The sequence below is a fragment of the Streptomyces sp. RKAG293 genome (assembly GCF_023701745.1).
Lineage (GTDB): Bacteria > Actinomycetota > Actinomycetes > Streptomycetales > Streptomycetaceae > Actinacidiphila.
In genome coordinates this window covers 2715026-2771120 of the sequence record NZ_JAJOZB010000001.1, presented here as the reverse complement: position 1 = coordinate 2771120, position 56095 = coordinate 2715026, and the positions used below count along the sequence as shown (strand labels likewise).

Annotated in this window: 57 protein-coding genes (2 of these 57 cut by a window edge); 41 read left to right on the top strand and 16 right to left on the bottom strand. The window is 71.5% G+C overall.

Annotated features, from left to right (window positions below; translation table 11 throughout):
• The 4 genes from LNW72_RS12230 to LNW72_RS12215 form a co-directional block, all read left to right on the top strand.
• Positions 1-249, top strand: partial view of a YggS family pyridoxal phosphate-dependent enzyme gene (locus LNW72_RS12230; RefSeq protein ID WP_250975425.1) — the 3' end only. The gene continues 471 nt to the left of window position 1, outside the view; only the last 249 of its 720 coding nucleotides appear in the window; its start codon lies beyond the left edge, outside the window; the stop codon is at positions 247-249.
• Positions 250-313: 64 nt separating this feature from the next.
• Positions 314-910 carry a cell division protein SepF gene (locus tag LNW72_RS12225; protein ID WP_138356951.1) on the top strand — a complete coding sequence of 199 codons (597 nt, stop codon included), beginning with the start codon at positions 314-316 and terminating at the stop codon, positions 908-910.
• A gap of 62 nt (positions 911-972) precedes the next feature.
• Positions 973-1257 (top strand): YggT family protein, encoded by a 285-nt coding sequence (locus LNW72_RS12220; RefSeq protein ID WP_138356950.1) that lies wholly within the window; start codon positions 973-975, stop codon positions 1255-1257.
• A 49-nt stretch (positions 1258-1306) separates the two neighbouring features.
• Positions 1307-2497, top strand: a complete 1191-nt coding sequence (locus LNW72_RS12215; RefSeq protein WP_250975424.1) for a DivIVA domain-containing protein — start codon at positions 1307-1309, stop codon at positions 2495-2497.
• 195 nt (positions 2498-2692) lie between these two features.
• Here the strand turns inward: LNW72_RS12215 and ileS are convergent, their stop codons facing one another.
• Complete coding sequence (gene ileS / locus LNW72_RS12210) at positions 2693-5830, bottom strand: isoleucine--tRNA ligase (protein WP_250975423.1); 3138 nt, start codon at positions 5828-5830, stop codon at positions 2693-2695.
• A gap of 569 nt (positions 5831-6399) precedes the next feature.
• On the opposite strand from ileS, the gene LNW72_RS12205 reads away from it, so the two are divergent.
• From LNW72_RS12205 to LNW72_RS12185, 5 genes are all read left to right on the top strand, one after another.
• Entirely contained in the window at positions 6400-6993 is a 594-nt protein-coding gene (locus LNW72_RS12205) for a TraR/DksA family transcriptional regulator (protein ID WP_250975422.1), read from the top strand.
• 109 nt (positions 6994-7102) lie between these two features.
• A complete protein-coding gene (gene lspA / locus LNW72_RS12200) occupies positions 7103-7684 on the top strand; it encodes a signal peptidase II (protein WP_250975421.1) in 582 nt (193 codons plus the stop codon).
• Between the two features lie 81 nt (positions 7685-7765).
• Entirely contained in the window at positions 7766-8707 is a 942-nt protein-coding gene (locus tag LNW72_RS12195; protein WP_250975420.1) for an RluA family pseudouridine synthase, read from the top strand.
• Positions 8707-9156, top strand: coding sequence for a GNAT family N-acetyltransferase (locus tag LNW72_RS12190; protein WP_250975419.1), 450 nt, complete (start codon positions 8707-8709; stop codon positions 9154-9156). Before LNW72_RS12195 ends, LNW72_RS12190 begins: the two co-directional genes overlap by 1 nt.
• 58 nt (positions 9157-9214) lie before the next feature.
• Complete coding sequence (locus tag LNW72_RS12185) at positions 9215-10795, top strand: Na+/H+ antiporter (RefSeq protein WP_250975418.1); 1581 nt, start codon at positions 9215-9217, stop codon at positions 10793-10795.
• Positions 10796-10825: 30 nt separating this feature from the next.
• Here the strand turns inward: LNW72_RS12185 and LNW72_RS12180 are convergent, their stop codons facing one another.
• Entirely contained in the window at positions 10826-11932 is a 1107-nt protein-coding gene (locus LNW72_RS12180) for a mechanosensitive ion channel family protein (protein ID WP_250980122.1), read from the bottom strand.
• A 51-nt stretch (positions 11933-11983) separates the two neighbouring features.
• Here LNW72_RS12180 and LNW72_RS12175 point away from each other — a divergent pair, with 51 nt between their 5' ends.
• On the top strand, positions 11984-12601 hold the full coding sequence (locus LNW72_RS12175) for a dienelactone hydrolase family protein (protein ID WP_285369526.1): 618 nt from the start codon (positions 11984-11986) through the stop codon (positions 12599-12601).
• 4 nt (positions 12602-12605) lie between these two features.
• On the opposite strand, the gene LNW72_RS12170 is transcribed toward LNW72_RS12175, so the two are convergent.
• The 5 genes from LNW72_RS12170 to LNW72_RS12150 form a co-directional block, all read right to left on the bottom strand.
• Positions 12606-13610 (bottom strand): zinc metalloprotease, encoded by a 1005-nt coding sequence (locus tag LNW72_RS12170; protein WP_250975416.1) that lies wholly within the window; start codon positions 13608-13610, stop codon positions 12606-12608.
• A gap of 207 nt (positions 13611-13817) precedes the next feature.
• On the bottom strand, positions 13818-14618 hold the full coding sequence (locus LNW72_RS12165) for a thioredoxin domain-containing protein (RefSeq protein ID WP_250975415.1): 801 nt from the start codon (positions 14616-14618) through the stop codon (positions 13818-13820).
• A gap of 49 nt (positions 14619-14667) precedes the next feature.
• Positions 14668-15330 (bottom strand): hypothetical protein, encoded by a 663-nt coding sequence (locus tag LNW72_RS12160; RefSeq protein WP_250975414.1) that lies wholly within the window; start codon positions 15328-15330, stop codon positions 14668-14670.
• A 59-nt stretch (positions 15331-15389) separates the two neighbouring features.
• A complete protein-coding gene (locus LNW72_RS12155; RefSeq protein WP_250975413.1) occupies positions 15390-16706 on the bottom strand; it encodes a DUF2252 domain-containing protein in 1317 nt (438 codons plus the stop codon).
• Between the two features lie 337 nt (positions 16707-17043).
• On the bottom strand, positions 17044-17205 hold the full coding sequence (locus tag LNW72_RS12150) for a hypothetical protein (RefSeq protein WP_250975412.1): 162 nt from the start codon (positions 17203-17205) through the stop codon (positions 17044-17046).
• A gap of 210 nt (positions 17206-17415) precedes the next feature.
• Between LNW72_RS12150 and LNW72_RS12145 the strand changes: the two genes are divergently transcribed.
• The 4 genes from LNW72_RS12145 to LNW72_RS12130 all read left to right on the top strand — a co-directional run bounded on the left by LNW72_RS12145 (position 17416) and on the right by LNW72_RS12130 (position 21531).
• Positions 17416-18726 (top strand): NYN domain-containing protein, encoded by a 1311-nt coding sequence (locus LNW72_RS12145; protein WP_250975411.1) that lies wholly within the window; start codon positions 17416-17418, stop codon positions 18724-18726.
• Positions 18727-18829: 103 nt separating this feature from the next.
• Entirely contained in the window at positions 18830-19855 is a 1026-nt protein-coding gene (locus LNW72_RS12140; protein ID WP_374117222.1) for an ABC transporter ATP-binding protein, read from the top strand.
• A gap of 67 nt (positions 19856-19922) precedes the next feature.
• The gene (locus tag LNW72_RS12135; protein WP_250980120.1) at positions 19923-20747 is read left to right on the top strand and encodes an ABC transporter permease; all 825 of its coding nucleotides are present in this window, start codon (positions 19923-19925) and stop codon (positions 20745-20747) included.
• A 34-nt stretch (positions 20748-20781) separates the two neighbouring features.
• Positions 20782-21531, top strand: coding sequence for a hypothetical protein (locus LNW72_RS12130; protein WP_250975410.1), 750 nt, complete (start codon positions 20782-20784; stop codon positions 21529-21531).
• Between the two features lie 195 nt (positions 21532-21726).
• On the opposite strand, the gene ybaK is transcribed toward LNW72_RS12130, so the two are convergent.
• From ybaK to LNW72_RS12115, 3 genes are all read right to left on the bottom strand, one after another.
• Entirely contained in the window at positions 21727-22233 is a 507-nt protein-coding gene (gene ybaK, locus LNW72_RS12125; protein WP_250975409.1) for a Cys-tRNA(Pro) deacylase, read from the bottom strand.
• A gap of 65 nt (positions 22234-22298) precedes the next feature.
• Positions 22299-23021 (bottom strand): LON peptidase substrate-binding domain-containing protein, encoded by a 723-nt coding sequence (locus LNW72_RS12120; protein WP_250980119.1) that lies wholly within the window; start codon positions 23019-23021, stop codon positions 22299-22301.
• A 106-nt stretch (positions 23022-23127) separates the two neighbouring features.
• A complete protein-coding gene (locus tag LNW72_RS12115; protein ID WP_250975408.1) occupies positions 23128-24696 on the bottom strand; it encodes an oxidoreductase in 1569 nt (522 codons plus the stop codon).
• Positions 24697-24828: 132 nt separating this feature from the next.
• Here LNW72_RS12115 and hisD point away from each other — a divergent pair, with 132 nt between their 5' ends.
• The 8 genes from hisD to hisF are packed head-to-tail and all read left to right on the top strand — an operon-like array spanning position 24829 to position 30539.
• Positions 24829-26145, top strand: coding sequence for a histidinol dehydrogenase (gene hisD / locus LNW72_RS12110; protein ID WP_250975407.1), 1317 nt, complete (start codon positions 24829-24831; stop codon positions 26143-26145).
• On the top strand, positions 26142-27245 hold the full coding sequence (locus tag LNW72_RS12105; protein ID WP_250975406.1) for a histidinol-phosphate transaminase: 1104 nt from the start codon (positions 26142-26144) through the stop codon (positions 27243-27245). The genes hisD and LNW72_RS12105 overlap by 4 nt, the downstream gene beginning before the upstream one ends.
• The gene (gene hisB, locus LNW72_RS12100) at positions 27242-27835 is read left to right on the top strand and encodes an imidazoleglycerol-phosphate dehydratase HisB (RefSeq protein ID WP_250975405.1); all 594 of its coding nucleotides are present in this window, start codon (positions 27242-27244) and stop codon (positions 27833-27835) included. Before LNW72_RS12105 ends, hisB begins: the two co-directional genes overlap by 4 nt.
• Positions 27832-27984 (top strand): hypothetical protein, encoded by a 153-nt coding sequence (locus tag LNW72_RS12095; protein ID WP_250975404.1) that lies wholly within the window; start codon positions 27832-27834, stop codon positions 27982-27984. Before hisB ends, LNW72_RS12095 begins: the two co-directional genes overlap by 4 nt.
• A gap of 9 nt (positions 27985-27993) precedes the next feature.
• A complete protein-coding gene (hisH, locus tag LNW72_RS12090) occupies positions 27994-28629 on the top strand; it encodes an imidazole glycerol phosphate synthase subunit HisH (protein ID WP_250975403.1) in 636 nt (211 codons plus the stop codon).
• Between the two features lie 22 nt (positions 28630-28651).
• Complete coding sequence (gene priA, locus LNW72_RS12085; RefSeq protein ID WP_138356932.1) at positions 28652-29383, top strand: bifunctional 1-(5-phosphoribosyl)-5-((5-phosphoribosylamino)methylideneamino)imidazole-4-carboxamide isomerase/phosphoribosylanthranilate isomerase PriA; 732 nt, start codon at positions 28652-28654, stop codon at positions 29381-29383.
• The gene (locus LNW72_RS12080) at positions 29380-29787 is read left to right on the top strand and encodes a RidA family protein (RefSeq protein ID WP_250975402.1); all 408 of its coding nucleotides are present in this window, start codon (positions 29380-29382) and stop codon (positions 29785-29787) included. Before priA ends, LNW72_RS12080 begins: the two co-directional genes overlap by 4 nt.
• A complete protein-coding gene (gene hisF, locus LNW72_RS12075; protein ID WP_250975401.1) occupies positions 29784-30539 on the top strand; it encodes an imidazole glycerol phosphate synthase subunit HisF in 756 nt (251 codons plus the stop codon). The genes LNW72_RS12080 and hisF overlap by 4 nt, the downstream gene beginning before the upstream one ends.
• 13 nt (positions 30540-30552) lie before the next feature.
• On the opposite strand, the gene LNW72_RS12070 is transcribed toward hisF, so the two are convergent.
• The 3 genes from LNW72_RS12070 to LNW72_RS12060 are packed head-to-tail and all read right to left on the bottom strand — an operon-like array spanning position 30553 to position 33945.
• Entirely contained in the window at positions 30553-31296 is a 744-nt protein-coding gene (locus LNW72_RS12070; protein WP_250975400.1) for a succinate dehydrogenase/fumarate reductase iron-sulfur subunit, read from the bottom strand.
• Complete coding sequence (locus LNW72_RS12065) at positions 31293-33239, bottom strand: fumarate reductase/succinate dehydrogenase flavoprotein subunit (RefSeq protein ID WP_250975399.1); 1947 nt, start codon at positions 33237-33239, stop codon at positions 31293-31295. Before LNW72_RS12065 ends, LNW72_RS12070 begins: the two co-directional genes overlap by 4 nt.
• Position 33240: 1 nt before the next feature.
• On the bottom strand, positions 33241-33945 hold the full coding sequence (locus LNW72_RS12060; protein WP_250975398.1) for a succinate dehydrogenase cytochrome b subunit: 705 nt from the start codon (positions 33943-33945) through the stop codon (positions 33241-33243).
• A gap of 93 nt (positions 33946-34038) precedes the next feature.
• Here LNW72_RS12060 and LNW72_RS12055 point away from each other — a divergent pair, with 93 nt between their 5' ends.
• Positions 34039-34926 carry a LysR family transcriptional regulator gene (locus tag LNW72_RS12055; protein WP_250975397.1) on the top strand — a complete coding sequence of 296 codons (888 nt, stop codon included), beginning with the start codon at positions 34039-34041 and terminating at the stop codon, positions 34924-34926.
• Between the two features lie 184 nt (positions 34927-35110).
• Here the strand turns inward: LNW72_RS12055 and LNW72_RS12050 are convergent, their stop codons facing one another.
• Together LNW72_RS12050 and LNW72_RS12045 are read right to left on the bottom strand one after the other, a co-directional pair.
• Complete coding sequence (locus LNW72_RS12050; protein ID WP_250975396.1) at positions 35111-35743, bottom strand: TIGR03085 family metal-binding protein; 633 nt, start codon at positions 35741-35743, stop codon at positions 35111-35113.
• Positions 35744-35776: 33 nt separating this feature from the next.
• On the bottom strand, positions 35777-36457 hold the full coding sequence (locus LNW72_RS12045; RefSeq protein ID WP_250975395.1) for a hypothetical protein: 681 nt from the start codon (positions 36455-36457) through the stop codon (positions 35777-35779).
• A 356-nt stretch (positions 36458-36813) separates the two neighbouring features.
• Here LNW72_RS12045 and hisI point away from each other — a divergent pair, with 356 nt between their 5' ends.
• The 7 genes from hisI to LNW72_RS12010 all read left to right on the top strand — a co-directional run bounded on the left by hisI (position 36814) and on the right by LNW72_RS12010 (position 42699).
• Complete coding sequence (gene hisI / locus LNW72_RS12040; protein WP_164296057.1) at positions 36814-37197, top strand: phosphoribosyl-AMP cyclohydrolase; 384 nt, start codon at positions 36814-36816, stop codon at positions 37195-37197.
• A gap of 130 nt (positions 37198-37327) precedes the next feature.
• A complete protein-coding gene (locus LNW72_RS12035; RefSeq protein ID WP_250975394.1) occupies positions 37328-37627 on the top strand; it encodes a hypothetical protein in 300 nt (99 codons plus the stop codon).
• Complete coding sequence (locus LNW72_RS12030) at positions 37624-38274, top strand: hypothetical protein (RefSeq protein ID WP_250975393.1); 651 nt, start codon at positions 37624-37626, stop codon at positions 38272-38274. Before LNW72_RS12035 ends, LNW72_RS12030 begins: the two co-directional genes overlap by 4 nt.
• Entirely contained in the window at positions 38271-40094 is a 1824-nt protein-coding gene (locus LNW72_RS12025; RefSeq protein ID WP_250975392.1) for a putative T7SS-secreted protein, read from the top strand. The genes LNW72_RS12030 and LNW72_RS12025 overlap by 4 nt, the downstream gene beginning before the upstream one ends.
• Positions 40091-40459: a hypothetical protein gene (locus LNW72_RS12020; RefSeq protein ID WP_250975391.1), complete on the top strand. Its 369-nt coding sequence runs from the start codon at positions 40091-40093 to the stop codon at positions 40457-40459. The genes LNW72_RS12025 and LNW72_RS12020 overlap by 4 nt, the downstream gene beginning before the upstream one ends.
• Positions 40456-41139, top strand: coding sequence for an enhanced serine sensitivity protein SseB C-terminal domain-containing protein (locus LNW72_RS12015; RefSeq protein WP_250975390.1), 684 nt, complete (start codon positions 40456-40458; stop codon positions 41137-41139). Before LNW72_RS12020 ends, LNW72_RS12015 begins: the two co-directional genes overlap by 4 nt.
• Before the next feature lie 36 nt (positions 41140-41175).
• A complete protein-coding gene (locus LNW72_RS12010; RefSeq protein ID WP_250975389.1) occupies positions 41176-42699 on the top strand; it encodes an anthranilate synthase component I in 1524 nt (507 codons plus the stop codon).
• Between the two features lie 81 nt (positions 42700-42780).
• On the opposite strand, the gene LNW72_RS12005 is transcribed toward LNW72_RS12010, so the two are convergent.
• Positions 42781-44088, bottom strand: coding sequence for a peptidase S8 (locus LNW72_RS12005; RefSeq protein ID WP_250975388.1), 1308 nt, complete (start codon positions 44086-44088; stop codon positions 42781-42783).
• Positions 44089-44371: 283 nt separating this feature from the next.
• Here LNW72_RS12005 and LNW72_RS12000 point away from each other — a divergent pair, with 283 nt between their 5' ends.
• From LNW72_RS12000 to gltB, 11 genes are all read left to right on the top strand, one after another.
• Positions 44372-45115 carry a TIGR02234 family membrane protein gene (locus tag LNW72_RS12000; RefSeq protein WP_374117219.1) on the top strand — a complete coding sequence of 248 codons (744 nt, stop codon included), beginning with the start codon at positions 44372-44374 and terminating at the stop codon, positions 45113-45115.
• Positions 45116-45249: 134 nt separating this feature from the next.
• Entirely contained in the window at positions 45250-45459 is a 210-nt protein-coding gene (locus tag LNW72_RS11995; protein ID WP_138358680.1) for an HGxxPAAW family protein, read from the top strand.
• Positions 45460-45553: 94 nt separating this feature from the next.
• Positions 45554-46042, top strand: a complete 489-nt coding sequence (locus LNW72_RS11990; RefSeq protein WP_374117218.1) for a DUF2752 domain-containing protein — start codon at positions 45554-45556, stop codon at positions 46040-46042.
• Between the two features lie 327 nt (positions 46043-46369).
• Positions 46370-47179: an indole-3-glycerol phosphate synthase TrpC gene (gene trpC, locus LNW72_RS11985; RefSeq protein WP_250975387.1), complete on the top strand. Its 810-nt coding sequence runs from the start codon at positions 46370-46372 to the stop codon at positions 47177-47179.
• Positions 47180-47183: 4 nt separating this feature from the next.
• On the top strand, positions 47184-47327 hold the full coding sequence (trpM, locus tag LNW72_RS42060; RefSeq protein WP_374117216.1) for a tryptophan biosynthesis modulator TrpM: 144 nt from the start codon (positions 47184-47186) through the stop codon (positions 47325-47327).
• A 57-nt stretch (positions 47328-47384) separates the two neighbouring features.
• Positions 47385-48632 carry a tryptophan synthase subunit beta gene (trpB, locus tag LNW72_RS11980; RefSeq protein WP_250975386.1) on the top strand — a complete coding sequence of 416 codons (1248 nt, stop codon included), beginning with the start codon at positions 47385-47387 and terminating at the stop codon, positions 48630-48632.
• Positions 48629-49465 carry a tryptophan synthase subunit alpha gene (trpA, locus tag LNW72_RS11975; protein ID WP_250975385.1) on the top strand — a complete coding sequence of 279 codons (837 nt, stop codon included), beginning with the start codon at positions 48629-48631 and terminating at the stop codon, positions 49463-49465. The genes trpB and trpA overlap by 4 nt, the downstream gene beginning before the upstream one ends.
• An 82-nt stretch (positions 49466-49547) precedes the next feature.
• Entirely contained in the window at positions 49548-50354 is an 807-nt protein-coding gene (locus tag LNW72_RS11970) for a thioredoxin domain-containing protein (RefSeq protein WP_250975384.1), read from the top strand.
• Positions 50355-50463: 109 nt separating this feature from the next.
• Positions 50464-51459: a prolipoprotein diacylglyceryl transferase gene (lgt, locus tag LNW72_RS11965; protein ID WP_250975383.1), complete on the top strand. Its 996-nt coding sequence runs from the start codon at positions 50464-50466 to the stop codon at positions 51457-51459.
• Positions 51460-51631: 172 nt separating this feature from the next.
• A complete protein-coding gene (locus LNW72_RS11960) occupies positions 51632-52366 on the top strand; it encodes a VIT1/CCC1 transporter family protein (protein WP_250975382.1) in 735 nt (244 codons plus the stop codon).
• A 305-nt stretch (positions 52367-52671) separates the two neighbouring features.
• Positions 52672-56095: the 5' portion of a glutamate synthase large subunit gene (gene gltB / locus LNW72_RS11955; RefSeq protein WP_250975381.1), read on the top strand. 1115 nt of this gene lie beyond the right edge of the window; only the first 3424 of its 4539 coding nucleotides appear in the window; the start codon lies at positions 52672-52674; its stop codon lies off the right edge, out of view.

Genomic DNA, 56095 nt, shown 5'->3' with positions numbered 1-56095 from the left:
GCGGCGGCGCCGGGCCTCCGGCTCGACGGGCTGATGACGGTCGCTCCGCTCGACGGCCCGTACCGGGGCCAACCACGCGCCGCCTTCGATCGGCTGGCGGAAATCTCATCCGGCCTGCGCGCGGCCCATCCGGCTGCCACCATGGTCTCGGCAGGGATGAGCGCCGACCTGGAGCAGGCGGTGGCGGCGGGAGCGACACATGTACGCGTCGGTACTGCGGTACTCGGAGTCCGTCCCGGGCTCCGGTAACGTCACCAAACAAGTCGGACCACAGCAATAAATATGGTCTTTCCCCGCTGAGAGGACGCAGAGCATGGCCGGCGCGATGCGCAAGATGGCGGTCTACCTCGGCCTCGTGGAGGACGACGGGTACGACGGCCCGGGATTCGATCCCGACGACGAGTTCGAACCCGAGCCGGAGCCTGAGCGCAACCACAGGCCACGCAGTCAGCACAATCAGCACAATGAGCTCGCCCAGCACCAGCCACAACGGGACGAACCGGCACGACTCGTCCATGCGCCGGCGCCCCGCGAACCGCGGATCGCCCCAGTGGCGTCCATCACACCCGAACGTCACAGCATGGAGAAGAACGCACCGGTGATCATGCCCAAGGTCGTGTCCGAGCGTGAGCCCTACCGGATCACCACACTTCACCCCCGCACGTACAACGAAGCCCGTACCATCGGGGAACACTTCCGCGAGGGCACACCGGTGATCATGAATCTGACGGAGATGGACGACACGGACGCAAAGCGTCTTGTCGACTTCGCCGCCGGCCTGGTCTTCGGCCTGCACGGCAGCATCGAGCGGGTGACGCAGAAGGTGTTCCTGCTGTCGCCTGCTAACGTCGATGTCACGGCGGAGGACAAGGCCCGCATCGCCGAGGGCGGGTTCTTCAACCAGAGCTGAGCACCACACACCGAGGAAATCCGGCCACCAGGCCGAAGGCGAGCAGGGGAGAGGGACGCGCGATGAGCTACGCACTACAGGTGCTCTACATCGTGCTGATGTGCTTCCTGATCGTGCTGATCTTCCGGTTGGTGATGGATTACGTCTTCCAGTTCGCGCGCTCGTGGCAACCTGGGAAGCCGATGGTGGTGGTCCTTGAGGCCACCTACACCGTCACCGATCCGCCACTCAAGCTTCTGCGGCGGTTCATTCCGCCGCTGCGTCTCGGGGGCGTGGCGCTCGACCTGTCCTTCTTCGTATTGATGATCATCGTGCTCATCCTGCTCCGCGTTGTCGGGAGTCTGTGATGAACGATGCGGACTCCCGATATGTCGACGATCACGTTGAGGTGAAGAGATGCCGCTGACCCCCGAGGACGTGCGGAACAAGCAGTTCACGACCGTCCGCCTCCGAGAAGGTTATGACGAGGACGAGGTCGACGCCTTCCTCGATGAGGTCGAGGGAGAGCTGACCAGGCTCCTACGAGAAAACGAGGACCTGCGGGCCAAACTGGCCGCGGCCACCCGAGCCGCCGCCCAGAACCAGCAGCAGGGCATGCGCAAGCCGGAGTCGCAGGACCGTCCGGTCCCCGCGGCCATATCCGGACCGCAGCCCGTGCCGCCGCAGCAGATGGGTCCGCCCCAGCAGATGGGGCAGCCCCAGCAGCAGTCCGGCGCACTGCAGCTGCCTGCCGGGCCGAGCGCCCAGCAGCAGCACGGTCCCGGTCCGATGGGCCAGGGCCCCATGGGTCAGGGCCCGATGGGCCAGAACCCGATGGGTCAGGGTCCGATGGGCCAGAACTCGATGGGCCAGCAGCAGCACCCGATGCAGCAGCAGCATCCGATGCAGCAGCAGCATCCGATGCAGCAGCAGGGTCACCCCATGCAGCAGCAGTCGCCCGGCGGCGACAGCGCGGCCCGGGTTCTTTCGCTGGCGCAGCAGACCGCCGACCAGGCGATCGCGGAGGCCCGTTCCGAGGCCAACAAGATCGTCGGCGAGGCACGCAGCCGCGCCGAGGGTCTGGAGCGGGACGCCCGTGCCAAGGCTGACGCCCTGGAGCGGGACGCGCAGGAGAAGCACCGCGTCGCGATGGGCTCGCTGGAGTCCGCCCGCGCCACGCTGGAGCGCAAGGTCGAGGACCTGCGCGGCTTCGAGCGCGAGTACCGGACCCGTCTGAAGTCCTACCTGGAGAGCCAGCTGCGCCAGCTGGAGACCCAGGCGGACGACTCGCTGGCTCCGCCGCGCGCCCCGGCCGCCGCGTCGCTGCCCGCTCCGTCCTCCATGGGCGGCGGCACGATGGGTGGATCCATGGGCGGTGGCATGGCTCCGGCCGGTGCCGGTGCGATGGGCCACAACACCGGCCAGAACCCGGCGTACGGGAACCAGGGCATGGGCCACAGCGGCCCGAACCCGACGTACGGCGGTCAGCAGCAGATGTCTCCGGCCATGACGCAGCCGATGGCTCCGGTGCGGCCGCAGAGCCCGCAGCCGCTGCAGCAGGCGCCTACGCCGATGCGTGGCTTCCTGATCGACGAGGACGACAACTAGTCGCTTGCCGCTGAGCTGAGCGGTAAGCATCGGGCCGGGCCCCTGGGGAGTTTGCTCCCTTGGGGCCCGGCCCGTTTTGCGCGCTTCGGGCCGGTGCGAGGTCGGGGCCGGCCCCTCGCGTTCGAGCCCGCTCCGGCACATGGCGAAGGCCGCCGCCCAACCCTGGAAGGGTTGGGCGGCGGCCTTCGGTCGTTCTTACTGCTTGCGCAGGTGGAAGGTCAGGCCGAGTTGGTCGTCCGTGAAGGGCTGGCCGTAGGTGTGGTCCGGGTCGCCGGCGGCGAAGTCTGTTGCCAGGACCTCGTCGGCGATCAGGGTGGCGTGTTCGGTCAGGGCGGTGGTCAGGTCGTCGCTCGCGGACTGCCAGCGGACGGCGATGCGGTCCGCCACGTCCAGGCCCGAGTTCTTGCGGGCCTCCTGGATCAGCCGGATCGCGTCGCGGGCCAGGCCCGCCAGGCGGAGTTCGGGGGTGATCTCCAGGTCCAGGGCGACGGTCGCGCCGGAGTCGGACGCCACCGACCAGCCCTCGCGCGGGGTCTCGGTGATGATCACTTCATCCGCGGAGAGCGGGATCCGCTCGCCGTTGAACTCGACGGTGGCGGTGCCGTCGCGCAGCGCCGCGGAGAGCGCCGCCGCATCGGCGGCCGCGACGGCCTTCGCGACGTCCTGGACGCCCTTGCCGAAGCGCTTGCCGAGCGCCCGGAAGTTCGCCTTGGCCGTCGTGTCGACCAGGGATCCGCCGACCTCGGAGAGCGAGGCGAGGGAGAGCACGTTGAGTTCCTCGGTGATCTGCGTGTGCAGCGCCGGGTCGAGGGATTCGAAGCCGGCGACGGCCACCAGGGCGCGGGAGAGCGGCTGGCGGGTCTTGACGCCGGACTCGGCGCGGGTCGCGCGGCCCAGTTCCACCAGGCGGCGGACGAGCAGCATCTGCTCGGAGAGGGTCGGGTCGATCGCGGACTCGTCGGCGGCCGGCCACGAGGAGAGGTGGACGGAGTCCGGGGCGTCCGGGGTGACCGGGACGACGAGGTCCTGCCAGACCCGCTCGGCGATGAACGGCGTGAGCGGGGCCATCAGGCGGGTGATCGTCTCGACCACGTCGTGCAGGGTGCGCAGCGCGGCGGCGTCGCCCTGCCAGAAGCGGCGGCGCGAACGGCGGACGTACCAGTTGGACAGGTCGTCGACGAAGGACGAGAGCAGCTTGCCCGCGCGCTGGGTGTCGTACGACTCCAGGGATTCGGTGACGTCACGGGTGAGGGCGTGCAGCTCGCCCAGCAGCCAGCGGTCCAGCAGCGGGCGGTCGGCCGGGGCCGGGTCGCTCGCGCTGGGGGTCCAGCCGGCGGTGCGGGCGTACAGGGCCTGGAAGGCGACGGTGTTCCAGTAGGTGAGGAGGGTCTTGCGGACCACTTCCTGGATCGTGCCGTGGCCGACCCGGCGGGCGGACCAGGGCGAGCCGCCGGCCGCCATGAACCAGCGGACGGCGTCGGCGCCGTGCTGGTCCATGAGCGCGATGGGCTCCAGGGTGTTGCCCAGGTGCTTGGACATCTTGCGGCCGTCCTCGGCGAGGATGTGGCCCAGGCAGACCACGTTCTCGTAGGCGGACCGGTCGAAGACCAGGGTGCCGACGGCCATCAGCGTGTAGAACCAGCCGCGGGTCTGGTCGATCGCCTCGGAGATGAACTGCGCGGGGTAGCTCTTCTCGAAGATCTCCTTGTTGCGGTGCGGGTAGCCCCACTGCGCGAACGGCATCGATCCCGAGTCGTACCAGGCGTCGATGACCTCGGGGACCCGGACGGCGGTGAGTTCGCAGCCTTCGCCGGTGCAGGAGAACGTGATCTCGTCGATGTACGGGCGGTGCGGGTCCAGACCGCTCTGGTCGGTGCCCGTGAGCTCCGACAGCTCGGTGAGGGAGCCCACGCACGTGAGGTGGTTCTCCTCGCAGCGCCAGACCGGCAGCGGGGTGCCCCAGTAGCGGTTGCGGGAGAGGGCCCAGTCGACGTTGTTGTTCAGCCAGTCGCCGAAGCGGCCCTGCTTGACCGAATCCGGGTACCAGTTGGTCTTCTCGTTCTCGCGCAGCATCGCGTCCTTGACGGCGGTGGTGCGGATGTACCAGGACGGCTGCGCGTAGTAGAGCAGCGCGGTGTGGCAGCGCCAGCAGTGCGGGTAGCTGTGCTCGTACGGGACGTGGCGGAAGAGGCGGCCGGTGCGCTGGAGCTCCGCGACCAGCTTTTCGTCCGCCTTCTTGAAGAACTCGCCGCCGACGAGCGGGACCTCCGGCTCGAAGGTGCCGTCGGGGCGGACCGGGTTCACCACGGGGAGGCCGTAGGCGCGGCAGACCTTGAGGTCGTCCTCACCGAAGGCGGGGGACTGGTGGACCAGACCGGTGCCGTCCTCGGTGGTGACGTACTCGGCGTTGACGATGTAGTGCGCGTCCGGGATCTCGATGAAGTCGAAGGGGCGCTCGTACGTCCAGCGCTCCATCTCGGCGCCGGTGAAGCTGACGCCGGTGGCGGTCCAGCCCTCGCCGAGGGCCTTCTCCAGCAGCGGTTCGGCGACGACCAGCTTCTCGTCGCCGTCGGTCGCCACCACGTAGGTGACCGCGGGGTGGGTGGCGACGGCGGTGTTGGAGACCAGGGTCCAGGGGGTGGTCGTCCAGACCAGGAGGGCGGCCTCGCCCGCGAGCGGGCCCGAGGTCAGCGGGAAGCGGACGAAGACGGAGGGGTCGACGATCGTCTCGTAGCCCTGCGCCAGTTCGTGGTCCGACAGGCCCGTCTGGTCCTTCGGGCACCAGGGGGCGACGCGGTAGTCCTGGACCAGCAGGCCCTTGTCGAAGATCTGCTTCAGCGACCACCACACGGACTCCACGTACTGCGGGTCCATCGTGCGGTAGGCGTCGTCCAGGTCGACCCAGTAACCCATGCGGGTCGTCAGCTCGGTGAAGGCGTCGGTGTGGCGGGTCACCGACTCGCGGCACTTCGCGTTGAACTCGGCGATGCCGTAGTCCTCGATGTCCTGCTTGCTGGTGAACCCGAGTTCCTTCTCGACGGCCAGCTCGACGGGCAGGCCGTGGCAGTCCCAGCCGGCCTTGCGGGTCACGTGGTGGCCCCGCATGGTCTTGAAGCGGGGGAAGACGTCCTTGAAGACGCGGGCCTCGATGTGGTGCGCGCCCGGCATGCCGTTGGCGGTCGGCGGGCCCTCGTAGAACACCCACTCGGGCAGCCCCTCGGACTGGTCGAGGGAGCGGGCGAAGATCTTGTTCTCGCTCCAGAAGCCGAGCACCTCGTGCTCGAGAGCGGGCAGGTCGACCTGGGCGGGTACCTGGCGGTACTGCGGCGTCATCGGTGGTGCCTCCGGCGGACTGTCACGTGTTTCCGTGTTCCGACGAAGGGACGAGAGCCTGGGCTCCCGCGGTACCACCCTTCTTGGCCCGGGAGGCGGCGCCCCCTGGACCCCCTTGATTGGGGCCGCGATGCCGGTTCTACTCGCCCTGCGGCTTTCCTCCGGCGGCTCCGGGGTGATCTTCGCGTCGCGCACACCCCCGGGCTTCCACCGTCCCCGGGTCGCTCTTGGCTGCGTGCGGCGCTACTCGTCCCTTTCCACGCCTTTCGCTGCGGCCAGTGTACGGGGCCGGGGGCCGCCCTGTCGGCCCGGTTCCGCGGGTCGGCGGGGCGGGTCCCACTGACCCGAATGGCCTGATGAAGACAACCGAAGTCCGGCCGTCCGGCGTCACTACCGGTGAATACCGGAATACCTGGTGGAACACCTGGGCACACAGGATGCAGACCTGTCGGCCCACCGGGCGTGACGGGGGGATCAAGCGGCGTGCCCCGTTGCCGCGGGTCCGGAGCCGTTTTACCGTTCCGGCACGATTCGCGAGCAAGATCACAAAATGTGAAGGGGTCGCGGCCATGGTCGTGAAGAAGACCGCCGCCAAGAAGACGACACCGGCGAAGAAGGCGGCCACCGCCGCCAAGAAGGCCGTGAAGAAGGTCGTGGCGAAGAAGACCGCGGCAGTGAAGAAGACGGGAGCCAAAAAGGTGGTTGCGAAGAAGACGGCGGCCGGTACGGTCGCGTCCGCGGTTCCCGCCTCCCGGGCGGCCGGGGAGCCCGGCGTGCTCCCGGTCCGGCCGGGGGAGGACCCCTGGTCCGCCTCCGAGGTCCTGGAGGCCCGTGCCGAGCTGCTCGCGGAGGCCGAGCGGCTGCGGGCCGAGATCGCGTCCTCGGAGGCGTCGGTGGCGGGGCTGCTGCGCGATTCCGGGGGCGGCGCGGGTGACGACGACGCCGACACCGGCACCAAGAACATCACCAGGGAGCACGAGATGTCGCTGGCAGCGACCGCCCGCGAGATGCTCGCCCAGTCCGAGCACGCCCTGGAGCGGCTCGACGAGGGCACGTACGGCCGCTGCGAGTCCTGCGGCAACCCGATCGGCAAGGCGCGGATGCAGGCCTTCCCGCGGGCGACCCTGTGCATCGACTGCAAGCAGCGGCAGGAGCGTCGCTGAACCCCTGCCCCCGGCCGGGGGGAACCCCGCGCGCGGGTGTGACGTACCCTCGTCAACAGCCAGGATCCGGCCTGGCCGGCACAAGCTGCACAAGGGCTGAGGGACTCACGTGACGGAAGCGGAGCACGGCATCGAGGAACGGGACGAAGAGGCCACGGCAGCGGCCGGAGCCCCTGAGGAGGCGCCGCTCACCGCACCCAGGGGCAAGCGGCGCATCGCCCTCCTGCTCACGGTGGCGGCGCTGGCGTACGCCCTGGACCTGCTGTCCAAGCTCTGGGTGGTCACCAGCCTCGAACACCGCGACACCCCGATCGACCTGCTCGGCAGCTGGCTGCGGCTCGAGGCGATCCGCAACGGGGGAGCGGCCTTCGGCTTCGGCCAGGGCATGACGATCGTCTTCACGATCATCGCGGCCGGGGTGATCGTGGTGATCGCCCGGCTGGCCCGCAAGCTCTACAGCCTGCCCTGGGCGATCGCGCTCGGGCTGCTGCTCGGCGGGGCCTTCGGCAACCTCACCGACCGGGTCTTCCGGTCGCCGGGGTTCCTGGAGGGGCATGTGGTGGACTTCATCGCGCCCGCCCACTTCGCGGTCTTCAACCTCGCCGACTCCGCGATCGTCTGCGGCGGCATCCTGATCGTGCTGCTGTCCTTCCGCGGCCTCGACCCGGACGGCACCCTGCACCGCGACTGAGCCGCGGCCGGGCCGCCGGCCGGCCGCCGGGTCCGGGCCGCCGGGACGGAGCTGCCACCGCCGTCCGTCATACTCGACCAGGTGAGTACCCTTCCCGAGACCCGGACCCTGCCCGTACCCGACGGCCTAGAAGGCGAGCGCGTCGACGCCGCCATCGCGCGTATGTTCGGCTTTTCGCGCACCAAGGCGGCGGAGCTGGCTGCTTCCGGGAAGGTCTCCATCGACGGCAGCCCCGCGATGAAGTCCGACCGGGTGCACGGCGGAGCCTGGCTGGAGGTCGAGATGCCGGCGCCGCCCCAGCCCGTGCAGATCGTGGCCGAGGCCGTCGAGGGCATGGTGATCGTCCATGACGACGACGATCTCGTGGTGATCTCCAAGCCGGTCGGCGTGGCCGCGCACCCCAGCCCCGGCTGGACCGGCACGACCGTCATCGGCGGCCTCGCCGCCGCCGGCTACCGGATCTCCACCTCCGGTGCCGCCGAGCGCCAGGGCATCGTGCACCGGCTCGACGTGGGCACCTCGGGGCTGATGGTCGTCGCCAAGTCCGAGCGCGCGTACACACTGCTCAAGCAGCAGTTCCGCGAGCGCGTCGTCGACAAGCGCTACCACGCGCTGGTGCAGGGCCACCCGGACCCGATGAGCGGCACCATCGACGCCCCGATCGGCCGGCACCCGAACCACGACTACAAGTGGGCCGTGATCGCCGAGGGCAAGCCCAGCGTCACGCACTACGACCTCATCGAGGCGTTCCGGCACGCGAGCCTGCTCGACATCAAGCTGGAGACCGGCCGCACCCACCAGATCCGGGTGCACATGTCCGCCCACCGCCACCCCTGCGTCGGCGACCTCACGTACGGCGCCGACCCGACGCTGTCCAAGCGGCTCGGCCTGAGCCGCCAGTGGCTGCACGCGGTGAAGCTCGGCTTCGAGCACCCGTCGGACGGCCGCTGGGTGGAGTTCGAGAGCGCGTACGCCGACGATCTCCAGCGCGCCCTGGACGTCGTCCGGGAGGACAGCGTCTGATGGACGTCCGGGTCGTCGACGCGCAGGACGCCGACGGCATGGCGGCCGTGCACGCCATCCGTCACGAGGTCTTCGTCGTCGAGCAGAACGTCCCGGCCGAGCTGGAGTGGGACGGCAAGGACGACCGGGCCGTGCACGCGCTGGCCCCGGCCGCCGGTACCGGACGGCTGCTGCTGGGCGCCGACGCCGCCGCCAAGAACGGCGGCGACCCGGACACCGCGGTGCTCGGCCGGCTCGCGGTGCTCAAGCCCGCGCGCGGCAGCGGCGTCGGCGCCCGGCTGGTCGCCGCGCTGGAGGACGAGGCCCGCAGGCTCGGACTCGCGGGTGTCTACCTGGAGTCGCAGGTGCACGCGATCGCCTTCTACGAGCGGCTGGGCTACACCCCGTTCGGGCCGGAGTTCCCCGACGCGGGCATCGCACACCGCGCCATGCGGCGCTCCCTGGGCTGACGCCCCGCCTGTGGCACCCTGAGGCGTCCCTTCCCAGGAGTCCCAGGAGCCGCCCGCCGTGGACCAGCTCGTCCTGTTCTTCTCGCTCATGCTCGCGGCCATCGTCATGGTGCCGCTGGGCGACCGGATGGGGCTCCCGTCGCCGGTCCTGATGACCCTGTTCGGCATCGTGCTGGCCCTGGTGCCACAGATCCCGAACGTGCAGATCGACCCCGATCTGATTCTGCCGGTCGTCTTGCCGCCGCTGCTCTACGCGTCCGTGCAGCGCACCTCGTGGCGGCAGTTCGCGGCCAACAAGCGGGCGATCTTCCTGCTGGCGGTCGCCCTGGTCTTCGTCACGACGGCGGCCGTCGCGGTCGTCGCCAACGCGATCGTGCCCGGGGTGACGGTCGCCGCCGCGGTCGCGCTCGGCGCGCTGGTGGCGCCGCCCGACCCGGTGGCCGCGACCGCGGTGGCCGGCAGCCTGGGGCTGCCGCGGCGGATGGTCTCGATCCTGGAGGGCGAGGGGCTGTTCAACGACGTCACCGCGATCGTGCTCTACCACGTGGCGATCGCCGCGGCCGTGACCGGGAAGTTCTCCGCCGAGCACGCGGCCGGCGAACTGGTGCTGTCCGCCGTGGTCGCGGTCGCGGTCGGCATGGCGCTCGGCTGGGCCGCCAACAAGCTGATGGGCATCGTCGGGGACCCGACCCTGCAGATCGGGCTGACGCTGCTGGTCCCGTTCGCCTCGTACGGCCTCGCCGAGGAGCTCGGCGGCTCCGGGGTCCTCGCGGTGCTCACCACCGCGCTCTTCCTGGCCGAGCACGCCGTCGGGGCGGACGATGTGACGGCGCGGCTGGCCGGCACCACCTTCTGGGAGATCGTCGACACCCTCGTCACCGGCGTCGCGTTCGGCCTCATCGGGCTGGAGCTGCACAACGTGTTCGCCGTCGGCGCCGGCCGCTGGGGCTCGATGCTCTCGCACGCCGGACTGGTGATCGCCGTGGTCGTCGGCGTCCGGCTGGTGTGGCTGCTGCCGGCCGCCTGGCTGGCCCGCAGGTGGCGGGACCAGCGGCACGACGAGGACATCCCGATGACCTGGCGGGAGACCGTCGTCATGTGGTGGGCGGGGATGCGCGGCGTGGCGTCCGTCGCCCTGGCCCTCGCCATCCCGCTGACCTCGGACGACGGCCCCTTCCCGGCCCGTGACGAGCTGCTGTTCATCGCCTTCGCGGTCGTCCTGGCCACCCTGGTCCTGCAGGGTCTGACGCTGCCCTGGCTGGTCAGGAGGCTCGGGGTGCGCGGCAACATCGACGCCGAGCACGACCTGGAGCGGAGGCTCGCGCTGCGTGCCACCAAGGCGGCCAAGCAGCGGCTGCGGGAGATCGAGCTGGTCGAGCCGCTGCACGAGGAGGTGTCGGAGATGCTCCAGCGGCGCGCCTTCGACCTCGGGGCCCGGATCTCGCCCGACATCGTCGACGACGACCGCCGTGAGTCGCACGCCAAGCGCACCGAGCGGCTGCGGGTCATACAGCGGGTCCAGGCCGAGATGATGTCGGCCGCCCGGCACGAGGTGCTGGCCGCCCGCAGCGAGCCCGGCTCCGACCCGGAGATCGTGGACCGGGTGCTGCGCCTGCTGGACCTGCGCTCGGTGCGCTGAACTCCGTACGCCGAGCTCCGTGCTCCGCCGTTACCGCGCGCCCGGCCCCGGGCCGATGTCGTCGGAGGTGGGCGGGGCGGCCGGCGGACGCGGCGGCTCCGCGTCCAGCCCCGGCGCGGGCGCGGTGTTCAGCCGCGGCAGCGCGTACGGGTGCTCGCGGCGCACCCACTCCAGCAGCTGCTCGCGGACGACGCAGCGGACGGTGAAGATGTCGTCCGCGTCCTTGGCGGTGACCAGCGCCCGCACCTGGATGGTGGTCGGCGTGGTGTCGATGACGACCAGCCCCCAGGCCCGCTGGTCCCACTGCTCGCACTCCTTGAGCACCAGGTGCAGCTGCTCGCGCATCAGGTCGATCGGGGCCGAGTGGTCCAGGTGGAAGAAGACGGTGCCGGTCATCATCGGGTCGCCGCGCGACCAGTTCTCGAACGGCTTGCTGGTGAAATACGACACAGGCATCGTGATGCGGCGCTCGTCCCAGGTCCGCACCGTCAGATAGGTGAGGGTGATCTCCTCGACCGTGCCCCACTCCCCGTCGACCACCACGGTGTCGCCGATCCGCACCATGTCGCCGAAGGCGATCTGCAGCCCCGCGAAGATGTTGCCCAGCGTGGACTGGGCCGCGACACCGGCCACGATGCCGATGATCCCGGCCGAGGCGAGCATCGAGGCGCCGATCGTGCGCATCTCGGGGAAGGTGAACAGCATCGCGGCGATCGCCACCACGATCACGACGGCGGTCACCACCCGCTGGATCAGCGTCACCTGGGTGCGGACCCGCCGGACCCGGGCCACATTGTGCGAGGTCGAGGCGTAGCGGTCGTACGAGGCGTCCACCACCGCCGACGCGACCCGTACCGTCAGCCAGGCGCAGGCGCCGATCAGCACCAGGCTCAGGATCTGGCCGACAGCCGCCGTATGCGCCTTGGCGAGATGCGCCGCCCGGTACGAGGCGCGCAGCAGCGCCGTGCACAGCACCAGCTGGAACGGGATCCGGCAGCGGCGCAGCAGGCCCCACAGCGGGGTCTCGGGGTGCCGCGCGTCGACCTTGACGAGCGTCTTGTCCATGGCCCAGCCGACGACCAGGGTCACCACCACCGACGCTCCGATGACGATCACCGGCCGCAGCACGTTCTCCATGTCCACAGGCGCTCCCTCCGAGTGCTTTGTCCCCTGACGGTAACTGGCACCATGGACGCGTACCCGACAGCGAGTGAAGGCAGCCCCGTGAAAATCGTGATGTTCCACTCGGCCCATGGGCTCCGGCCCGCCGTGCGAGCGGCCGCCGAGCGACTGCGTGCCGCCGGGCACGAGGTGTACGTCCCCGACCTCTACGACGGCCGGACGACCGACACCGTCGAGGAGGGCATGAAGATCAAGGACGCGATCGGCCGCGAGGAACTCCTCCAGCGGGCGGTCGCCGCCGCGGCTCCGCACTCCGACCAGGGACTGGTCTACGCCGGCTTCTCGCTCGGCGGCTCCATCGCCCAGACCCTCGCGCTGGGCGACGAGAAGGCCCGCGGGCTGCTGCTCCTGCACGGCACGTCGGACATCGCGGAGGACGCGGTGACGGATCAGCTGCCGGTGCAGCTGCATGTGGCGGAGCCGGATCCGTTCGAGTCGGAGGACTGGCTCAACGCGTGGTACCTGCGGATGGCGAAGACGGGCGCGGACGTCGAGGTGTACCGGTACCGGGGAGCGGGTCACCTCTACACGGACCCCGAACTGGACGACTACGACGCCGAGGCCGCGGAGCAGACGTGGGCTGTCGCCCTGAGCTTCCTCGCGGACCTCGACGCCGGAGCCTGAGGCGTCAGCTGGCGCGGTAGGCCAGCCAGGAGTCCTTCATGCGCTGGACCTGACCCGGGGTGAACTGGGTCATGCAGGAGTCGTACGTGTAGTCCATGAAGTTCTTGATCGGGTCCAGGCCCTCGGCGGTGCAGGTGTCGCTGCCGACCGGGCACTCGAAGGCCGGCTCGCCCTCCTGCGGGGTGTCCGCGACGTAGTCGCCCGGCTCCGTGCAGCCGTCCTGGAACGTGTGGTAGAGGCCGAGCCAGTGGCCGACCTCGTGGGTGGCGGTGTCGCCCTCGTTGTAGTTGGTGACGGTGCCGCCGGGGATGGACTGGTCGAGGATGACGACGCCGTCACCCTTCGGGTCGCCCGGGTACCACTCGGGGAAGGTCGCCCAACCGAGCAGTCCGCCGCCGAGGTTGGCGCTGTAGAGGTTGAGGCTGCTCACCCCGCCCTTGCGGAGCTTGGTCTTCATGGCCTTCTCCTCGGCCGTGTCGGGGGCGACGTTGTACCAGGCCGCGTTGTCCGTGTAGTCGGTCGTGAGCAGCTTGAATGTGAACGGGGTGGCGGTGTTGCCGTCGCCCTGGCCGGCGTACGCCTTGTTCAGGACATCGATCTGGCCGGCTATCTGGCTTGCCGTGAGCTTGCCGGTGGCGCCGTCGGTGATGACGTGGAAGTAGACCGGGATCGAGATCGCCTTCGCCTTGACGGAGTTGACGCCGGACCGGCGCAGCGACGCGGTGCGGGTCTTCAGATCGTGGTCCATCGCCTTGGCCTGCGCCGGGGTGAGGGCGTTGGGCTCGTGGGCGGTCGCGCCGGGCATCTCGCGGGCTGCGGCGTTCCCAGCAGTGCCCTCCGCACACTGCTGGGCGGACGTCGTCCTCGCGGTGGCCTTGTGGGCGCTGACGGTGCCCGCCGAGGCGGCCACCGGGGTGAACGCGAGGGCTCCCGCGATGGCCGCGGCGCCGAGCAGGCGGCGTGGGGCACGACCGGTGAGACGGGTGGCGAGTCGGACGGAGGGGCGCATAGTTCTCCTCAACTTCACGACGGCTGGTGCGGCTGGTAACCGCTGCAGCGGAGGCTATAGAGGATCTCCGGGTACGCATCAGGGCGGGAATCAGCCCGGGCGTCGGGCAGTTGGCCGAAAACGGTCACTGCTGAGCGGGCCGGGCTGTCCGCTCGCCGGACATGACAAGGACCGGCCGCGTCCTGCCGGCCGGTCCCTGTGGGTGGGTCACTTCCCGCTGATCGCCTTGTCGATGGCGGCCATGACGGTGGCGGAGGGCTGGCCGATGACCTCGATGGCCTTGCCGTTGAGCTTGACGGTCGGGGTGCCGGTGACGCCCTCGGCCTTGTTGAACTTGTCGCTCATGGTCAGCGCCCACTTGTCGTAGGTGCCGTTCTTCACGGCGGTCTCGAAGGCCTTGTTGCCCTTGAGGGCGGGGACCTTCTGGGCCAGCTCGATCAGCTTGTCGTCGCTGCCGAACTCGTCCTTGGTCTCCTCGGGGTGGACGTCCTTGGAGTACAGCAGCGTGTGGTACTGCGTGAACGCGTCGGTGGAGACGTTCAGCGCCGCGCCCAGCGCGCTGAGCGCGTTCTTGGAACCGGTGCCGCCGTTGCCGTCGAGGAACGTGCCCATGGTGTACGTGATCTTGTACTTCTTGTCCGTGGCGCCCTTCAGCACGGCCGCGCCGGACTCCTGCTCGAAGGAGGCGCAGACCGGGCAGCGCATGTCCTCGTAGGCGTCCAGGTTGTACTTGCTGGCGGGGTCGCCGATGACGACCGTCGTGCCGTCGGTGCCCGAGGTGTTGGCGGGCTTGACCAGGGTCTTCTTCGCCGCGGCCGCCCACTCGCCGGGCTTGTTCATCTCGTTGACTGCCACGGCCACGCCGCCGGCTATCGCGATCGCCGCGATGACGGCGCCGCCGACCAGCAGCTGGCGCTTGAGCTTGGCCTTCTTCGCGTGCTTCTCGCGCTCGGCGCGCAGCCGCTCACGGGCTGCCTGCTTGTTGGCCTGGCTGTTTCTGCTGCTCATGGTGATGAGGTCTCCGTGTCCATACGTTGGGTGGTGGGCGAGCCGGTGGTCAGAGAGCGACCAGCGACGGCGGACCACGCCGTACGAGGGAGTGCAGCAGCGGCCGGAACCGCGAGGGGCCGGCCGGGCCGGCCCCTGAGCGGGGCGGCCGCGGCCGGGCGGCCGGGGCGCGCAGCGCGGCGACCGCGACGAGCAGCGGCCGGAACGCGGCGGCGGCCATCGCGCGCACGACGCGCTGCAGACCGGCCTCACCGCGCCGCAGCCACCAGGAGGCGAGCAGGCCCACCGTGATGTGCGTCGCGAGCAGCAGCCACGGGCCGGTCGTCGGGTCGGTGGCGGCGGGCGCCCCGGGGACGGCCGCCAGCGGACCGCCGACCTGGCCGCCGTGACACAGCAGCGCCTCGTTCAGGGAGCGCCAGGAGCCGGTGACCGGTCCGCCGCCGGGGCCGTAGCAGGCGTGCTGACCGGCGGTGAACAGCGTGTCCACCGCCAGCTCCAGCGGCACCAGCAGCCCGGCGATCGGCCAGAAGCCGCGCTCCCGGCCGCCGAGCGCGTAGGCCAGCGCGAAGACGGCGCCGTAGGCCCCCGCCACCGTCACCAGCGGCAGGGGCGTGTGCGACATCAGTACGTGCGAGGTGGAGGAGAGAGTGACGCACAACGCCGCGAAGAGCGCGGCACGCAGCGCCCTCAGCGGTGGTCGTATGTCCTTCATGGCGGAGAGTGTGCCATGCCGATCCGTAGGTGGGGCCTAAGGGCCCCCGACCTGTGTGACTAAAGGCCCGGGATCCGGCCGTTGCGGAACAGGTCGACGAAGATCTGGTGGTCGGCGCGGGCCCGGGCGCCGTAGGCGTGGGCGAAGTCCACCAGCATCGCGGCGAAGCCCTCCTCGTCCTGCCCGATGGCCTCGTCGATGGCGTCCTCGGTGGAGAACGGCACCAGCGAGTGGCCGCTCTCGTCGTCCGCGGCGGCGTGCATCGCGGCGGTCGCCCGGCCGAGGTCCGCGACGACGGCCTCGAGCTGCGCCGGGTCGTCGAGGTCCGACCAGTCGAGGTCCACCGCGTACGGGGAGACCTCGGCGACCAGCTGCCCGACACCGTCCAGCTCGGTCCAGCCCAGCCACGGGTCGGCGTGCGCCTGCAGGGCGCGCTGGGAGATCACCGTGCGGTGGCCCTCGTGCCGGAAGTAGCCGCGCACCGCCGGATCGGTGATGTGCCGGGAGACCGCCGGGGTCTGCCCCTGCTTCATGTAGATCACGACGTCGTTCTCCAGCGCGTCGGTGGTGCCCTCCAGCAGCAGGTTGTACGAGGGCAGCCCGGCGCTGCCGATGCCGATGCCGCGGCGGCCGACGACGTCCTTGACGCGGTGGCTGTCCGGGCGGATCAGGCTCGCCTCGGGGAGGGTCTCCAGATACGCGCCGAAGGCGGCGAGCACCTTCTCGCGGGTCGCCTCGTCCAGCTCAATGGCGCCGCCGCCGGGCAGGAAGCGGCGGTCCCAGTCGCGGACCTCGGTCATGGAGTCGAGCAGTCCGAAACGGGTCTGCGAGCGGGCGTGCCGCAGCGCGCCGAGCAGCGGGCCCTGAGCGCTGTCCAGGGTGAGCGGCGGCAGGCCCTCATCCTTGGACAGCTCGCGGATGCGGTCGCGGTAGGCGGCGGCGTAGCTGCGCACCAGGCCGGTGATCGTGTCGTCGCCGAGCGCCTTGGTGTAGCCGATGAGGGCGACGGAGGCGGCGAAGCGCTTCAGGTCCCAGGTGAACGGGCCGACGTAGGCCTCGTCGAAGTCGTTGACGTTGAAGACCAGCCGGCCGTTGGCGTCCATGTAGGTGCCGAAGTTCTCGGCGTGCAGGTCGCCGTGGATCCACACCCGGCCGGTGCGCTCGTCCACATACGGCCCGCTGTCCTTGCCGTCCTCCAGGTCGGAGTAGAACAGGCAGGCCGTGCCCCGGTAGAAGGCGAACGCGGACGCGGCCATCTTGCGGAACTTGACGCGGAACGCGGCCGGATCCGCGGCCAGCAGCTCGCCGAACGCGGTACCGAAGACGTCGAGGATCTTCGCACCGCGCTGCTCGTCGGTGATGTGTGCGATGGGCATCGCTGCCGCCCCTCCAGGGCTCGTGCCGTAGATCTTCCAACGGGCGAGCCTACGCGGCGGGCCTACGGCCGGCCGGGGCGGGACGACAACCCCATGGCGGTGGTGGTGGCGGCGGTGGAGCGGAATTACCCGTCCGCAAATACCCGGGACCGGATATCGTGATACGTGGCACATACCGGCATCGAATATGCCGGGGGCCGGGAATTCGATCGTGCGTTCCCTGAAGGGCGGGCCTCGGAGCCGTTCGCGGAGCCGGCCGCGGGACGGGAGGAGCGGTGGCACCCCAGGGTCCAGGGGTGCCACCGCTCCGGGCCGGTCGCGTGCGACCGGCCTGAGGTCAGTTGTGGCCGAACCTCTTCTGGTGCCGGCGGGAGACCTGCTCAGAGGTCGGAAGTACCTGCTCCTGGGCGGCGCTGCTCTTCGCCTGCTCCTGGGCCTCCGCAGCCTGGCTGCGTTCCTGCTCCTGGGCCTTGCGCTCGCGATTCTTGTTCTTACCCACGATCGTCCCTCCTAAAGGGGATCTCGGACGTTGAACCGCTATCAGGCTTGCACGCGAGTACGAAGCGCGCATTTCGGGCAGGTGGTGGAGGAGGAGCCCCTTAATTTCGGAAACCGCCACGCCGATGATCGAGTTCCGGCTTATAACGTCCCGATATTGGGGCAGACTCGGGGAAAATCCGTGCCGGGGGACGACCGGAAGAGGTGCAACATGGACCGCTGCGTTGTCCTGGTGGACGCCGGATATCTCCTGGGCGCCGCGGCGAGCCTTCTGGCCGGTGAACCTTCCCGGTCGCGTATCACCGTCGACCACGCCGCCGTGGTCGCGGGTCTCCGCGAACGCGCGGAGCTGGAGACCGGGCAGCCGCTGCTGCGGATCTACTGGTTCGACGGCGCCCCCGACCGCGTCCCGCAGCCGGAGCACCGGCGGCTGCGCGTCATGCCGCGGGTCACCGTCCGGCTGGGCGCGCTGACCCGGACCGACGGCCGCTGGGCGCAGAAGGGCGTCGACGCCGCCATGCACGCCGAGCTCTCCGAGCTCGCCCGCAACCGGGCCTGCTCCGACGTGGTGCTGGTGACCGGCGACGGCGATCTGCTGCCCGGCATGATGTCCGCGAAGGAGCACGGCGTCGCCGTGCACCTGTGGGCGGTGCAGGCCGCCGACGGGGACTACAACCAGTCCGAGGACCTGGTCGCCGAGGCCGACGAGCGCCGGGTGCTGGACCGCGAGTGGATCACCCGGGCGATCCGGGCCCGCGAGGTCGCCGGCGTCTGCGCGCCGCCCACCCCGCGCCCCGAGATCCAGGCGATCCTGTCCGCGCCGCTGCCCGAGCCCTCGGGCTCCTCGGGCGGCGGCACCGGACACCCGGGCTCCCACCCCGGCACCGGACACCCGGGCTCCCACCCCGGCACCGGACACCCGGGCTCCCACCCCGACGCCCACCCGGCGAAGAACGGCACGGCCCCGGCACCCGCCGGCACCGAGCACCCCGACGCGGCCGCCGCCGCTGCCGCCGCCGCCAAGGGGGTGCCCACCCCCAAGGACCTCGCGGGGCTCGGCCGCGTCCAGCAGGCCCCGGTCCCGCACCCCGTCCCCAACGCCACGCTCCGCTGGTCGTCCGACAAGACCTGGTCGGAACGCGGCCCCGGCAACGGCCCCGACGTGCCGGACACCAGCGGCCTGCCGACGCTCGCCCAGCTCACCAGCGCGGAACAGCGCTGGGCGGACCGCGAGGCCGACATCACCGCCGTCAGCGGCGACCCCTTCGAGGTCGGCCAGGTCTTCGCCCGCCGCTGGATCGCCCGCCTCACCGACGCCGCCCACCTGCAGGCCCTGTCCACGCACTACCCGCGCGTGCCGCACCGCATCGACGGCGAGCTGCTGCGCTACGCCGCGCGCTTCGGACTGCTCGCGCACAAGGACGACCAGATCGACGAGCACGACCGGTACGCCATCCGGGCGGGCTTCTGGCGCGAGGTCGACGCCCGCACGGTCGCCGAACACGCCCCCGCGGGCGACTGACCGCCGGGCAGGGGCCGGGACCGGTGCGCGCCGGTCCGGCATTTGAGGGCAGAACCGGACCCGAGGCGCGGACCGGGCGCCGCGACGCGTACTCTCGATCCTCGTGAGTACGGGCACGGAGCAGGCGGCGCCCAGCACAGCCGCCACCGCCCGCGATGCGGTGATCGCCGTACGCGGGCTGGTCAAGACCTACCCGGCCGGGCGTGGCCGGCGAGGCGCCGCGACCCCTGCTGTCCGCGCGAGCGACGGCATCGACCTCGACATCCGGCGCGGCGAGATCTTCGGACTGCTCGGACCCAACGGCGCCGGGAAGTCCACCCTCGTCCGCCAGCTCACCGGGCTGCTGCGGCCGGACTCCGGCGCCATCGGCATGCTCGGCCACGACCTCGTACGCCACCCCGAACGCGCCTCCCGGCTGATCGGCTACCTCGGGCAGGAATCCACCGCCCTGGACGAGCTGACCGTGTCACTGGCCGCCGAGACCACCGGCCGGCTGCGCGGCCTGGACGCCCGCACCGCGCGGGCCGAGCGCGACGCCGTGCTGGCGGAACTGGGCCTCACCGAGCTGGCCGGACGGGCCATCAAGCGGCTCTCCGGCGGCCAGCGGCGGCTGGCGTGCTTCGCCGCGACGCTGGTGGGGGAGCGGCCGGTGCTGGTCCTGGACGAGCCGACCACCGGCATGGACCCGGTCGCCCGGCGGGCGGTGTGGGCGGCGGTCGACCGCCGCCGCGCCGAGCACGGGGCCACCGTCGTACTGGTCACGCACAACGTCATCGAGGCCGAGACCGTGCTCGACCGGGTCGCGGTGATCGACAACGGGCGGGTCATCGCCTGTGACACCCCGGCCGGGCTCAAGGTGCTCGTCGCGGACGAGGTCAGGCTCGACCTCGTCTGGCGCGACGAGCCGCCGCTGCACCTGCCCGAGGTGGCCGCGCTGCGCCCCGCCGCCCAGGTCTCCGGCCGCCGCTGGACGCTCCGGCTCCCGCAGGCGCGGGCCCGCGCCGTGATCGCCGAGATCACCGGCGGCCAGGCCTTCGCCGCACTCGACGACTTCACCCTCGCCACCCCGAGCCTCGAAGACGTGTACCTGGCCCTCGGCGGCCGTCAGAAGGGACTGGTCAAGGCATGACGTCTGTCTGCGGCGGGCTTCCGCACCGCCGTACGCCCCGGAGCGCACGGTGAGCGCGGCCGCGCCCGTGGTCCCGGGCACGACCGGCGCCACGCCCGGCACCGTCCCTGCCGTCCGCGAGGACTCGGCCGCCGCACCGCTCGCGCCGCGCGCCCGGCTGCTGCCCGCACTGGGCGCCGTGTACCGGGCGCAGCTGTCGCGCGCCCGGGTGGCGCGGATCCCGCTGCTGTTCGTGGCCACGTTCCAGTCGGTCGGCATCATGGTGATGCTGCGCGGGGTCGTCGACGGCGGCGACGCCGAGGCGGCGCGCGCGGTGGTCGCCGGGTCCAGCGTGCTGGTGGTGGCCTTCGTCGCGCTCAACCTGCTCGCCCAGTACTTCGGCCAGCTGCGCGCCTCCGGCGGCCTCGACCACTACGCGACGCTGCCGGTGCCGCCCGCCGCGGTGGTGCTGGGTGCGGCGGGCGCGTACGCCTCGTTCACGGTGCCCGGCACGATCGCCACGGCGGTCACCGGATGCGTGCTCTTCCAGCTGCCGCTGGTGAACCTGTGGGTGCTGGCGGCGGTCATCCCGCTCGCCGGAGCCGCGCTGGCCGGGCTCGGCGCGGCGCTGGGGCTGCTGGCCCCGAAGCAGGAACTGGCCACGCTCTTCGGTCAGCTGGGCATGTCGGCGGCACTGCTGCTGGGCGTGCTGCCGGCCGGGAACATGCCCGCACCGATCGGTCTCGTCCGGGATCTGCTGCCGTCCACGTACGGCGTGGAGGCCTTCGCCCGCACCTTCGACCCGCATCCGGACTGGGTCATGGTGGGTGCGGATCTGTCGGTGTGCGCGGCCGTCGGCGTGGTGTCGCTGGCCGCCGCCACCTGGGCGTACCGCCGAGCCGCCTGCCGGTGAAGCGGGCGACCCCGGGACCTGGCACGATGGGCGGGTGACCGCACCCCTGACGCCGCACGACCAGCCGCCGCCCCTGCCGCCGTACCCGGGCGCGGAGTTCTCCGGCGACGCATCGAAGGACGGACGTGCGGCGTTCACCGCCGAACTGCGGGAGGGCGCGCTGGTCGCCGTCGCGGTGGCGGTGACCGGGGTCGTGCTCGGGCTGCTGTGGCTGTGGCTCGCGCCCCTCATCCCGATGGTCTCCGACGGCAAGGCCATCTACCTCAGGGACAGCGAGGGCGAGGAAGCGGTCGGCGCCGACGGCACCTTCGTGCTGCTGGGACTCGCGATGGGCGCGGTGACGGCGGCCCTGGTCTTCTGGCGCCGGCGGCGCGGCGGCATCGGGGTCGTGCTAGGCTTGGCGGTCGGCGGGCTGCTCGGCTCGGTGCTCGCCTGGCGCCTCGGGGTCTGGCTCGGCCCGACGAGCGATCTGATCGCGCATGCCAAGGAGGCCGGCCCGAAGGTCGTCTTCGACGGCCCGCTGCGGCTGCGCGCCAAGGGCGCCCTCGTCGCCTGGCCGGCCGCGGCCATGCTCGTACACCTCTGCCTGACGTCGGCCTTCGGGCCGCGTGAACCGCAGCAGCCGCAGTCGTGGGACACGTCGTATCCCGCACCGCACCCGGCGCCCCAGCCCGCTCCGGGCCAGGGACAGTTCACGGCGCCGCCGGCCGACCGGAACCCGGCCGATCAGAACCCGCCCGCCCAGGGACCCGGCGAGCAGGATCCCTGGCAACGGGGATCCTGAGCACGGGAGCCCTGAACGCGGGGGCCCTGCGGTCTACGCCGGGCGCCGGCCGTGGTTGGCGCGGCGCTTCCTGATCCGCCATTTCCGCATGCGGGTGCGTCGGGACATGGTGTCGGCTCCCCTCGTCGCGGGTGCTCCGTCCGGGACACCGTGCGCGCATCGGGCGCAATCGTCCAGAAGGACTGCGGGGTTCCGCTAAATCTGCTGGATCCGGGCGACCGGCGCGGTGCTCGCGCCGGTGAGCCGGACCAGGTCCTGCGGGGCGAGTTCGACCTCCAGGCCGCGCTTGCCGGCCGAGACGAACACCGTGGTGTGGGTCAGGGCGGAGACGTCCACGACCGTGCGCAGCCGCTTGCGCTGGCCCAGCGGGGAGATGCCGCCCAGCACGTAACCCGTGGTGCGTTCGGCCGCCGCGGGATCGGCCATCGCGGCGCGCTTGCCGCCGACCGCGGACGCGAGCGCCTTGAGGTCGAGCGAACCGGCGACCGGGACCACGGCGACGGTCAGCGCCCCGTCGACATCGGCGACCAGCGTCTTGAACACCCGCTCGGGAGCCGTGCCCAGCGCCTCGGCGGCCTCGCCGCCGTACGAGGCGGCCGCCGGGTCGTGGGCATAGGCGTGGACGGTGAAGGCGGCGCCGTCCTGCTCCAGCGCGACGGTGGCGGGGGTGCCGCCGGTGGTCGCCTTGGACTTCCTGGCCATGACGTGCCGTCTCCGATCGGTGGTCCTGTCGGTGGTCCCGCCGGTTGCTCCGTACGCTCCGGCGGTCAGTTGAGGCTGGCCGGCTGACGGGTCAGGTCGACGGCGGGCAGCGAGGGGAGCTTGCCGATGACGGCGGCCTCGCGGCGCAGCAGCGGCAGCTCGGCCGCCAGCCGGGCCGCGGTGTCCGGCGCCTCCAGCAGCAGCTGCTTGGCCGGGGTCTCGAAGATCGTCGCGGCGGCCACCAGATAGGACAGCACGGACGGGTCGTCGGGCAGTTCCTGCACCGCGACGAGGGTGCGGTCCTGGGCTCCGGCGAGGCGCTTCTGATAGGTGCGGAAGGCCCTGGCGACACCGGCGGCCAGCGTGCCCGCCCCCTCGCCCGGCTCCTCCGGCAGCTCCTCCACCTCGGCGGTCAGATACGGACCCGACGCGTCGACCGACAGCAGCCGGAAGCGGGTGGTGCCGGTGGCGACCACCTCGAAACCGCCGTCCTCGCGCTCACCGATGGTGGCGGCCTCCGCGATGCACCCGACCTGGAACAGCGACTTGGCCGGATCGGGGCCGAGCCCGGCCCCCGCGGTGGTGTCCACCCCGTCCGGGCCGGTCGGTGCCACCTCGTTCCCGTCCTTGATGGCGACCACGGCGAAGCGGCGCGGGGCGTCCTCGGGCAGCGCGAGCAGATCGCCCACGAGCGCGCGGTACCGCTCCTCGAAGATGTGCAGGGGCAGAACGAGGCCCGGGAAAAGGGCCGAGTTCAGCGGGAAGAGCGGAAGGCGAGCGGTCACAATCGGACAGCGTACGTGCTGCTCCGGTCGCCGGACGGGGTGCTTTCGCCGCGCAAGCTTCACCGGGTCGCTCCGTACCGTCCCCGTGACGACACGCCCGGGCCCCCGGTCAGCCCCTGCGCAGCAGCCGGGAGGCGCCCGCCGCGACGGTGGTGGCCAGGATCCAGCCCAGCAGGACGAGCACGGTGGCCGCCCACTGCGCGCCGCCGGACGGTTTCCAGGCGCTGTCCTGGCCCAGGTCGATGACCGGCAGCAGCAGGTCCAGGGCGTACAGCGGAGCGCTCCAGTGCGGAGCCTCGTCGGGTTTGAGGGCGGGCGGCGCGTGGAGGCTGAAGAAGGTGGCGCCGATCGCCCACAGCACCGCCATCCACACGGCGGCGCGGCCCGGCCGGTACCCGTAGCCGACGGTGATGTCCTGGAGATACCCCCACAGCGTGCCGGCCAGCGGCAGCGCCTCACGGCGGCGGCGCTGCTTGGCGAGCAGCACCTCGCGCGCGTCGGAGTCCTCACCGCCGGCCCGCAGCGCCGCGGCGAGGTGCTCGTACGGTTCCGGGCTGTACTCGGGGGTGGCGGCGGCCAGCCAGGCGATGCGGTCGCGCAGCGGGAACGCCCCCGCCGGGCTGAGCGTGGTGTAGCTGAAGCCCGCCAGGTCCAGGCCGCCGGACTCCGGCCAGCTCTGCCGGGTGTCGGTGAGGTTGCCCACCCGGGCGCCGGCCAGCGAGACGGTGCCGGTCGGCGGCTGGCCGAGCGTGAAGCGCAGTTCCGGCGTCTGGATCCGCCGCAGCGACAGCTGCTGGGAGCCGGTGAGCCGGAACCGCGCCCGGGTGATGATCACCGCGTTGCCGAACCGGCCGTCGTCCAGCCGGACCGCGCCCTCACAGCTGAAGTTGCGGGTCCGCACCCCGGCGGGCGGGGTGCCGCCGCTGTCCCCGCCGGTGGCCATCCAGCCGGCGCTCAGATAGAGGGTGTGCTCGACGGTGACCCGCGCGGCGTTCAGCGCGTAGCGGCCGTAGGGGTTGTGCAGCAGGCTGCCGCGCAGGCTCAGCCGCCCGCCGATCCGGGCGCTGCGCAGGCTGATCTCACCGGTCACGTCCATCAGCTCGGCCTCGACGTCCTGGGCGACGCTGAGCCCGTCGGCGGCGATCGCCCGGCCGTGCCGGTCGCGGCCCACCGTGAGCTGGTTGAGCAGCAGATCGGTGCCGATGTGCGCGTCGGTGAGCCGTATGCCGCCCTCGATGGCGCACTGCGGCAGATGCAGATCGCCGGTGGTGGTGAGGCGGGCCGCCTCCAGGCGGGGGATCGAGCAGTGCACCATGCGCAGCGTCGTGAACTGGCACTCCGGCAGCAGGATCTGCTGGTCGAAGTGGCAGTCGTGCAACTCCACGTACGGGGTGACCTGGCCGCCCGACAGATTCAGCTGGCCGCTGATCCGGGCCCCGGAGAGCTTGACGCACGCGACCCGGCCGGGCTCGGCGGGCGGCCCGTCCAGCAGGAGCGTGGCGATCACCTCGGCGCGCACCGTCCGCTCCGGGCCCCAGGCCCGGTCGGTGGCCGGGTCGTCCCGCTCGGGGATGCCGGTGCGCAGGTCGTGCACCACGCCCCGGCGGAAGGCGCTCCACAGATCCTTCTCCGGCTCGGTCCAGTCACCCGGCGCCCTGATCCCCGACGGCTCGGTCACCGCGTCCCCTCCCGGTTCCGTGTCGCACCGTGCGACACACGGAACCGTAGCCCGGCGTGATCACCGGCCGGGGACGTATCAGGGAGTGGAACCGGAGAACGGCTGAGAACAGCGTTCTCTACACTTGACAGGGTGATCTCCCGAATCGATCTGCGTGGTGCCGCCTTCCCGGAGGACGGCATCGACCGCGACCTGCTGCCCCGAGCCGAGTTCGACGTGGAAGCCGCCCTGGACCAGGTGCGGCCCATCTGCGAGGACGTACGCCATCGGGGGACGGCGGCGCTGATCGACTACGCGCGGAAGTTCGACGGCGTCACCCTGGAGCGCGTCCGGGTGCCCGCCGCGGCACTGGAGACCGCCCTGGAGGAGCTGGATCCGAAGATCCGCGCCGCCCTGGAGGAGTCGATCCGGCGGGCCAGGATCGTGCACCACGAGCAGCGCCGCACCGACACGACGGTGCAGGTCGTGCCCGGTGGCACGGTCACCGAGCGCTGGGTGCCGGTCGAGCGCGTCGGACTGTACGTGCCGGGCGGACTGGCCGCCTACGCGTCGTCCGTCGTCATGAACGTGGTCCCGGCGCAGGAGGCCGGCGTCGAGGGCATCGCCGTCTCGTCGCCCCCGCAGAAGGACTTCGACGGCCTGCCCAACCCGACGATCCTCGCCGCCTGCGCGCTGCTCGGCGTGGACGAGGTCTACGCCGCCGGCGGCGCCCAGGCCATCGCGATGTTCGCGTACGGCACCGAGGAGTGCCGGCCGGTCAACCTGGTCACCGGCCCCGGCAACATCTACGTCGCGTCGGCCAAGCGGCTGCTCAAGGGCCGGATCGGCATCGACGCCGAGGCCGGTCCGACCGAGATCGCCGTCCTCGCCGACGCCACCGCCGACCCGGTGCACGTCGCCGCCGACCTGATCAGCCAGGCCGAGCACGACACCCTGGCGGCGGCCGTGCTGGTCACCACCTCGGTGGAGCTGGCCGAGCGGGTCGAGAAGGAGCTGGCGGCGCAGGTCGGCGTCACCAAGCACAGCGAGCGGATCCTGGCCGCGCTGGCCGGCCGGCAGTCGGCCGTGGTGCTGGTCGACACGATCGACCAGGGCCTCTCCGTCGTCGACGCCTACGGCGCCGAGCACCTGGAGATCCAGACCGCGGACGCCGCCGCCGTCGCCGCCCGGGTCCGCAACGCCGGCGCGATCTTCGTCGGCGCGTACGCCCCGGTCTCGCTCGGCGACTACTGCGCCGGCTCGAACCACGTACTGCCCACCGGCGGCTGCGCCTGCCACTCCTCGGGCCTGTCCGTGCAGTCGTTCCTGCGCGGCATCCACGTCGTGGACTACAGCCGCGACGCCCTCGCCGAGGTCACCCACCACGTGGTGACGCTCGCCGACGCCGAGGACCTGCCCGCGCACGGCGCCGCGCTGCGCGCGCGGTTCGACTGGCAGGTGCCCCAGTGACCCGCATCGACGATCTGCCCATCCGTGACGAGCTGCGCGGCCAGATCCCCTACGGCGCGCCGCAGCTCGACGTCCCGGTGCGGCTGAACACCAACGAGAACCCGTACCCGCTGCCCGAAGCCCTCGTGCGGCGGATCGGCGAGCGGGTCACCGAGGCCGCCAGGGCGCTGAACCGCTACCCGGACCGGGACGCGGTGGAGCTGCGCACCGAGCTGGCCGCGTACCTCAGCCGCACCGCCGGTCACCGGGTCTCCAAGGAACAGGTGTGGGCGGCCAACGGCTCCAACGAGGTCATCCAGCAGCTGCTGCAGACCTTCGGCGGCCCCGGGCGCAGCGCGATCGGCTTCGAGCCCTCGTACTCGATGCACGCGCTGATCTCGCGCGGCACCGGCACGGAGTGGATCTCCGGGCCGCGCCGCGCCGACTTCACCATCGACGTGGACGCCGCCGTGGCGGAGATCGCCGCGCGCCGGCCCGACGTGGTCTTCATCTGCTCGCCGAACAACCCCACCGGCACGGCCGTCGAAGCCGCGACCGTACTGGCGCTGTACGAGGCCGCGCAGGCCGCGAAACCGTCGCTGGTCGTCGTCGACGAGGCGTATGTCGAGTTCTCGCACCGGCCGTCGCTGCTGTCGCTCATCGAGGGCCGGCCGAACCTGGTGGTCAGCCGCACCATGTCCAAGGCGTTCGGCGCGGCCGGGCTGCGGCTCGGCTACCTCGCCGCGGACCCGGCCGTCGTCGACGCCGTCCAGCTGGTGCGCCTGCCGTACCACCTGTCGGCCGTCACCCAGGCCACCGCGCTCGCGGCGCTGGAGCACACCGATACGCTGCTGGGGTACGTCGAGCAGCTCAAGGCCGAGCGGGACCGTCTGGTCACCGAACTGCGCGCCCTGGGCTGCGAGGTCACGGACTCGGACGCGAACTTCGTGCAGTTCGGCCGCTTCGCGGACAGCCACGCCGCCTGGCAGGCGATCCTCGACCGCGGCGTCCTGGTCCGCGACAACGGTGTACCGGGATGGCTGCGGGTCACCGCGGGCACCCCGGAGGAGAACGACGCGTTCCTGGACGCGGTTCGCGCAATGCAGAAGGAGACCGTATGACCCGCGTGGGCCGTGTGGAACGCACCACCAAGGAAACGTCCGTCGTCGTCGAGATCGACCTGGACGGCAGGGGCGAAGTCTCCGTCTCCACCGGTGTCGGCTTCTACGACCACATGCTCGACCAGCTCGGCCGCCACGGACTCTTCGACCTGTCGGTCAAGACCGAGGGCGACCTGCACATCGACACCCACCACACCATCGAGGACACCGCCCTCGCGCTCGGCGCCGCCTTCCGGCAGGCGCTCGGCGACAAGGTCGGGATCTACCGCTTCGGCAACTGCACGGTGCCGCTGGACGAGTCACTCGCCCAGGTCACCGTGGACCTGTCGGGCCGTCCCTACCTGGTGCACACCGAGCCCGAGAACATGGCTCCCATGATCGGCTCGTACGACACGACGATGACCCGGCACATCCTGGAGTCCTTCGTCGCGCAGGCGCAGATCGCGCTGCACGTCCACGTCCCGTACGGCCGGAACGCGCACCACATCGTGGAGTGCCAGTTCAAGGCCCTGGCCCGCGCCCTGCGGTACGCCTCCGAGCGTGACCCGCGCGCGGCCGGAATCCTCCCCTCGACCAAGGGCGCACTGTGAACACCGCATCGACCGTCTACATCGTCCTCGGGCTCTTCCTCGCCGGCGGCGTCTACTCCTTCTGGAGGCAGAAGCTTCCGACGGGCGTCATCGTCCTGCTCGGCATCGGCGCGCTCATGGCGTTCGGTGCCGGCCTGATGTCGCTGTAGGGGGCCGCCATGAGCAAGAGCGTGGTTGTCCTCGACTACGGATTCGGCAACGTCCGCTCGGCCGAGCGCGCGCTGGCGCACGTCGGCGCCGACGTCGAGATCACCAGTGACTTCGACCGGGCCATGAACGCTGACGGGCTGCTGGTGCCCGGCGTCGGGGCGTTCGCCGCCTGCATGGCCGGACTGAAGTCGGTCCGCGGTGAGTGGATCATCGGCCGGCGGCTGTCCGGCGGCCGGCCCGTGATGGGGATCTGCGTCGGGATGCAGATCCTGTTCGCGCGCGGCGTGGAGCACGGCACCGAGACCGAGGGCTGCGACGAGTGGCCCGGCACCGTCGAGCCGCTGCGGGCCCCGATCGTCCCGCACATGGGCTGGAACACGGTCAAGGCGCCCGAGGACACCCGGCAGTTCGCCGGGCTCGACGCCGACGCCCGCTTCTACTTCGTGCACTCGTACGCGGTGCGGGAGTGGGAGCTGGAGGTCACCAACCCCCATATCCGCTCTCCGAAGGTCACCTGGGCCACGCACGGCGAACCCTTCGTCGCCGCCGTGGAGAACGGCCCGCTGTGGGCCACCCAGTTCCACCCCGAGAAGTCCGGCGACGCCGGTGCCCAGCTGCTGACCAACTGGCTCGACCACCTCTAGAACCTCTAGGACGTCACTTCCCATGGCTACGAACCGCCTCGAACTCCTTCCCGCCGTCGACGTCCGCGACGGCCAGGCCGTCCGCCTCGTCCACGGCGAGTCCGGCTCCGAGACGTCCTACGGCGACCCGCTGGCCGCCGCCCTCGCCTGGCAGCAGGCGGGCGCCGAGTGGCTGCACCTGGTGGACCTGGACGCGGCCTTCGGCACCGGTGACAACCGGGCGCGGATCGCCGAGGTCGCCGGCTCCATGGACATCAAGGTCGAGCTGTCCGGCGGCATCCGCGACGACGCGTCGCTCGCGGCGGCCCTGGCCACCGGCTGCACCCGCGTCAACCTCGGCACCGCCGCCCTGGAGACGCCCGAGTGGGTCGCCAAGGTCATCGCCGAGTACGGCGACCGGATCGCGGTCGGCCTGGACGTCCGCGGCACCACCCTGCGCGGCCGCGGCTGGACCCGCGACGGCGGCGACCTGTTCGAGACGCTCGCCCGGCTGGACTCCGAAGGGTGCGCCCGGTACGTCGTCACCGACATCGCCAAGGACGGCACCCTCCAGGGACCCAACCTGGAACTGCTGAAGAACGTGTGCGCCGCCACCGACAAGCCCGTCGTCGCGTCCGGTGGCGTCTCGTCGCTCGACGATCTGCGCGCGATCGCCACGTTGGTACCCGAAGGTGTCGAAGGCGCCATCGTGGGCAAGGCCCTTTACGCCAAGGCGTTCACCTTGGAAGAGGCGTTGGAGGCCGTTTCACGATGACCGAATCCCCCGCAGTTCGCCGCGTGCAGTCCGACCACAGCCCCTGGGAGGAGACCATGGGCTTCGCCCGCGCCGTCGCGGCCGGGGACCGGGTCATCGTCGCGGGCACCATGCCGCTGGTCGGCGGTGTGGTGCGGGGCGAGGGAAGTCCGTACGAGCAGACGCTGCTCGCCTTCGGCAACGCGATCGCCGCGCTGGAGCCGTTCGGCCTCGCGGCCGACAGCGTCATCCGCACCCGGATGTACCTCAGCCACGCCCGGGACGCGGAGGATGTCGGCCGCGCCCACAAGGAGCTGTTCGGCGACGTACGGCCGGCCGCGACGATGGTCGTCGTCAACGGCTTCGTCGACTCCCGGGTGCTGGTCGAGGTCGAGGTCGAAGCGTATCGAGGAGCCCCTGAATGACCCTCGCGGTCCGAGTCATCCCCTGCCTGGACGTGGACAACGGCCGGGTCGTCAAGGGCGTCAACTTCCAGAACCTGCGGGACGCGGGCGACCCCGTCGAGATGGCGAAACTCTATGACGCCGAGGGCGCGGACGAGCTGACGTTCCTCGACATCACCGCCTCCTCGGGCGACCGCGAGACCACCTACGACGTGGTGCGCCGCACCGCCGAACAGGTCTTCATCCCGCTCACCGTCGGCGGTGGCGTCCGCACCACGGACGACGTCGACAAGCTGCTGCGCGCCGGCGCGGACAAGGTCGGCGTCAACACCGCCGCCATCGCCCGCCCGGACCTGATCCGGGAGATCGCCGAGCGCTTCGGCCGGCAGGTGCTCGTGCTGTCCGTGGACGCCCGGCGGAACGCGGCCGGCGGCTTCGAGGTCACCACGCACGGCGGCCGGCAGGGCACCGGCATCGACGCCGTCGAGTGGGCGCACCGCGCCGCGGAACTGGGTGCCGGGGAGATCCTGCTCAACTCGATGGACGCCGACGGCACCAAGGACGGCTACGACCTCGCCATGATCGAGGCCGTCCGCAAGCACGTCACGGTCCCCGTCATCGCCTCCGGCGGCGCCGGCAAGCTCTCCGACTTCGCCCCCGCGGTGGCGGTCGGCGCCGACGCGGTGCTGGCGGCGTCGGTCTTCCACTTCGGGGACCTGCGCATCGGGGACGTCAAGAACGCGCTGCGCGAGGCCGGTCACCCGGTGCGCTGAGGAGTCCGTCGGTTCACCGGCCTTTGCTGAGAGCCCTCAGGTACTCGCGGTTCATCGCCGCGATGGACGGCAGCGGGATGCCCTTCGGGCAGGCCGTGGCGCATTCACCGGTGTTGGTGCAGCCGCCGAACCCCTCGGCGTCCATGGCCCCGACCATGTCCAGCACCCGGGACTCGCGCTCCGGCGCCCCCTGCGGCAGCACGTTGAGGTGGACGACCTTCGCCGACGTGAAGAGCATCGCCGAGCCGTTCGGGCAGGCCGCCACACAGGCGCCGCAGCCGATGCACTCGGCGTGCTCGAAGGCGGTGTCGGCCACCGCCTTGGGCACCGCGGTGGCGTGCGCCTCCGGGGCGGCGCCGGTGGGCGCGGTGATGTAGCCGCCGGCGCCGATGATCCGGTCGAACGCCGACCGGTCGACGACGAGGTCCTTCACCACCGGGAAGGCGGCGGCGCGCCACGGCTCGACGTCGATGGTGTCGCCGTCGGTGAAGTGCCGCATGTGCAGCTGACAAGTGGTGGTCCGCTCGGGGCCGTGCGCCCGGCCGTTGATGACCATGCCGCAGGCGCCGCAGATGCCCTCACGGCAGTCGTGGTCGAAGGCGACGGGCTCGTCGCCGGCGAGGATCAGCTCCTCGTTCAGATGGTCCAGCATCTCCAGGAACGACATGTCGGGGGAGATGCCGGTGACGTCGTAGGTGGTCATCCGGCCCGGCTCGTCGGGGCCGGTCTGCCGCCAGATGCGCAGGGTCAGTTTCACGCGTAGCTCCGCTGGGTGGGGTGGACGTGCTCGAAGACGAGGTCTTCGCGGTGCAGGACGGGGGCGCGGCCGGTGCCGGTGAACTCCCAGGCGGCGGCGTACGCGAAGGAAGCGTCGTCGCGGGCCGCCTCGCCGTCCGGGGTCTGGCTCTCCTCGCGGAAGTGGCCGCCGCACGACTCGGCGCGGTGCAGGGCGTCCAGGCACATCAGCTCGGCGAGTTCCAGATGGTCGGCGATGCGGTTGGCCTGCTCCAGCGACTGGTTGAGGTCGGCGCCGGAGCCGGGGACCTTCACCCGGCGCCAGAACTCGTCGCGCAGCTGCGGGATGCGGTCCAGCGCCTTGCGCAGCCCGCTCCCGGTGCGAGCCATGCCGCACTCGTCCCAGAGCAGCTCGCCCAGTTCGCGGTGGAAGGACTCGGGGGTGCGGTCGCCGTTGACGGCGAGCAGCAGGTTGAGCCGGTCCTCGGTGTCGGCGACGGCCTCGGCGACCGCCGGATGCGCGGGGTCCACGGTGTCGTGCGGATGCCGGGCCAGATAGTCGTTGAGGGTGGCCGGCAGGACGAAGTAGCCGTCGGCCAGGCCCTGCATGAGGGCGCTGGCACCGAGCCGGTTGGCGCCGTGGTCGGAGAAGTTGGCCTCGCCGATGGCGAAGAGGCCGGGCACCGTGGTCTGCAGGTCGTAGTCGACCCACAGGCCGCCCATCGTGTAGTGGATCGCGGGATAGATCCGCATCGGCGTTGCGTACGGGTCCTCGGCGGTGATCCGCGCGTACATCTCGAAGAGGTTGCCGTACTTCTCCTCCACCGCGGCGCGGCCCGTGCGGGCGATGGCGTCGGCGAAGTCCAGATAGACGCCCTGCCCGCCGGGTCCTACGCCGCGCCCCTCGTCGCAGACGTTCTTGGCCGCGCGCGAGGCGATGTCGCGGGGCACCAGGTTGCCGAACGCCGGGTAGAGCCGCTCCAGGTAGTAGTCCCGCTCGTCCTCGGGGATCGCGTTCGGCGGGCGTTCGTCGCCGCGCACCTTCGGGACCCAGATCCGGCCGTCGTTGCGCAGCGACTCGCTCATCAGCGTCAGCTTCGACTGGTGGTCGCCGGAGCGCGGGATGCAGGTGGGGTGGATCTGGGTGAAGCAGGGGTTGGCGAAGTACGCGCCGCGCCGGTGGGCCCGCCAGATGGCGGTGGCGTTGGAGTTCTTGGCGTTGGTCGACAGATGGAAGACGTTGCCGTAGCCGCCGGAGGCGAGCACGACCGCGTCCGCGAAGTAGGTGTCGATGCGTCCGGTGACCAGATCGCGGGCGACGATGCCGCGCGCCCGGCCGTCCACCACGATCAGATCGAGCATCTCGGTCCGCGCGTGCATCTCGACCGTGCCGGCCGCGATCTGCCGGGTGAGCGCCTGGTAGGCGCCGAGCAGCAGCTGCTGGCCGGTCTGCCCGCGGGCGTAGAAGGTGCGCGACACCTGGACGCCGCCGAACGAGCGGGTATCGAGCAGTCCGCCGTACTCGCGGGCGAACGGGACGCCCTGGGCGACGCACTGGTCGATGATCTCCACCGACACCTGCGCGAGGCGGTGCACATTGGACTCCCGGGCGCGGAAGTCGCCGCCCTTGACGGTGTCGTAGAACAGCCGCCGCACCGAGTCGCCGTCGTTGCGGTAGTTCTTGGCGGCGTTGATGCCGCCCTGCGCGGCGATGGAGTGCGCCCTGCGGGGCGAGTCCTGGTAGCAGAACTGCACGACGTGGTAGCCCTGTTCGGCCAGCGTGGCGCCGGCCGCGCCGCCGGCCAGCCCGGTGCCGACCACGATGACGGTGTGCCGGCGGCGGTTGGCCGGGTTCACCAGCTTCGCCTCGAAGCGGCGGCGGTCCCAGCGCTCGGCGATCGGGCCTTCGGGGGCCTTGGTGTCGACGACGGGTTCGCCGGTGGTCCAGTGCGAGTAGTCGGTCATGTCAGCTCACGACTCCAGTCATGACGGCAACGGGTACGGCGATGAATCCGCAGGTCAGGACGAGTGCCAGGGCGTTGGCCAGGGCTTTCAGGGCGCGGTCCCGCCGGGCGTTGTTGGCGCCGAGGGTCTGGGCGGCGCTCCAGAAGCCGTGCCGGATGTGCAGGCCGAGGGCGAGCATCGCCACGATGTAGAAGACATCGGCGTACCAGTTGCGGAAGTCCGCGACGATGTTCTCGTAGGGGTGGTGCGCCTGGCCGCGCGGATTCACCGTCAGCGTCGTCAGGTCCAGGAGGTGCCAGACGATGAACAGCGCGAGGATCACCCCGCCCCAGCGCATGGTGCGGGTGGCGTAACTGGCGCGCTGCCGCCGGTGGGCGTACCGCGCGGGCCGGGCGGCCCGGTCCCGCCGGCTGAGCTGGTACGCGGCGACGCCGTGCAGCACGACGGCCGCCACCAGGCCCAGCCGCATCAGCCACAGGAACCAGCCGTGGTGCAGCACCGGCTCACCGATGGTGCGCAGCCAGGCGGCGTAGGCGTTGAACTCCGGGGCGCCGAAGAAGATCTTCAGATTGCCGAGCATGTGGCCGACGAGGAACAGCAGCATCGCCACCCCGGTGACGGCCATGACCGCCTTCTTGCCGACGGTCGAGCGCCACAGGGTCGCCGCGGGGGAGGGTCGCCGTCCGGTACGTGTCGCCAGTGCCATGGACAGGACGCTAGGCCGGGCGCCGTCATCCGTCCAAGACATGATGCGGCTGCTTTCCATAGGCAATGCCTATGCGCGATCTACGCTGGCACCATGCAGCTGCACCAGCTCCAGTACTTCACCGCCGTCGCGGACCTGCGGCACTTCACCCGTGCCGCCGAGAGCGTCCATGTGGCCCAGCCGTCGCTGTCGCAGCAGATCCGGGCGCTGGAACGGGAGCTGGGTGCCGAGCTGTTCCACCGCGCCCGGGGCCACATCACCCTCACCGACGCGGGGGAGGTCCTGCTGCCGCTGGCCCGCCGGATCCTGGCCGACGCCGAGACCGCGCGCCGCGAGGTCCAGGAGGTGGCCCAGCTCCGGCGCGGCCGGGTGCGGCTCGGGGCGCCGCCGAGCCTGTGCGCCAGCCTGGTCCCCGATGTCCTGAAGGACTTCCACCGGCGGTACCCGGGAGTCGACCTGGTGGTCCACGAGGACGGCTCGCAGGACCTCGTGCGGGTACTGGCCGCCGGGGAGCTCGACCTCGCCCTGATCATCACCCCGCTCCCCGTCCAGGCCCCCGCCCTGGCCACCGAGGAACTGCTGCGCGAGGAGCTGGTGGCGGTCTCGGCGCCGTCCGATCCCGCTCCGGTGCGCCGCGAGCGGCTGCGGATCGAGGACCTGCGCGGCCGTCCGATGGTGATGTTCCGCCGCGGCTACGACCTGCGGGAGTACACCCTCGCGGCCTGCCGGGCGGCCGGCTTCGAACCGTCCTTCTCCGTCGAGGGCGGCGAGATGGACGCGGTCCTCGGCTTCGTCCGGGCCGGCCTGGGCCTCGCCGTGGTCCCCAGCATGGTCGCGGAGCGCTCGGGCCTGCGCATCACCCCGTTCGCCGCCCCCGGCCTGCACCGCACCATCTCCGTCGCGCACCGCGGCGACGTCTCACCGCCCCGCGCCGCCCGCGAACTGCGCCGCATCCTGCTGGACGCCACTCGGGCCCGCTGACGGCCGCGCGACGGGGTCCGGCCTAGGGTCTGTCGTCTGGATCTCCGCGGCGTCGCGGTGTCCAGCACGCACATCTGCCGCGTTGTCGTCGGTCGACGACGCTCCGCGTCGCCTCCCTCCTCCGCCTTGCAGCTGCACGCACCGGACACCGCTCCTTCCCCCACGGAGATCCAGACGACAGACCCTAGAGGCCGAGCTTGGTGTCGTACACCGTGGCCACGGCGGCCTTGTCGCCCTCGGTCTCGACCCGCGCCGCCTCCTGGCGGCCGAAGGCGAAGATCGTCAGCTCACCCGGCTCACCGGTGACCGTCACGACCGGGGTGCCCTTGTGCGCGACGGCGGTCTGGCCGTCGGGGCGGCGCAGGACCAGCCCGACGGGGGACCTGCGGCCCGCGACCCGGGCCATGCGCTCCAGGCGCTTCCACAGGGTGTCGGAGAAGACGCCGTCCAGCTCACGGGGAGTCCACTCCGGCTGCGCACGGCGGACGTCCTCGGCGTGGACGAAGAACTCGACGGTGTTGGCCGCCTCGTCGATCTGCTTGAGGGAGAACGGCGACATCCGCGGCGGCCCGGTGCGGATGAGCTGCACCAGCTCCTCGAACGGCTTCTGCGCGAACTCCTGCCGGACGCGCTCCATCCGGGCGGCGAGCTGCGGGATCACGATCCCGGCCGCGGCATCGCTGCGGCGCTCGCGGACGACGAGGTGCGCGGCCAGATCGCGGGCGGTCCAGCCCTCGCAGAGCGTCGGAGCACCCGCCCCGGCGTTCTCCAGCAGATCGGCGAGGAGCAGACGTTCACGCTGCGCATGAGTCGACATGACGTCAGGTTAGGTCCACCCCTCGCCGTGCGGCTACGGCAGGGCCTTGGTGAGCTTCTTCCCGTCGACCTTGTTGCTGAGGGTCAGCGAGCAGGAGATCGTGTCCTTCTTCTGGATCTGGTACGTCATGAGCGACGGGTACAGCGCGTAGTAGTAATAGGTCTTGCCGTCGGCCGGGATACGGGCGAGACGCTTCTTGGCGTCCGGCTCGCACAGCTTCAGCACCTTGGTCTGGAGCTCGGTCTCGGTGGTGAAGCTGCCGGTCAGGGTCTCGTTCGCGACGACCTCGCCGTCGTGCGGCGAACTGCACGAGCGGGTCGTGACGACGGACACGCTGCTGTCCAGGCCCGGGTGGTCGAAGCACTTGCCCGGGTTCAGCACGACGTACGGCACCAGGTCCGGGGTCGGGCTGCTGGTGGTGGAGCCGGTGGTCGGCAGGTCGGTGGGTATGTCGAGCGTCGGCAGGTCGGTCGGCAGCGTCACCGTCGGCGTCGGGAACGCCGAGGTGGACGAGGACGAGCTGGAGCTGGTGAGCGCGTCCGGCTTCTTGTCGCCGCCACCGCTGCTGGCCAGGACGATGCCGCCGATGATCGCCCCGACGACGACCACCGCACCGATCGCTATCGCCGCGTTCCGGCCGTTGTTGTTGCCGCCGCCGGGCGGCGGGGGATAGCCGCCGCCACCGGGCGGATAGCCGTAGCCGCCGGGAGGCACCGGCGGTCCGGGAGGACCGGGCGGGCCGTAACCCCCCTGGCCCCCTGGCCCCCTTGACCACCCTGCGGATATCCGTAACCGCCCTGGCCGCCTTGCGGATAGCCGTAGCCGTCACCCGGCGGAGGAGGTGGAGTCGGCGGACCAAAGTTCTGCGGCGGACCGAAGCCGCCACCTTGCCCTGGTGGCGGCTGACCGTTCGGCGGAGGCGGAGGAAAACCCATGCACGAAGGATGCCCCATACGGGTGACAACGGCGAGCGACTAGGGAATCAAGGTCGGTGAACCTGCCGTGTTCATCACCGAACGCACCTTTTGGGCGGCGCGAAACGCCGGAGGGACCGGCGGCACAATAGAGGCATGCCCGACACCGCCGCACCGTCCCCCGCGTCCCCGTCCTCCCCGCTCGACCCGGCCGTGGCCGCCCGCCTCAAGCGCACCGCCGACGGGCTCGTCCCCGCCATCGCGCAGCAGTACGACACCGGCGAGGTGCTCATGCTCGGCTGGATGGACGACGAGGCGCTGCACCGCACGCTCACCACCGGCCGCTGCACGTACTGGAGCCGCAGCCGCGGCGAGTACTGGGTCAAGGGCGACACCTCGGGGCACGTCCAGCACGTCAAGTCCGTCGCCCTCGACTGCGACGGCGACACCCTGCTCGTCAAGGTCGACCAGACCGGTGCCGCCTGCCACACCGGCGACCGCACCTGCTTCGACGCCGACCCGCTGCCGCTGGGCCCCTGACCCCCCGACCCGGGTTCCGTCCGGTTCCGTCCGGGTCCGCCGCCACGATCCCGGTGACCTTCCCGCCTGGCCGTAAACGTTATCGGCCACTGTGGCAAGCTGTCGGTCCGCGGATCGATGGGAGGGTTCGATGACGGACCTGGGATACGACCTGGGGGCACTGGACGCGTTCACCGGCCAGCTCACCCGGATCAAACGGGGGCTCGAATCCAGCCACTCGGTGATCGACTCCTTCGACTCCGACTACGGCGACGGCCGGGTCCGCGACGCGATGCACCACTTCGAGAAGCGCTGGCGGGACGGGCGCGGCCATGTCGAGAACACCGCCGGCGTGCTGTCCTCCATGGTCACCGAGGCCGTGAAGGCCTACACCAAGGTCGACGAGGACCTGGCCAAGCAACTGCGCGACGGCACCAGGGCGCCGCAGTGAGCGGCCCGAAGTTCGACACCGGCGTCGGCTACACGCTGCGCGTCCCCGGCAGCTGGTTCGAGGTCGACGTCCGCCCCGCGACCCGGGCCGCCTCGGCGGCCGACCTCGTCAGCCGGCGCCTCACCGACCTGCCCGAACTGCGCGAGCGCCGCTCCGACATCGTCCGGCTGCTGCGCAACCAGGCGGCGGCCGCCTGGAACGCCGGCGCGGTCTACTGCGCGGTGATGGCGGAACCGGTCGCGGACGGCCTGCTGCCCGCCTGCGTCACCGTCTCCTTCGTCGCCGGGCCGGTCGACGCGAGCAGCGACGCCGAGGACCGGCTGTCCCCGCTGCTCGCACCGCTCAGCGCGAAGACGGCCAAGGCCGAGGGCGACACCTGGACCGAGCTGTCCACCGTCGAACTCCCGGACGCCGGGCCCGCCGCCCGCAGCCACGGGGTCGAGGACATCGAGGACGAGTCCGGCCGCCCGATGCGCGTCGTCACCATGCAGACCTTCGTACCGCTGCGGGACGTGAACCGCGTCGCCATCGTCTCGTGCAGCAGTCCCGCCGTGGAGGTGGCGCCGGCGCTGCTCGACGTCTTCGACGCCATCAGCTCCACCTTCCGCCTGTTCCGCGCCGCCGACCTCGTGGAGACCACATCGTGAGCCGCCCGGCCGACTGGTTCATCCTCGACCTGCACGAGGATCCGACCCCGGGGGACGTCTTCCGGGTCCGCCAACTCGCCACCACCACCCGCCGGATCGCCGACGATGCTGAGGCGGCGTCCCGGAACGTACGGGCCCTCGCCGGTGACCAGGCGACGATGACGTGGGTCGGGGCCGCCGGCGACGTCTTCAAGGAGGCGATCGGCAAGTTCCCCGGGCAGCTCGACAAGGTCGCGCACTCCCACCACCTGGCCGCCGACGCACTCGACGGCTACGCGACGTCCCTCGACTCGGCGCAGAGCCAGGCGGACCGGGCGCTCTCCCAGGGCCGTCAGGTCCACGACCAGGTGAAGAGCCTGCACGCGCAGCTCGTCACCGCCAACGGCTCGCTCACGACGCTGGACAAGGCGGTCGCCCCGCCCGACCCCGACCAGGTCAAGGAGCAGGCCCGCAAGCACACCGCCGCCCAGGGCCAGGTCACCTCCCTGCAGTCGCAGCTCAGCGGCCCCCAGGCACAGCTGGACGCCGCGAAGCGGCTCGCCGGGCAGGCGGCGGAACTGCGCAACACCGCCGCCGACACCGCGAGCAGATCGCTGCACGAGGCCGCCGACGCGGGCATCCCGCCGGACTCGTTCTGGCACAAGCTCGGGGACCTCGCCGCCAAGGCGTGGAACGGCCTCATCGTCGTCGCGAAGATCGTGGTCGCGGTCGGCGGCATCATCGCACTCATCATCGGCGGCCCGATCGCCTGGATCGTCTTCGCGGCCGCGCTGCTGGTGCTCGCGGACACCATCGCCAAGTACACCCAGGGGAAAGCGACCCTGTGGGACGTGGCCCTCGCGGCGCTGAGCTGTATTCCCATGACGAAGGGCCTCACCTCGCTGGGCGCCCTGAAGGGCGCCTTCGCCGCCGAGGGGCTGCTCGGCGTGGGCAGCCATCTGCTGGGCGCCGGATGGGGTGCGATCAAGGGCATCGGCACCGGCGCGATGGCCCTGTGGAAGGGCCGCTCGGCCATCCCGGGACTGCTGCGCGCCCTGCCGTTCACCGCCCTGGGCAAGCTGACGTCGATGGCCACCGAGCTGCGGTACGGGGCCTCCGGCGCGCTGACCGGCTTCGGGGCCGGCTTCGGTGACGGGGCGGGGCTCTTCGGCTCGTTCCGGTCCAGCCTGTCCGAGGGCCTCCAGGGCTGGCGCGGCGGCACCCAGGCGGCGTCGGAACTGCCGTCCCAGGGAGCGCGCGCCTGGCAGGGCTCGGGCGGCTACCCGGGGATCGACCTCTGGCACGACACCGTCATCCCGGCGGGCACCAACGCCGAGGCGCTGCACCCGCGGATCACCGGATTCGCGATGCCGGAGGGGACGATGGCGTCGCTGGGCGGTGACTCCGCCGAGATCAGCAAGGGAGTCCAGGTGGGACCGTCCGACCTCAACCAGTACATCCAGCACGAGTACCGGACCGAGGGCGTCACCCTGCACTTCAACTCCGACGTGCCGGCGGCCGGCGCCTACGCGAACGCCAACCCGCAGTTCGGCGGGGGCGGCCTGCCGCAGTACTTCGTCCCCGACGTGATGTCGCACATCGACTCCGGCGCCATCTCCGTCATCGACCACAGCGGAAACGTCCTGCCGGTCTCGCCGAACGGCATCGCCACCGTCGGCCCCGGGCAGAACATTCCGCTGCACAACTTCGACCTGCCGTCCGGGTCGCCGATCCTGACCAACAACCGGACGGCGGCCACCGCCGCGGGCGGCACCACCATCGTCGGCGGTATCACCAGGAGTTCGGTTTACGGCTCCCAGCTCACGGCGCCGAGCCGATGAGCGCCGGAACGCCGGACGACGTCCGGGCGCCGATCGCGGCCGCCGGCACGCGGGAGAACCCGCACGCGCACCTCGATCCGATCGTGGCGGCCGAGCTGTCCTGGGGGAACCGGATCACGAAGGACTGGCACATCGTCGACTACCACTTCGGGGACTGGCTGCTCACGCTGGAGAAGCCCTTCCACGTGGACCGCCTCCGGGAGACCTTCGTCTTCCCCGGCACCATCCGGCTCGGCACCTACGCGAGACATTCCGACGGATCCGGCGGCGTCCGGATGTGCCTGGGCGACCAGCTGAACCTGATGGGCATCGAGGCGCCGCTGCCCAAGGACCTGCCCGCCGTCAACGCGGAGATCGAGCTATGAGCCAGCACCCGGACCCGACCCCGCAGCCGATCGAGGTCTCCCCGCTGATCTACCGGCTCGCCGACAGCATCGTGCTGATCGGCGTCCGGACGGGCGACCGCGGCCCGGAACCGCTCTACACGGATGTCTCCGGAACGCTGTGCGCCGTCGCGTACACCGACCCGGAGGAGATCCGGCGCGATCTGCCCGAGGGCTACCGGCTGTTCCAGATCACCGTTCCGGAACTGCTCGCCCAACTGCCGCCCGCGGCCGGTCTGATCATCGATCCGCGCGCCGCCTCGCCGATCCATGTGGCCGCCGAGGAGCGCGATGTGGTGATCGCGGCGGGCCTGCCCTTCCCGGCCGGCGCGTACATCAAGGTCAAGGCGTCCGCGGACCCGCAGCCCCGGCTGCTGGCCGCCGCACTGCCGCGGATCGAGGCGATGGCCGCGGTGCGGCGGCTGTACCTCACGCGCTACCGGGTCGCGGACGCCCGGGAGAAGATCCTGGTGGTGTACGAGGTCGACGGGGTGCCGGGAGCCGACACCGCGGCCGCCGACGCGGTGCTGGCCGCCGCGGCCGACATCGCCCTGGCCGACCCGGTGCAGATCGTGGCCCTCGGCGACGTTCCCGAGGATCTGCGGGCCGTCGTTCTCGCCGACGTGGAGCCCGCGTACGTCCGGCCGGATCTGCGGGGCTGAGCGGGCACCTGCGCGCAGGCCCATTACGCTGCCGCTATGACCACCGCTACTGTCGCGCCCGACCTCGAAACGTTCCGCAAGCTGGCGGAGGACCGCCGGGTGATCCCCGTCAGCCGGAGGCTGTTGGCGGACGGCGACACCCCGGTCGGGCTGTACCGCAAGCTCGCGGGCGAGCGTCCGGGAACGTTCCTGCTGGAGTCCGCGGAGAACGGCCGCTCGTGGTCGCGGTACTCGTTCGTCGGGGTGCGCAGCGCCGCGACGCTGACCGAGCGCGACGGGCAGGCGCACTGGCAGGGGACCCCGCCGGTGGGCGTGCCGACCGGCGGTGATCCGCTGGAGGCGCTGCGGGTCACGGTCGAGACGCTGCACACCCCGCGTGACCTGCACGCGGGCGGCGGGCTGCCGCCGTTCACCGGCGGGATGGTCGGCTACCTCGGCTACGACATCGTGCGCCGCCTGGAGAAGATCGGCGAGCACGGTGAGGACGAACTGCGGCTGCCCGAGCTGACGATGCTGCTCACCTCGGACCTGGCGGTGCTGGACCACTGGGACGGCAGCGTGCTGCTGATCGCGAACGCGATCAACCACAACGACCTGGCCACCGGCATCGACGAGGCGTACGCCGACGCCGTCGCCCGGCTGGACGCGATGGCCGCCGACCTGGCCCGGCCGGCCGCGTCGGCCGCCGTCGAGCTGCCCGCCTCGGAGCTGCCGGAGTTCACCGGACGCTGGGGCTCGGCGGCCTACCAGGCGGCAGTCGAGGACATCAAGGAGCGGATCCGGGCGGGTGAGGCGTTCCAGGTGGTGCCCTCGCAGCGGTTCGAGACCCCGTGTCCGGCGAGCGCGCTGGACGTGTACCGGGTGCTGCGGGCGACCAACCCGAGTCCGTACATGTACCTGTTCCGCTTCGACGGCTTCGATGTCGTGGGCTCCAGCCCCGAGGCGCTGGTCAAGGTCGAGGACGGCCGGGCGCTGGTGCACCCGATCGCCGGCACCCGGCCGCGCGGCGCGACCCCGCAGGAGGACGCGGCGCTGGGGGAGGAGCTGATGGCGGACCCCAAGGAGCGCGCCGAGCATCTGATGCTGGTGGACCTGGGCCGCAACGACCTGGGGCGGGTGTGCGAACCGGGCAGCGTCGAGGTCGTCGACTTCATGTCCGTCGAGCGCTACAGCCACGTCATGCACATCGTCTCGACCGTCACCGGCCGGGTGGCCGAGGGGCGCACCGCCTTCGACGTGCTGACGGCCTGCTTCCCGGCCGGGACCCTGTCCGGCGCCCCCAAGCCGCGCGCGATGCAGATCATCGACGAGCTGGAGCCGGTCCGCCGCGGTCTGTACGGCGGCTGCGTCGGCTATCTGGACTTCGCCGGCGACTCCGACACCGCGATCGCCATCCGCACCGCGCTGCTGCGCGACGGTACGGCGTACGTCCAGGCGGGCGCCGGTGTCGTCGCCGACTCGGACCCGGTCGCCGAGGACACCGAATGCCGCAACAAGGCGGCGGCGGTGCTGCGCGCGGTGGCGACCGCGAGCCGGCTGCACACCGACGCGCGGGCGTGACCGCGGGACCACGATGACGGTGGGAACACCCGAAGGCGGGGCGGCCAGGACCGGGCCGCCCCGCCGTGCTTCACGGGGCCGTCAGCCCGTGAAGGCCGAGGTGCCGTTCGGGGTGCCGAGACCCGTCGGGCCGTCGTATCCGGCCTTGGCGGTGCACAGGTACGAGCCCGAGCAACTGCCGTTGGAGCCGCTCGTCACGTCGTTGAGCGCCGAGGTGTGGGCGTACGGGAACGAGGTCGGGTACGAACCGGACGACGGGGCGCCGGCGATGGCGTACACGCCCGCGATGATCGGCGCCGAGGCGCTGGTGCCACCGAAGGTGTAGTACCCGGCGGCGATCCCGTAGGAGTCGTAGATCGCCACACCGGTGGCCGGGTCGGCGACCGCCGACACGTCGGAGATGGTCCGCTTGGCGCAGCCGGTGTCCTTCTGCCAGGACTGCTTGGCGTCATAGGCGGAGCAGCCGGAGCCGGTGCCCTCGGTGCTGTTCGTGGACCAGACGGTCTCGGTCCAGCCACGCGCGTTGGAGGCGGTCTTGAGGGCGGTGCCGCCGACCGAGGTCACGTACTTGGAGGCGGCGGGGTACTCGGCGCCGTAGGCGGAGTCACCGGCGCTGACCGTGATCGCGACGCCCGGGTGGTTGAAGTAGCTGCTGTCGTAGGAGGCGTCGGAGGAGGACTCCCCGCCGCCGTAGCTGTTCGAGACGTACTTCGCGCCCAGGGTGACGGCACGGTTCACCGCGGTGCCGAGGTTCGCCATCGAGGGGGTCTTGGCCTCGACGAGAAGGATCTTGCACTTGGGGCAGATCGCGCTGGCCATGTCGACGTCGAGGGATATCTCCTCCGACCAGCCGGCGTCGGCGGTGGGCAGCGCGGTGGTGCTGCCGGTCTGGCTGACCTTCTTGAAGCAGCCGTTGGCCGTGGTGCAGGCCGGCAGCCCGTAGTGCGAGCGGTAGACGCCGAGGTCCGCCTCGGCGTTCGGGTCGTCGTAGGCGTCGACGATCGCGATGGTCCGCCCGGCGCCGTTGGCGGCCGCCGCGGAGGTCAGCCCGTAGGCCTTCTGAAGATCACTCGGGCCGTAACCTGTGGGGGTGGCGGCGGCCGCGTCGGGGGTGATCGTCGTGCCACGGACGTTGGTGGTGTGCACCGTCCCGCTGGTGACGCGGAGCGCCTTGCACGCCATCTCGCCCGCCTTGGGCAGGGCGCAGGCGCGAGCGGTGTGGACGGCCTGATCCGCGTTCACGGTGACGTTCTGGGCCGCGCCGGTCCGCGCGACCGGCTGCGCGTCGGCGGACGGGGCGATGGCGAAGCCCGCCAGGGCCAGTCCCGCGACGGCGGTGAGGGAGAGTCCGGCGCGCCGAAGCGCCGCCGGAGTAAGGGTTGTGCGCAACGTACTGCCTCCTGTGGCTGTAAACCGGGGGCTGTGCGGGGGGAGTTGATCCGCCGGAGCGAGGTGGTCGCACGGGGGATCGGCGCGAACGTATTGTGACGAGCACACGTCAACAAGACGGCAGACGGAGTCTCTACCTCCGCTTTGCTTTCGGCGGTGATCGCATGGGCGAAAACTTGCTCACTCATGGACTGGTCGGTGCATGGAATCGACTCGTGGTGGTCTGTCCCTGATCGGTCCCCCGCCTGTGCCGCCCGCGGGCCGACGCGCGATAGTGGTCTACGTGACTGCCGTGCCCCAGCCCCGCCCCGCCGAAGAATCCGCGACCACCGCGACCGCCCCGGTTCCGACCGGGACCGCGCCGGATCCCACCGCGACCGCCCAGGAACCCGCCGCCGACCCCGTGGTGACGGGGCCGCCGGCGCGCACCCGCGCCGCGGGCCGCCGCAGCCTGGCCCTCGCGCTGCTGCTCGGCGTCGCCGGCGCCGCCGTCACGCTGCTCGCGGCGGGCAAGACCTGGGCCCACGGGACCGCGAAGTACGCCGAGGGCTCGGTGGCCCTCACGGTCTCCGGCAGCGAGATCACCGGCGTGCCCGGCGCGCTCGCGCTCGTCGGCCTCGCCGCCCTGGTCGCCGTGTTCGCCGTCCGCGGCATCGGCCGCTCCGTCGTCTCGGGACTCCTCGTGCTGTGCGGCGTGGGCATCGTGACCGCCGCCCTCACCGACGGCCCCGGCTCCGCCCTGGCCGCGGCCGCCACGGCCGCCACGACACTGGCCAGTACGACCGTCGTCGGTGAGACTTCCACCACATGGCCGTGGGTCGCCGCCGCCGGGGGAGCGCTGCTGTTCGCGGCCGGAGTGCTCGCCGTGCTGCGCGGCCGCCACTGGCCGGGGATGTCCAACCGCTACGACCGGGACGGCGCCACCGGCCTGCCGTCCCGGAAGGCCGGGCGCCCCGCCCCGGACCCCGAGCGCCCCGAGGAGCTGTGGAAGGCCCTCGACCGCGGCGAGGACCCGACCGGGGGCTGACCGGGTCCGACCGGGGGCCGACCGGTGCCGGCCGGGGGCCCGCCCACGCCGCACCCCCGTGCACGGAGCGCTCCGGGAACGCGCAAGAATGGACGAGGAAAACTTCCCCGACCGAGAACATATTGGGAGCACTCATGGCGGGCACCAACCACGGCCACACCCCTGCCGCCTGGACCGGCGTCATAATCGCCTTCATCGGATTCTGCGTCTCGGGTGCCTTCATGGTGATGGCCGAGCCGCTCGGATTCTGGGCGGGCCTGGTCGTGGTCCTGCTCGGTGGCGTCGTCGGCCTCGTGATGCGCGCGATGGGCCTGGGCCAGCCCCGGAAGCCCGCCCACAGCTGACGTCCCACTCCAACGGCACGACACGCACCACGCGGGCGCGGCCCCGGCTGATCCGGGGCTGCGCCTTCGTACGTCACGGGGCACAATCAGGCACGTGACCGACAAGCTGACCGCCGTGCCGCCGCCCGCCGGCGCCGCCGCGCCGCATCACGAGCCGTGGCCCGCCCCGGAGCCCGCGCCGCCCGCCGGCCGGCTGCGGCGGGCCGCCGTGCCGCTCGGGGTGCTGGCGGGAGTCGTCTCCGCGTTCGCGTACGTCGGAGCGGTCGACCCGAACACCCCCGGCCACTACCCCGTCTGCCCGCTGCTGAAGTACACCGGGATCTACTGTCCCGGCTGCGGCGGGCTGCGCAGCGCCCACGCGGTCGCGCACGGTGACTTCGGCGCGGCCCTCGGTCTGAACGCGCTGGCGGTCGCGGCCTACGTGCTCTTCGCCGTCGTCTGGGTGGTGTGGCTGTCGCGGACGCTGCGCGGCCGTCCGTTCGAGATCCGGCTGCGGCCGGCGTACTGGTGGGCGATCGGCGCGGTGGTCCTGTTCTTCAGCGTCGCCCGGAACCTGCCGTTCGGATCCGCGCTCGCCCCCTAGCGCCCCGCCGGACGCGTGCCCGGCCCCGGACGGAGCGGAGCCACGGTGGCGCCGACACGCCGGGCGATGGCAGGAACCGGCCATGTGGTGTCCGGTCCTGTCCCCTGGCGGCCGGTGAAACCCTGCCACGGGAAACCGGCGGCTACCCCTGGTAGCCGCATTTGTCCAGGTAGTGGGACCGCGATCGACCGGATGCGCGCCCTCCGCCCTCGGCCGGATACCATCAGTGAGCCGACGCGAGCATTTGCTGGCTTGATCGTTGACTGGCTTGATCGTTTCGGTGTACGGACCGTGCTCCACCACCCAGCCCGGAAGGGGACCGCTCGCGTGAGTGTGCTCGACGAGATCATCGACGGAGTCCGCGCCGACCTCGCCGACCGGCAGGCTCAGGTCTCCATCGACGAGCTCAAGGAGCGGGCCGGCAAGGCACGCGAAGCGATGGACGGAGTCGCCGCGCTGCGCGGTGACAGCGTCAAGGTGATCTGCGAGGTCAAGCGCTCCAGCCCCTCCAAGGGCGCGCTGGCCGCCATCGCCGACCCGGCCGGACTCGCCGCCGACTACGAGGCGGGCGGCGCCGCGGTCATCAGCGTCCTGACCGAACAGCGCAAGTTCGGCGGCTCCCTCGCCGACCTCGAAGCGGTCCGCGCCAAGGTCGACATCCCGGTGCTCCGCAAGGACTTCATCGTCACCGCGTACCAGCTGTGGGAGGCCCGCGCCTACGGCGCCGACCTCGCCCTGCTGATCGTCTCCGCCCTGGAGCAGGACGCGCTGGTCTCGCTCATCGAGCGTGCGACCTCGATCGGGCTCACCCCGATCGTCGAGGTGCACGACGAGGAGGAGGTCGCCCGCGCGGTCGACGCCGGCGCCCGGATCATCGGCGTCAACGCCCGGAACCTCAAGACCCTCGAGGTCGACCGCGGCAACTTCGCGCGCATCGCGCCCGAGATCCCGGACGAGATCGTGAAGATCGCCGAGTCCGGTGTCCGCGGCCCGCACGACCTCATCGCCTACGCCAACGACGGCGCCGACGCCGTGCTCGTCGGCGAGTCCCTGGTGACCGGCAAGGACCCGCGGGCGGCCGTCGCCGACCTCGTGGCCGCCGGCGCCCACCCCGCCCTGCGGTTCGGGCGGAACTGACCCCATGTCCATCGCGACCCGCCTCGCGCCCGGCTGCCGCCCCCGCGGCTGCCGCGCGCCTGCGCGTCGCGTATTGGGCCGTCGGGTGCGTTATGTGATCGGCGGCGAGCCCGGACAGGTCAACGGAATGCGATGGCGTCGCGGCTGAGCCGCGACACTTCCATCAGCCATCGCATTTCACTGTCAGGGGACTCCTGTGTCTGCCATGTCAGAATTCTTCATTCCCGATCCCGAGGGTCGGATCCCGAACGCCGAAGGCTACTTCGGCGCGTTCGGCGGCAAGTTCATCCCGGAGGCGCTGGTCGCCGCCGTGGACGAGGTCGCCGCGGAGTACGAGAAGGCCAAGGCCGACCCGGCCTTCGCCGCCGAGCTGAACGACCTGATGGTCAACTACACCGGCCGGCCGAGCGCGCTCACCGAGGTCGCGCGGTTCGCCGAGCACGCGGGCGGCGCCCGGGTGTTCCTCAAGCGCGAGGACCTCAACCACACCGGCTCGCACAAGATCAACAACGTGTTGGGCCAGGCGCTGCTCACCAAGCGGATGGGCAAGACCCGCGTCATCGCCGAGACCGGCGCCGGCCAGCACGGCGTCGCCACCGCCACCGCGTGCGCGCTCTTCGGCCTCGAGTGCACCATCTACATGGGCGAGGTCGACACCAAGCGCCAGGCGCTGAACGTCGCGCGGATGCGGATGCTCGGCGCCGAGGTCGTCTCCGTGACGTCCGGCAGCCGCACCCTCAAGGACGCCATCAACGAGGCGTTCCGCGACTGGGTCGCCAACGTCGACCGCACCCACTACCTCTTCGGCACGGTGGCGGGACCGCACCCCTTCCCGGCACTGGTCCGTGACTTCCACCGGGTCATCGGCGTCGAGGCCCGCCGACAGATCCTGGAGCGCACCGGACGGCTCCCCGACGCCGCCGTCGCCTGTGTCGGCGGCGGATCGAACGCCATCGGGCTCTTCCACGCCTTCCTCCCCGACGCGGGCGTCCGCCTGGTCGGCTGCGAGCCCGCGGGCCACGGCGTGGAGACCGGCGAGCACGCCGCCACCCTCAGCCAGGGCGAACCCGGCATCCTGCACGGCTCCCGCTCCTACGTCCTCCAGGACGACGAGGGGCAGATCACCGAGCCCTACTCGATCTCGGCGGGACTGGACTACCCGGGCGTCGGCCCGGAGCACTCCTACCTCAAGGACACCGGCCGCGCCGAGTACCGCGCGATCACCGACGACGACGCGATGCAGGCGCTGCGCCTGCTCTCGCGGACCGAGGGCATCATCCCCGCGATCGAGAGCGCGCACGCGCTCGCCGGGGCGCTGGAGATCGGCCGCGAGCTGGGCCCGGACGCCCTGCTCCTGGTGAACCTCTCAGGACGCGGCGACAAGGACATGGACACCGCCGCCCGCTACTTCGGTCTGTACGAGAACGAGAACGAGCAGGGGGAAGCCAAGTGAGCGGCAACATCGCGCTGTTGAACGCGGCCCTGGCCGCGGCGAAGGCCGAGAACCGGGCCGCGCTGGTCGGCTACCTCCCGGCCGGATTCCCCACCGTCGACGGCGGCATCGAAGCGGTCAAGGCGATGCTCGAAGGCGGCTGCGACGTCGTCGAGATCGGCCTGCCGCACAGCGACCCGGTGCTCGACGGACCGGTCATCCAGACCGCCGACGACATCGCGCTGCGCGGCGGCGTCCGGATCAAGGACGTGCTGCGCACCGTCCGCGAGGCGCACGCCGCCACCGGAGCGCCGGTGCTGGTCATGACGTACTGGAACCCGGTCGACCGCTACGGCGCCGAGCGGTTCGCCGCCGACCTCGCCGAGGCGGGCGGCGCCGGCTGCATCCTGCCCGACCTGCCGGTCGAGGAGTCCGAGGTGTGGCGCAAGGCCGCGGAGCTGCACGGTCTGGCCACCGTCTTCGTGGTCGCGCCGAGCAGCCGCGACGCGCGGCTCGCCAAGATCACCGCGGTGGGCACCGGCTTCGTCTACGCGGCGTCGCTGATGGGCGTCACCGGCACCCGGGTGAGCGTCGGCGAGCAGGCGGCCGACCTCGTCCTGCGCACCCGCGCCACCACGGACCTGCCGGTCTGTGTCGGCCTGGGCGTCTCCAACCCCGAGCAGGCCGCCGAGGTCGCCGCCTTCGCGGACGGCGTCATCGTCGGCTCCGCGTTCGTCAAGCGGCTGCTCGACGCGCCCGACCTGGAAACGGGCCTGGCCGGGGTGCGGGAGCTGGCCGGCGAGCTGGCGGCGGGCGTCCGCAAGCGCACCGGGGCGGTCCGGCAGAGCCGGTAGGACAGATCGTTTTAGTCCCTCATTAGGGCGAATCGGGACCGGGGAGGCGCAGCGACGCCTCCCCGGTTCGTTGTCCAGGGGTGTGAGCCAGAAGAACCGTGAAGGAAAGCGCACCGCCCGTGAGGCGATGCATGAACAGCGCGAGAAGGACAAGGCGCGCGACAAGCGCAAGAGGACACTGATCGTCGGTGGTGCCGTCGTCGTGGTCCTGGCGATTGCCGGGGTGGTGGCCGGGGTGCTGGCCAACCACACGAGCGAACCGGCCAAACCGGTGGCGTCCCCGAAGGGCGCGACCGGCAACGACAACCTCGTCATCCCCACCGGCGCGGCCGCCGCGCCGTCCACCCTGACCGTCTACGAGGACTTCCGCTGCCCCGGCTGCGGCATGTTCGAGAAGACCTTCCGCGACACCGTGCACTCCCTGGAGGACAGCGGCGCGCTGAAGGCCGACTACCACCTGGTGACGATCATCGACGGGAACATGGGCGGCACCGGCTCGCTGAACGCGGGCAACGCCGCCGTCTGCGCGCAGGACGCGGGCAAGTTCCGGGCGTTCCACGACGTTCTCTACGAGAACCAGCCGGACGAGCGGGAGGACAAGTTCGGGGACAAGGCGTATCTGCTGGAACTCGCCGACAAGGTGCCGGGGCTGAAGACCGACACCTTCACCGCGTGTGTGAACAACGGCACGTACGACACCTGGATCAAGAAGTCGGCCGCCGCCTTCGGCGGCTCCGGGTTCAGCTCCACCCCGACCGTCCTGCTCAACGGCAAGAGCGTCTACGGAAACCAGACCGACCCGCTGACCCCGGACAAGCTCAAGCAGCAGGTCGAGGCGGCCAACAAGGGCAAGAAGGCGGGCACCGTCACGCCGACCCCCACGTCCTGACCCCCGCCCCGACCGCATCACGACCGCATCACGACGGCAGGGCCGTTACGCGTCCGTAGCCGGGCTGGTTGCCACTCCACCCGCCCGGCACGGTAGCGTCGGCCCTGCTATGGAGATCCTCGCTTTCATTCCCAGTCCGTCCAGCGGTGTGGTGTACCTCGGACCCATCCCGCTCCGCGGCTATGCGTTCTGCATCATCATCGGCGTCTTCGTAGCCGTCTGGCTCGGAAACAAGCGGTGGGTGGCCCGCGGCGGCCAGAAGGGGACCGTCGCGGACATCGCCGTGTGGGCGGTGCCCTTCGGCCTCGTCGGCGGCCGGCTCTACCACGTCATCACCGACTACGAGCTGTACTTCGGTGACGGCAAGGACTGGGTCAACGCGTTCAAGATCTGGGAGGGCGGCCTCGGCATCTGGGGCGCGATCGCGCTCGGTGCGGTCGGCGCCTGGATCGGCTGCCGCCGCCGGGGCATCCCGCTGCCGGCCTGGGCGGACGCCCTCGCCCCGGGCATCGCGCTGGCGCAGGCCTGCGGCCGCTGGGGCAACTGGTTCAACCAGGAGCTCTACGGGCGCGCCACCGACCTGCCGTGGGCGCTGAAGATCAGCGCCACCGACAGCCACCCGGGCGGCACCTACCACCCGACGTTCCTGTACGAGTCGCTGTGGTGCGTCGGTGTCGCGCTGCTGGTGATCTGGGCGGACCGCAAGTACGGCCTCGGCCACGGCCGGGCCTTCGCGCTGTACGTCGCGTCGTACTGCGTGGGCCGCTTCTGGATCGAGTACATGCGCGTCGACGACGCCCACCACATCCTGGGCCTGCGGCTGAACGACTGGACCTCGATCGTCGTCTTCATCGGCGCCGTGGTCTACATGGTGCTGTCGGCACGGTGGCACCCGGGCGTCGAGACGGTCGTGGAGCCGGCGGCCGCGGGCGGCGACGTGAGCCTCGACAAGGGCCCCGCGGACGCGGACGCCGAGAAGAACGGCAAGGACGCCGATTCCCAGGCCTCCGGTACCGAGGACTCCGACGGCGGGGATTCCGAAGCCCTGAACTCTGGCGCGAAGGTGTCCGAGAACGATGGCGCAGAGGCGTCCAAATCCTCCTGAACCTCCCCTCTCCTCCCACGGCCGCCGGCTCATTCGAGCCCGGCGGCCGCGGTGTTTTCGCAGGTAGGACAGCCTTTCCTAGCTGGAATGCGGCGGAATTCGCGCGTACCTTCGGGGTGTTCGCAGGGAGGGGACCGGGGCGAGTGCGCCGGCCGGAGGGAGTACCGCCAACATGTCGACGGCCGTCGAGACCGATGAGAAGCCCGCGCCGTACCACGTCGCGCACCACACCCACCGGGACGTCAGCGGTGGCTGGCTGCGGCCCGCGGTCTTCGGGGCGATGGACGGACTGGTCTCGAACCTCGCGCTGATGACCGGTGTCGCCGGCGGTGCCGTCGACACGAAGGTGATCGTGGTCACCGGGCTGGCGGGGCTGGCGGCCGGCGCGTTCTCGATGGCGGCGGGGGAGTACACCTCGGTGGCCTCGCAGCGCGAGCTGGTCGAGGCGGAGCTGGACATCGAACGGCTGGAGCTGAGCCGGCACCCCAAGGACGAGCTGCGGGAACTGGCCGCGCTGTACGTGTCCCGCGGGGTGGAGCCCGAGCTGGCGATGGAGGTCGCCCGGCAGATGTCGGCCGACCCCGAGCAGGCGCTGGAGATACACGCCCGCGAGGAACTGGGCATCGACCCGTCGGACCTGCCGTCGCCGCTGGTGGCGGCCGGCTCCTCGTTCGTGTCGTTCGCGCTCGGCGCGCTGCTGCCGGTGCTGCCGTACCTGCTGGGCGCCACGGCGCTGTGGCCCGCGCTGGTGCTGGCGCTGATCGGGCTGTTCGCCTGCGGCGCCGCGGTGGCACGGGTGACGGCCCGCTCCTGGTGGTTCAGCGGAATCCGGCAGCTCCTGTTGGGCGGAGCGGCTGCCGGGGTTACCTTCGTATTGGGTTCATTCATCGGTACCGCCGTCGGCTGAGCCGCGTGATCGAGGCCACAAGCCTCGTGTTGTTTCCCTCTCGTTTCAGGTACCGCGCCACCGGGCATCAGACCGTGGCGCCGGGCGGGATCCGCCCCGGGCAACTCTGTAACGACATGGTCCGTAGGTACTGCGTACTCCCTGCATACACCGCGCCTTGTCCACATGATGGAACTGAGTATCCGCTTCTCGAACACTCGGTCATCATGTAACCTGCACGAAATCGCAGAGGGCCAACGTCGTCCCTATTGCGCATGCCTATGACAGGCACTGCATATATGCCAATGACGACGACGGGAGAGCCGATGCGTTCCGCGTTCATGGACGGGCGACCCGCCCCGCAGGGAATGTACGACCCCCGCAACGAGCACGACGCCTGTGGCGTCGGCTTCGTGGCCACCCTGACGGGCGAGGCCAGCCACGCGCTGGTCGAGCAGGCACTGACCGTTCTGCGCAATCTGGAGCACCGCGGTGCCACCGGTTCCGAACCCGACTCGGGTGACGGCGCGGGCATCCTCCTCCAGGTCCCGGACGCGTTTCTGCGCGAAGCCGCCGGGTTCGCCCTCCCCGAGGCCGGCCACTACGCCGTAGGCATCGGATTCCTGCCCGTCGACACCGAGGACCGCACCAAGGCGGTCGACGCGATCGAGCGGATCGCCGTCGAAGAGGGCCTCAGCGTCCTCGGCTGGCGCGAGGTCCCCGTCGCGCCGCAGCTGCTGGGTGCCACCGCCCGCTCGACGATGCCGCACTTCGCCCAGCTCTTCGTGGCCGACGGCACCGGCACCAGGTCCGGCCTGGCGCTGGACCGGCCCGCCTTCGTGCTGCGCAAGCGCGCCGAGCGCGAGGCCGACGTCTACTTCCCGTCGCTGTCCGCGCGCACGATCATCTACAAGGGCATGCTCACCACCGGGCAGCTGGAGCCGTTCTTCCCGGACCTGTCGGACCGGCGGACCGCCACCGCGATCGCCCTGGTGCACTCCCGCTTCTCCACCAACACCTTCCCGAGCTGGCCGCTGGCCCACCCGTACCGGTTCGTGGCGCACAACGGTGAGATCAACACCGTCAAGGGCAACCGCAACTGGATGCGGGCCCGCGAGTCGCAGCTCGACAGCGACCTGTTCGACGGCAGCCTGGAGCGGGTCTTCCCGGTCTGCACCCCCGGCGCCTCGGACACCGCGTCCTTCGACGAGGTGCTGGAACTGCTGCACCTCGGCGGCCGCTCACTGCCGCACAGCGTGCTGATGATGATCCCCGAGGCATGGGAGAACCACGCCTCGATGGAGCCGGCCCGCCGCGCGTTCTACCAGTACCACTCCACGATCATGGAGCCCTGGGACGGCCCGGCCTGCGTCACCTTCACCGACGGCACCCAGGTCGGCGCGGTCCTGGACCGCAACGGTCTGCGCCCCGGCCGCTACTGGGTGACCGACGACGGCCTCGTCGTGCTCGCCTCGGAATCCGGCGTCCTGGACATCGAACCCGGCAAGATCGTCCGCAAGGGACGGCTGCAGCCCGGCAAGATGTTCCTCGTCGACACCGCCGAGCACCGCATCATCGAGGACGACGAGATCAAGACGGCGCTGGCCGCCGAGCACCCGTACGCGGAGTGGCTCGACGCCGGGCTGATCGCCCTGGAGGACCTGCCCGAGCGTGAGCACATCGTGCACACCCATGCCTCGGTCACCCGCCGCCAGCAGACCTTCGGCTACACCGAGGAAGAGCTGCGCGTCATCCTCGCCCCGATGGCCAAGACCGGCGGCGAACCGCTCGGCTCCATGGGTACCGACTCGCCGATCGCGGCGCTGTCCGACCGCCCCCGGCTGCTCTTCGACTACTTCACCCAGCTGTTCGCGCAGGTCACCAACCCGCCGCTGGACGCCATCCGCGAGGAGCTCGTCACCTCGCTGATCTCCACGGTCGGCCCCGGCGGCAACCTGCTGGAGCCGTCACCGGCCTCCTGTCGCAACGTCGTGCTGCCCTTCCCGGTGATAGACAACGACGAGCTGGCGAAGCTCATCCACATCAACGCCGACGGCGACCTGCCCGGCCTCGGCGCCGCGACCCTGTCCGGCCTGTACCGGGTCGCGGGCGGCGGCGAGTCCCTCGCGGCGCGCCTCACCGAGATCTGCGCCGAGGTCGACGCCGCGATGGAGGACGGCGCGCGCCTCATCGTGCTGTCCGACCGGCACTCCGACGCCGAGCACGCGCCGATCCCGTCGCTGCTGCTCACCTCGGCCGTCCACCACCACCTGATCCGCACCAAGCAGCGCACCCAGGTCGGCCTGATCGTCGAGGCCGGCGATGTGCGCGAGGTGCACCACGTCGCGCTGCTCATCGGCTACGGTGCCGCGGCCGTCAACCCGTACCTGGCCATGGAGTCCGTCGAGGACCTGGCCCGCGCGGACACCTTCCTGCAGGGCATCGAGGCCGAGGACGCGATCCGCAACCTCATCAAGGCGCTCGGCAAGGGCGTCCTGAAGGTCATGTCCAAGATGGGCATCTCCACCGTCGCCTCCTACCGCGGCGCGCAGGTCTTCGAGGCCATCGGCCTGGACACCGAGTTCGTCGACACCTACTTCCACGGCACCGACACCAAACTCGGCGGCTCCGGCCTCGACGTGGTCGCCCGGGAGGTCGCCTCCCGGCACGCCAAGGCCTACCCGGTCTCCGGCATCGCCGCAGCGCACCGCCGCCTCGACATCGGCGGCGAGTACCAGTGGCGCCGCGAGGGCGAACCGCACCTGTTCGACCCGGACACGGTCTTCCGGCTGCAGCACTCCACGCGCACCCGCCGCTACGACATCTTCAAGCAGTACACCAGCCGCGTCGACGAGCAGTCGGAGCGCCTGATGACGCTGCGCGGGCTGTTCAACTTCAAGGAGGGCCGCACCCCGATCTCCATCGACGAGGTCGAGCCGGTCTCCTCGATCGTCCGGCGCTTCTCCACCGGCGCCATGTCGTACGGCTCCATCTCCATGGAGGCGCACGAGACCCTCGCCATCGCCATGAACCAGCTGGGCGGCAAGTCCAACACCGGTGAGGGCGGCGAGGACGCCGAGCGGCTCTACGACCCGGCCCGGCGCAGCGCCATCAAGCAGGTCGCCTCCGGCCGCTTCGGCGTGACCAGCGAATACCTGGTCAACTCCGACGACATCCAGATCAAGATGGCGCAGGGCGCCAAGCCCGGCGAGGGCGGCCAGCTGCCCGGCCACAAGGTCTACCCCTGGGTCGCCAAGACCCGGCACAGCACGCCCGGCGTCGGCCTGATCTCGCCGCCGCCGCACCACGACATCTACTCGATCGAGGACCTCGCCCAGCTCATCCACGACCTGAAGAACGCCAACCCCAAGGCGCGCATTCACGTCAAGCTGGTCTCCGAGGTCGGCGTCGGCACCGTCGCCGCCGGTGTCTCCAAGGCACACGCGGACGTCGTCCTGATCTCCGGCCACGACGGCGGAACGGGCGCCTCGCCGCTCACCTCGCTCAAGCACGCGGGCGGCCCCTGGGAGCTCGGCCTCGCCGAGACCCAGCAGACGCTGCTGCTCAACGGGCTGCGCGACCGTATCGTCGTGCAGACCGACGGCCAGCTCAAGACCGGCCGCGACGTCGTCATCGCCGCCCTGCTGGGCGCCGAGGAGTTCGGCTTCGCGACCGCCCCGCTGGTCGTCTCGGGCTGCATCATGATGCGCGTCTGCCACCTGGACACCTGCCCGGTCGGCGTCGCCACCC

Bases quoted from the DNA above. Each gene is read 5' to 3' on its own strand.
- LNW72_RS12010 (WP_250975389.1), top strand. From the start codon at position 41,176: ATGACCACCGCTACTGTCGCGCCCGACCTCGAAACGTTCCGCAAGCTG.
- LNW72_RS12190 (WP_250975419.1), top strand. From the start codon at position 8,707: ATGGACGTCCGGGTCGTCGACGCGCAGGACGCCGACGGCATGGCGGCC.
- priA (WP_138356932.1), top strand. From the start codon at position 28,652: ATGGCTACGAACCGCCTCGAACTCCTTCCCGCCGTCGACGTCCGCGAC.
- LNW72_RS12145 (WP_250975411.1), top strand. From the start codon at position 17,416: ATGGACCGCTGCGTTGTCCTGGTGGACGCCGGATATCTCCTGGGCGCC.
- LNW72_RS12080 (WP_250975402.1), top strand. From the start codon at position 29,380: ATGACCGAATCCCCCGCAGTTCGCCGCGTGCAGTCCGACCACAGCCCC.
- ileS (WP_250975423.1), bottom strand. From the start codon at position 5,830: ATGACGCCGCAGTACCGCCAGGTACCCGCCCAGGTCGACCTGCCCGCT.
- LNW72_RS12155 (WP_250975413.1), bottom strand. From the start codon at position 16,706: ATGCCCATCGCACACATCACCGACGAGCAGCGCGGTGCGAAGATCCTC.
- LNW72_RS12180 (WP_250980122.1), bottom strand. From the start codon at position 11,932: ATGGAGAACGTGCTGCGGCCGGTGATCGTCATCGGAGCGTCGGTGGTG.
- LNW72_RS12170 (WP_250975416.1), bottom strand. From the start codon at position 13,610: ATGCGCCCCTCCGTCCGACTCGCCACCCGTCTCACCGGTCGTGCCCCA.
- LNW72_RS11995 (WP_138358680.1), top strand. From the start codon at position 45,250: ATGGCGGGCACCAACCACGGCCACACCCCTGCCGCCTGGACCGGCGTC.
- LNW72_RS12225 (WP_138356951.1), top strand. From the start codon at position 314: ATGGCCGGCGCGATGCGCAAGATGGCGGTCTACCTCGGCCTCGTGGAG.
- LNW72_RS12175 (WP_285369526.1), top strand. From the start codon at position 11,984: ATGGACGCGTACCCGACAGCGAGTGAAGGCAGCCCCGTGAAAATCGTG.
- LNW72_RS12165 (WP_250975415.1), bottom strand. From the start codon at position 14,618: ATGAGCAGCAGAAACAGCCAGGCCAACAAGCAGGCAGCCCGTGAGCGG.
- trpB (WP_250975386.1), top strand. From the start codon at position 47,385: ATGTCAGAATTCTTCATTCCCGATCCCGAGGGTCGGATCCCGAACGCC.
- LNW72_RS12020 (WP_250975391.1), top strand. From the start codon at position 40,091: ATGAGCGCCGGAACGCCGGACGACGTCCGGGCGCCGATCGCGGCCGCC.
- LNW72_RS12220 (WP_138356950.1), top strand. From the start codon at position 973: ATGAGCTACGCACTACAGGTGCTCTACATCGTGCTGATGTGCTTCCTG.
- hisH (WP_250975403.1), top strand. From the start codon at position 27,994: ATGAGCAAGAGCGTGGTTGTCCTCGACTACGGATTCGGCAACGTCCGC.
- hisB (WP_250975405.1), top strand. From the start codon at position 27,242: ATGACCCGCGTGGGCCGTGTGGAACGCACCACCAAGGAAACGTCCGTC.
- LNW72_RS12035 (WP_250975394.1), top strand. From the start codon at position 37,328: ATGACGGACCTGGGATACGACCTGGGGGCACTGGACGCGTTCACCGGC.
- lgt (WP_250975383.1), top strand. From the start codon at position 50,464: ATGGAGATCCTCGCTTTCATTCCCAGTCCGTCCAGCGGTGTGGTGTAC.
- LNW72_RS12205 (WP_250975422.1), top strand. From the start codon at position 6,400: ATGGTCGTGAAGAAGACCGCCGCCAAGAAGACGACACCGGCGAAGAAG.
- LNW72_RS12015 (WP_250975390.1), top strand. From the start codon at position 40,456: ATGAGCCAGCACCCGGACCCGACCCCGCAGCCGATCGAGGTCTCCCCG.
- LNW72_RS12050 (WP_250975396.1), bottom strand. From the start codon at position 35,743: ATGTCGACTCATGCGCAGCGTGAACGTCTGCTCCTCGCCGATCTGCTG.
- LNW72_RS11960 (WP_250975382.1), top strand. From the start codon at position 51,632: ATGTCGACGGCCGTCGAGACCGATGAGAAGCCCGCGCCGTACCACGTC.
- ybaK (WP_250975409.1), bottom strand. From the start codon at position 22,233: ATGGCCAGGAAGTCCAAGGCGACCACCGGCGGCACCCCCGCCACCGTC.
- LNW72_RS12055 (WP_250975397.1), top strand. From the start codon at position 34,039: ATGCAGCTGCACCAGCTCCAGTACTTCACCGCCGTCGCGGACCTGCGG.
- LNW72_RS12215 (WP_250975424.1), top strand. From the start codon at position 1,307: ATGCCGCTGACCCCCGAGGACGTGCGGAACAAGCAGTTCACGACCGTC.
- hisF (WP_250975401.1), top strand. From the start codon at position 29,784: ATGACCCTCGCGGTCCGAGTCATCCCCTGCCTGGACGTGGACAACGGC.
- LNW72_RS12065 (WP_250975399.1), bottom strand. From the start codon at position 33,239: ATGACCGACTACTCGCACTGGACCACCGGCGAACCCGTCGTCGACACC.
- LNW72_RS12060 (WP_250975398.1), bottom strand. From the start codon at position 33,945: ATGGCACTGGCGACACGTACCGGACGGCGACCCTCCCCCGCGGCGACC.
- LNW72_RS12160 (WP_250975414.1), bottom strand. From the start codon at position 15,330: ATGAAGGACATACGACCACCGCTGAGGGCGCTGCGTGCCGCGCTCTTC.
- hisI (WP_164296057.1), top strand. From the start codon at position 36,814: ATGCCCGACACCGCCGCACCGTCCCCCGCGTCCCCGTCCTCCCCGCTC.
- trpM (WP_374117216.1), top strand. From the start codon at position 47,184: ATGTCCATCGCGACCCGCCTCGCGCCCGGCTGCCGCCCCCGCGGCTGC.